A 57,264-nucleotide genomic window follows, 5' to 3' on the forward strand; every position below is an offset into this window, starting at 1 on the left:
GGACCGGTCACCGGCCTGCCGCGACGCACCATCGCCGTAGACCGGCCACACACCAGACCCACGCGACCCCACCGCCCTGCAGCTCGGCGCCGAGCACCGGTCACCGGCCTGCCGCGACGCACCATCGCCGTAGACCGGCCACACACCAACACCCATGCCAGGCGACCTGGCCGATGTGCGGCGACTCTCCGAGCGCCGTGCGCCAGCCTGCGGGGACACACCATCTCCGCGGACCGGCCACACACCTGCACCGATGCCTGGGGACCCAGCCGCCGCACGGCTCCGAGCCGAGCACCGGCCGCCTCCCTGCGAGGATGCGTTGTTGCCGCGGATCGGCCACGCGCCTGCACCTGTTGTTCTCATCCGAGTCGCACCTCGATCAGTCGCTCCAGTTCGGCGGCGCCGGGTGTGGACATGCCGTCGGAGCGCCATGCGGGGGTGATTCGAATGCCGGCGCTGTCGCGTTCGAGGACGCCGATCTCGTGGAGACCACGGGTGCCGTCGGCTCGGCGGTGGACGTGCAGCACCACCTGGACCGCGGCAGCGAGCTGGCTGTGCAGGGCCGCGCGATCCATACCGCCGAGGGCGGCCAGGGCTTCCAGGCGGGCGGGGACTTCCTGCGGTGAGTTGGCGTGGACGGTTCCCGCGCCGCCGTCGTGGCCGGTGTTGAGTGCGGTGAGCAGGTCGACGACCTCCGCACCGCGCACCTCGCCGACGACGATCCGATCGGGGCGCATCCGCAGCGCCTGGCGGACCAGGTCGCGCACCGTGACCGCGCCGACGCCCTCGACGTTGGCGGTGCGCGCCACCAGCCGCACCACATGCGGATGAACGGGCGCGAGTTCGGCCGCGTCCTCGACGCAGATGATCCGCTCGGCGGGGTCTACGGCGGCGAGGAGCGCGGAAAGCAGGGTGGTCTTGCCCGCGCCGGTACCGCCGACGACGAGGAAGGCCAGTCGGGCGCGGACGATGTCGGTCAGTAGCCGGAGTGCGGCAGGCGGGACCGAGCCGGCGGCGGCCAGGGCGCACAGGCCCTGGGTGGCCGGTCGGAGCACGCGCAGGGACAGGCAGGTCCCGTCGTGCGCGACAGGTGCGAGGACCGCGTGCAGGCGGACACCGAACGCATCACCGAGAGCGGCCTCGGTGCCGGCGAGCTTGCCGTCGACCCAGGGTTGCGCATCGTCGAGCCTGCGTCCGGCGGCGAGAGCGAGCCGCTGGGCGAGCCGACGGACCGCGGCTTCGTCGGCGAAGCGGATGTCGGTCTGTTCGAGCCCGTGACCACGGTCGATCCACACCGAGTCGGGGCCGGTGACGAGCACATCGGCGACCTGCGGATCGTGCAGCAGCGGCTCGAGCAGGCCGGCGCCGGTCATCTCGGTCTGCAGCAGACGCAGCGCCCGCAGCAGATCGGTGTCGGCGAGGACACCACCGGCTTCGGCCCGGATCGCGGCGGCCAGCTGCGCCGCATCGGGCACGCCCGCGTGCTCGGCGAGCCGTTCGCGGACCCGTTCGAGCAGGTCGACGGTGACGAACGTGGTCATCGCGCACCCACCATCGACAGCACCGCGTCGGCCGCGTCGCGCAGCGGCCCGCGCCTGCGCACGCTCAGCCCGCCGCGTTCGAGTCGCACCGCCAAACCTGCCTGCCCGCGCACTGCGGCCAGCAGCGGCAGCCCGAGCACCTCCGCCACTTCTGCACCACGCAACCCACCCGGCGCTGGACCACGAACAACCAAGCCGCGATTGGGATTTCGCTCCCCCAGATGGGCAGCCACCACCTCGGCGGCAGCGACAGCGCGCAGCCGCGCGGGGACGACCAGGACCACGAGATCAGCGGCGTCGACCATCGCATCGGCCGCCGGGCCGCGCTCCGCGGACACGTCGCAGACGACCAGATCGCCTGCGGCCCTTCCGGATTCGATGACGGCCCGGACCGCGGCCGGCATCAGCTCGGCAGGCGATCGCCCCGCGCCGTGCCGCCCGCAGGACAACACCGCGAGCCCGGCCGCCGCAGCGGGCAGCGCGTTGTGCAGTGCCGTCGCGGAGACCCGGCCGTCCTCGATGACCAGGTCCGGCCAGCGCAGCCCGGCGACATTCTCCATCCCGAGCACCAGGTCGATGCCACCGTCGAGCGGCGCGCCATCGATGAGCACGGTGTCTGGTCGCAACCGTCGCGCGGCCGCGCGTAAGGCGATGGCGGCGGCGAGTGTCGACGCACCCGCACCACCGCCCGCACCGGCGACCGCGACGACCACACCCTCCCCCGTCCGGGATTCGGCGTGCTCGGCGAATTGCTCGACCAGTTCGACCGCGCAGGCAGGCAGCGCGACGACCCGCTCCGCACCGACCGCGGTGGCCGCCTGCCAGTCGGGCACCGCGGGCTCCCCCTCGGTGACGAGCACGATCCCGGGACGCCTCGGACAGCCCTCGGCGGCAGCCGCCGTAGCGGCGGCAGTGTCGAGGATCACCATGCCCGCACCCGACCACGCATGCCTGCCGACCGGCATGGTCCGCTCGTCGGTGGCGCGTTCCGCGGCCGCCGCGACCCGGCGCACTTCGGCGCGCAGGCGGTGATCACGCACGAGCACCAGAGCGGGAGCGAGGCCGGCAGCGGGTGGTGCGGCGAGGAGGTTCATGCAGCTCAGCGTGGTCGAATCGCAAGCAGCCGGAAAGACGGCAAAACCCGATTGTGGATAACTCGGGGGTGTGGAGAACTTTCGCGATCTACCTGGAAATAGAGGACGGCCCCAGCCGGGGGGGAGGAGGCTGGGGCCGTCGGGTTCAGCCCCGGGGGGTCGGGCTGAACGCGCCTGGACTATGTCCAGGTGTCAGCAATACTACACCCATCCCCCGGCGCAGGCGCAAGTAGCGTTCGCCACCATATTTCGGCGATTCGCGGCCTCCGGCGTCCCTGGGGCAAACCTCACAGAGGGGCCGGGACGGCCACCTACTGCGCTCCGCGCGAGGCGTGCCTATCCTGTTGACGTGACGGCCGAACGTGACCAGACTCCGCTTCCGGACACAAGACTCGCCCATTCGGGCCGAGCGCCGGTGCCCGGCGGACGCGTCGCGGCGTTCTTCGATCTCGACAAAACGGTGATCGCGAAGTCGAGCGCGTTCGTGTTCAGCAAACCGTTCTACGCACAGGGTCTGCTCAACCGTCGCGCCGTGCTGGAGAGCAGCTACGCGCACTTTTTGTTCCTGCTCTCCGGGGCCGATCACGACCAGATGGAACGAATGCGGGCAAACCTCGCCAACATGTGCGCCGGCTGGGATGTGGAGCAGGTGAAATCCATTGTGGCCGAGACGCTTCACGATCTCGTGGACCCGCTGATCTACGCCGAGGCCGCCGATCTGATCGCCGATCACAAGATCCGCGGGCACGACGTGGTGATCGTCTCGGCGTCGGGCGAGGAGATCGTCACGCCGATAGCCGAGGTGCTCGGCGCCTCGCATACCGAGGCCACCCGGATGGTCGTCGAGGACGGCAAGTACACCGGTGACATCGAGTTCTACTGCTACGGCGAGGGCAAGGTCGCCGCGATCGAAAAGCTGGCCGCGGCAGAGGGTTACGACCTGTCCAAGTGCTACGCGTACTCCGATTCGGTGACCGACCTGCCGATGCTGAGCGCGGTCGGCCACCCGACGGTGGTGAACCCCGACCGGGCGCTGCGCAAGGAGGCCGTCACGCGCGGCTGGCCGGTGCTCACCTTCTCCAATCCGGTGTCGCTGTGGTCGCGGTTCCAGGCGCCGTCGAGCACCACCGTGGCGGCCACGGCGGCGGTCGGATTGAGCGCGATCATCGCGGGCGCGATCAGTTATCGACTGCTGCGGAAACGTCGCTGACCTGCGACGGACAAGCACGAATCGCCAGGCGACACGCCGAAAACGTCTGTATTCGGTGATGCCTTCGAAACCCTTGATGTGAGTGCCATCACAGTGTAAGAATGGAGTCACGGAAGGACGGAAGGCCAAGACGGAGCCGGAAGAGAAGGCTTCGCCTCCCATCCCACCCTTCCCAGCACGGACGCCAGGTACCCACGCGGAGCGCGCCGCGACAAGGGCAGCAGAGTTGTGGGCCTGCGAAATTCGGGCAGTCGTCGGCGAACGCCTCGCACAGGTTGCGGGGATGAACCGGCGGGGTTCGGATGATCGCCGAGGCCACCGAACACAACCCACCGAGCACGCTTGGTAACCAGGTGTTCCGTGCTAGCGGGCGGCGAGACCGAGTATTCGGGCACGCCGCCCGTTTCGATGTGTGGAGAGTCTCAGCCCGCAGCCGCGTCGGCGATCGAGTTCGCCTCGCGGGCACCGTCTTCCAGCGCGCCCGCGCAGAACAGCACCCAGCCGCCGACACCCTCCGCGGTGCCGAGCCCGAACCCGGCGGCCGCGTCGAGGTAGGCCTGCCGACGCCGCAGCCAGAACACCTCGGGCACGCCGAGGCACCGCGGGTCCAGCCCGCTCGAGACCGTGACCAGGCGTGATGCCGCCCGCGCGACGACACCGTCGGCGGTGCCGAACGGCCGCAGGGACAGCAACTCACCGTGCACGACCGCCGCGACGACGGGCGCGGGCGCCTTGCTCGTCTGGACGGTTTGCACCAGCAGGTCCAGCCGCTCCGCGACGCCCGGGGCCGACCGCGGCCGGCCGAGTTCCTGTTCGTCGGAGACCAGGTCGGCGGCGGCGAGCAGATGCAGCCGGGCCAGTGCCTGCAGCGGCGCGCGCTGCCAGGTACCGACCAGGTTCGTCAGGGCGTCACCGTCGAGCGCCTGACCCACCCGCAGCGCGCCGGCCAGCACCGGATCGCTGACCTTCCCATCGGCGGGCAGATCGGTGCTCGCGCCTTCGATGGCGGCCGAGGACCGCGCGGCGCGGACCGCCGCTTCGGCGGCGGTGGTCGCCCAGCCGCGCCGGTTCGACTTGTGCCGATGCACCGCGGCGAGCGCGTCGCGGGCCTTGTCGGCGGCTTCACGCACGCCGGGCAGGTCGACCAGGGGCTGTAGCGGATCAGTCACGGCATACGAGGCTACCGTTCGTACACTGTGTCCTCGACGGCCACGTGCAGCCCACGGATCCGCGGCCAGGTACGGTCCGGCCACGGCACCTCGGCGAGCCGCTTCGCCGCCGGGGTCAGCGCCCGGCGCCTGCGCGATTCCAGCTCGGCCTGTCGTTCGGCATCGATCCGATCCATCGGCGTCTCCTGCCCCTGCGATCTGCACCGCACCACCTCGGACGCGTCCACGGTACGCCGGTGAGCTGCGCCTTCGCGGTTGATTCGCCCCGGCACACGAGCGAGCACCGCTCGCGTTACACCCGCGCGATTACCCCGTGAGCAACTCCCGTCCCGGAATCGCCTCGAGCAGTGCCCGCGTGTAGTCCTGCTCCGGCGCGGCGAACACCTCGTCGGTGGTGGCGGCCTCCACCACCTTGCCCGCCCGCATGACCAGCACATTGTCCGCGATCTGCCGGACGACGGCCAGGTCGTGGGTGATGAACAGATACGTCAGCCCCAGCTCGGCTTGCAGGTCGTTGAGCAGGGTGAGGATCTGTGCCTGGACCAGCACGTCCAGCGCCGAGACCGCCTCGTCGCAGACCACCAGCTCGGGCGAGAGCGCCAGTGCCCGCGCGATCGCGACCCGCTGACGCTGCCCGCCGGACAGCTCGTTGGGATAGCGGCGCAGCACCGACGACGGCAGCGACACCTTGTCGAGCAGGTCGCGCACCACCGCCTCGCGCTCCTTCGAGGTGCCGATCTTGTGCACCCGCAGCGGCTCCTCGATCGTGCGGAAGATCGAGTACATCGGGTCGAGCGAGCCGTACGGGTTCTGGAAGATCGGCTGTACCCGGCGGCGGAAGGCGAACGCGCCCCTGCTGTCCAGCTTCGCGACATCCTTCCCGTCGAAGGCCACGGTGCCCGAGGTCGGTTCCAGCAGGCCGAGCACCATCTGGGCGATGGTCGACTTGCCCGAGCCGGACTCGCCGACGATCGCGGTGGTCGTGCCGCGTTCGACGGTGAAGCTCACCTCGTCGACGGCCACGAAATCCGTGGACTGCCATGGCCGCTTGCCGCGAATCTTGAACGCCTTGGTCAGATTCCGCACGTCGAGCACGGTGTCGCCGACCAGATCTCCGGCTTCGGCCACCTCGACGGCCTGCGCGCGCACGGCGGCCCGCTGCCGCGAGGACGACATCCGCTGCGCGGCCAGCGAGGGCGCGGAGTTCACCAGCTTCTTGGTGTAGGCGTGCTGCGGATCGCGCAGGATCTGCAGGGCCGGTCCGGATTCCACGACCCGGCCGCGATACATCACCACCAGATGCTCGGCCCGTTCCGCGGCCAGGCCGAGGTCGTGGGTGATCAGCAGCACCGCGGTGCCGAGCTCGCTGGTGAGCTGTTCGAGATGGCCCAGGATCTGCCGCTGCACGGTGACGTCCAGTGCCGAGGTCGGTTCGTCGGCGATCAGCAGTTTCGGCCTGCACGAGAGCCCGATCGCGATGAGCGCGCGCTGGCGCATGCCGCCGGAGAACTCGTGCGGATACTGGTTCACCCGCCGCTGCGCGTCCGCCATCCCCGCCTCGGCCAGCAGCTCCACCGAGCGCTTGCGGGCCGCGTCACCGGTGGCGATGCCGTTGGCGACCAGTGTCTCCCGGATCTGGAAGCCGATCTTCCACACCGGGTTCAGATTCGACATGGGGTCCTGCGGCACCAGCCCGATGCCGCTGCCACGGATCGCGACGATCTCCTTGGCCGAGGCCTTGGTGAGGTCCTTGCCGTCGAAGAGGATCTGCCCGCCGGTCACCTCACCGGTGCCGGGCAGCAGATCGATGATCGCGTGCGCGGTCGTCGACTTGCCCGAGCCGGACTCGCCGACGATGGCGACGGTCTGGCCCGGGAAGACAGTGAGGTTCACCCCACGCACCGCGGGCACCGGCTTGCCGTCAGTGGTGAAGCCGACATCCAGATCACGGATCTCCAGCAGCGGTTTGTCGTCGCTCATCGGGTGCGCTCCTTCGGATCGAGCGCATCGCGCACCGCATCGCCGAGCAGGATGAAGCTCAGCACGGTGACAGCCAGCGCGGCCGCCGGGTAGAACAGGATCGGGGAGGTACGGATCTCGTTCTTCGCGCGGGCGATATCGGCGCCCCAGGCCACGATGTCGGGCGGCAGGCCGACGCCGAGGAACGACAACGTCGCCTCGGTGACGATGAAGACGCCGAGCCACAGCGTGGCGACCACGATCAACGGACCCGCCGCGTTCGGCAGCACATGCCGCACCAAAGTCCCCAGCCGCGACAACCCCAAAGCCTTGGCAGCGGTGACGTATTCGCTGTTCTTGGCTTCGATCACCGCACCACGGGCGATGCGGGCCGCCTGCGGCCAGGTGAACGCGACGAGGATCAGGATCACCGTCAGCACCGTCGCCGGCCGCAGCAGCTGCAGCAGCAAGATCGCCGCCAGCACCATCGGGATGGCGTAGAAGATCTCGGCGATCCGCGAGACGATCGAGTCGAGCACGCCGCCGTAGAACCCGGACAGCGCGCCGAGTATCCCGCCGACCAGCAGGAACAGCATCGCCGCTCCGACGCCGACGCTGACCGAGGCCCGCGCACCATAGATCGTCCGCGCGTAGACGTCGCAGCCCTGCTTGTCGAACCCGAACGGGTGGCCGGGACGTGGGCCGTCCATGCCGAACTCGCCCAGGCACAGCTTCGGGTCCTGGCTGGTGAACAGCGCCGGCCACACCACGACCAGCAGCACCAGCACGATCAGCACCACCGCGACCAGGAACACCGGATTGCGGCGCAACCGCCGCCACGCGTCGCCCCAGATGCTGGTCGGCGTGCCCGCGTCGACCACCCGATCGGTGGCCAGCACCTCCACCTCGTCGGCGGGGGCCACGAAATGCTGTTGGCTCTCATGCATAACGGATCCTCGGGTCGAGCACGGCGTAGAGCAGGTCGATGAACAGGTTCACCAGCAGGAACACCACGACCAGCACCGTCACGAACGACACCACCGTCGGCGGCTCGCCGCGGATGATCGCCTGGTATATCGTGCCGCCGACGCCGGGAATGTTGAAGATGCCCTCGGTGACGATGGCGCCCGCCATCAGCGCGCCGAAATCGGCGCCGAGAAAGGTGACCACCGGGATCATCGAATTCCGCAGGATATGCACGGTCACCACGCGGCGGCGCCCGAGCCCCTTCGCCGTCGCCGTGCGGACATAGTCGGCGGATTTGTTCTCCGCCACGGAGTTACGGGTCAGCCGCAGCACATACGCGAACGACAGCGAGCCCAGCACGAAGGCGGGAACGAGCAACTCGCCGAGGCTCGCATTGCCCGTGACGGTGACCGGGGCGATCCCCCATTTCACGCCGAGGAAGTACTGCGCCAGATAACCGACGACGAACACCGGCAGCGCGATGATCACCAGGCTGGCGATCAGCATCGTCGAATCGAACAGCTTGCCCTTGCGCAGGCCGGCGATCAGGCCGAACAGGATGCCGAAGAAGCCCTCGACGAGCACCGCGAGAAAGGCCAGCCGGATGGTGATCGGGAAGGCGCGCTCGAGTTCCTCGCGCACCGGCCTGCCCGAGAACGAGGTGCCGAAATCGAGGGTGAGAATCCCCTTCAGATAGAGCAGATACTGCACGATGAACGGCTGATCGAGATGGTATTGGGCGCGCAATGCGGCCTCGGCCGCCGGCGTCAGTGGTTTCTCACCGGCCAGCGCGTTGATCGGGTCACCGGGGATCAGGAACACCATCGCGTAGATCAGCAGCGTCGCACCCAGGAAGACCGGGATCATCTGGAGCAGGCGCCGAAGTATGTACCAAGCCATCATTCCTCCGAAAACGGCTGGGGCCGAGCCACATCACGTGGCCCGGCCCAGCTCCGAGTGCCTATTTCTCGATGTTCTCGAAGTCGAACAGACCGTTCCAGGCCAGCTCGGCCTTGGTCACCTTGTCAGACCGGCCCGCGGCGGCGACATAGTCGAACACCGGGATGTCGGCCATGTCCCTGATCATGATCGTCTGTGCCTGCGCGATCAGCTTGTAGGACTCCTCCTGGGTCGGCGCGGCCATGGCGGCGTCGAAGAGACGGTCCACCTCGGGGTTGTTGTAGTCGACGTTGTTGGTCTCGGAGTAGCTGTAGTACTGCGAGGACAGGAACTGCATCATCGTCGGGTAGTCGCCCTGCCAGCCGTAGCGGAAGGCCGTGCCGATGGTCTTGGCGTTCACCGCGTCACGGACATTCTTGAACGTCGGCACCGGGTTGGCGACCGCGTCGATTCCGAGGGTGTTCTTGACGCTGTTGGCCACGGCCTCGATCCAGGCCTGGTGGCCGCCATCGGAGTTGTAGGTGATCGTGTACTTGCCCGACCACGGCGAGATCGCGTCGGCCTGCGCCCACAGCTTCTTGGCCTGGTCCGGGTTGTAGTCGAACACTTCCGCGCCCGGCAGGTTGCCGTTGAAACCGGGCAGCGTCGATGCGGTGAAATCGCGGGCGGGAATGCGCAATCCGTTGAAGATCTTCTCGATGATCTGCGGCCGGTTGATCGCCATCGAGATCGCCTTGCGGCGCAGGACGCCTTCCTCGCCGCCGAAATGCGGCACGGTGGTCTGGATGCCGATGTGCTGGTTCTGCGCGGTCGGCTTGGTGATCGCGCGGTCGCCGAGATCACTCTTGTAGGAGGTCAGCGCGCTGTCGGGGATGGTGTCGAGGGTGTCGAGATTGCCCGCCTGCAGATCGGCGTAGGCGGTGTCGAAGGACTGGTACATGACGAACCGCAGGCCCTTGTTCTTGGCCGGGCGGCCACCGGGGTAATCCGGGTTGGGCTTCAAGTCGATCTTGACGTTGTGTTCCCACGACTGGAAGGCGTAGGGGCCGTTGCCGACCGGGTTCTCGCCGAAGGCCTTCATGTCCTTGAAGGCGGAGTCGGGCAGCGGATAGAACGGGGCGTAGCCGAGCGCGCTCTCGAAATCGATCGACGGGGATTTCAGTTCGACGGTGAAGGTGCGGTCGTCGACCACCTTCAGGCCCGACATCGTCTGCGCCTTGGGCTGTTCGGCATTCACCTCGTCGAATCCGACAATGGGGGTGAACACGTAACTCTGCAACTGCGCGTTGGAGGCGAGCGCGCCGTAGTTCCACGCGTCGACGAAGGACTTGGCGGTCACCGTCGTGCCGTCGGTGAACTTCCAGTTCGGCTTGATGGTGATCCGATACGACTTGCGATCGGCGGTCTCGATCTTCTCCGCCATCTCGTCGTGCGCCTCACCGGTGGCGTCGTAGTACTTCAGCCCCGCGAACAAACGGTCGACGACGCGACCACCCATGTTCTCGTTGGTGTTGGTCGGCACCAACGGATTCTGCGGTTCTCCCGCGTTGGTGGTGACAATGCTCGCGTCGGCAGTGTCGTCGGACGAGCACGCGGTCAGGCTGAGGCTCGTGGCCGCCAGGCCCGCTGCGATCAGCGCAGTCGCTCTGATGAATCTCAACGCTCTCTCCCGGTTCGATTCCGTGGCATAACGCTCGGAGGTTAGCCACTTCGGCCCGGTTTTTCAGTGAACCGAGCCTATTTCGCTTCACATGTATCAGTACGGTTACCCGCCGGAAATGCAGGAAGAATTGCCGAGCCCCTCATGCTCGGCAGAAAAAAATGAACAATTCTCGGAACCATCAGCTGAACGGTTGAGTTAAAACGATAGCCCGCGACCGCCCGGTCTGTCCGCGAAGTCATCGGATGAACTTGCCTCGATCGACCGCCACGAAACCTCGCCGATACAACGCCCCCGACGGTGCACCCGGGTTGACTACTGTCGAGGGAGCAGGGGCGAGCCCCTCGCGACCGACCCGACCGCACCAGGCATGTGAGGCTGATTCGACATGACCGAAACCGCTGCAGGACATCAGGACTCGTATCCCCCGAGCGCGGAGTTCGCCGCCTCCGCCAACGCGGGCGCCGCCCTCTACGACCGCGGCGAGACCGACCGCGACGGCTTCTGGACCGCACAGGCGAACCGGCTGCACTGGCACAAGCCCTTCACTCAGGTGCTGGACTGGAGCGATGCCCCGGTGGCGCGCTGGTTCGCCGACGGCGAGCTCAATGTCGCCTACAACTGCGTCGACCGGCACGTCGTCGACGGGCACGGCGACCAGGTCGCCATCCACTGGGAGGGTGAGCCGGGCGACTCCCGCGACATCACCTACCGCGAACTGCTCGACGAGGTCTCACGTGCCGCGAACTACCTGACCGAACTCGGCCTCGAGGCGGGTGACCGCGTCGCGATCTACATGCCGATGGTGCCCGAAGCGATCGTGTCGATGCTGGCCTGCGCCCGCCTCGGCCTCACCCACTCGGTGGTGTTCGCCGGCTTCTCGCCCAGCGCGCTGCGGCAGCGGGTCGACGACGCCGAGGCCCGGCTGATCATCACCACCGACGGGCAGTGGCGGCGCGGCAAGCCCGCACCGCTCAAGGAGGCCGTCGACGAGGCGCTCGCCGCCAAGGGCGATGTGCCGTCCTCGGTCGAGCACGTGCTGGTGGTGCGCCGCGTCGGCACCGAGGTGCCGTGGACGGATGGTCGCGACCTGTGGTGGCACGAAACCGTCTCCGCCGCTTCGCCTTCGCACGAGGCGCGGCCCTTCCCCGCCGAGCACCCCCTGTTCATCCTCTACACCTCCGGCACCACCGGAAAACCCAAGGGGATCCTGCACACCACCGGCGGCTACCTCACCCAGGCCGCCTACACCCACCACAACGTCTTCGACCACAAAGCAGGCGACGACGTCTACTGGTGCACCGCCGACATCGGCTGGGTCACCGGCCACAGCTACATCGTCTACGGACCACTCGCCAACCGCGCCACCCAGGTCGTCTACGAGGGCACCCCCAACTCCCCCAACGAACACCGCCACTTCGAGATCATCGAAAAGTACGGCGTCACCATCTATTACACCGCACCGACTCTGATCCGCACTTTTATGAAATGGGGCCGCGAGATCCCCGACGCCCACAACCTGTCCACGCTGCGACTGCTCGGCTCCGTCGGCGAACCCATCAACCCCGAAGCCTGGCGCTGGTACCGAGAAGTCATCGGCGCCAACACGACCCCCATCGTCGACACCTGGTGGCAAACCGAAACCGGCGCCATCATGATCTCCCCGCTGCCCGGCGTCACCGCCGCGAAGCCGGGCGCGGCCATGCGAGCGCTGCCCGGCATCTCGGCGACGGTCGTCGACGAGGAGGGCAAGCCGGTGCAGCTCGGCGAGACCGAGGCCAACGGCTATCTGGTGCTGGACAAGCCATGGCCGTCGATGCTGCGCGGCATCTGGGGCGACATGGAGCGGTACCGGGCGACGTACTGGGAGCGCTACGCCGAGCAGGGCTGGTACTTCGCCGGTGACGGCGCCAAGCTCGACGCGGACGGCGACCTGTGGGTGCTCGGCCGGGTCGACGACGTCATGAACGTGTCGGGGCACCGCATCTCCACCGCCGAGGTCGAATCCGCGCTCGTCGGGCACCCGGCCGTGGCCGAGGCCGCCGTCGTCGGCGCCAGCGACGCGACGACCGGGCAGGGCATCGTCGCCTTCGTCATCCTCACCGGTGACTCGGCGGGCCGGACCGGTGACGGCCTGGTCGACGAGCTGAAAGCCGAGGTGTCCAAGGAGATCAGCCCGATCGCCAAGCCGCGCGAGATCCACATCGTGCCCGAGCTGCCCAAGACCCGCAGCGGCAAGATCATGCGCAGGCTGCTGCGCGACGTGGCCGAGGGCCGCGAACTCGGCGACACCTCGACGCTGGTCGACCCGGGCGTTTTCGAGGCGATCCGCGCCGGCGGAAACTGAGCCAGGGCGCGCCGCGAACGCGCAGGATACGGCCGGTGACGTCGGATGTCACCGGCCGTATCCGTTAGAATTGCGTTCAGGTGTGCCGGGAAGACTGGTCGGCATGCGGTCGTGAATCTCCAGGCACCGCACGGTGGGATGAGCGCCCGCAGCGCTGTCCACCCTGCCGAAAGGCCCGCCCGTGATCACCCGCGTTCGTAATGAGCTGACCCGCTATCTGCGCACCGAGACCGTCGGTGGCGCGTTGCTGCTCATCGCCGCGGCCGTCGCGCTGATCTGGGTGAATTCACCGTGGGGCGCGAGCTATCAGGCGATGGTCGACACCCGGCTGAGCATCCCGGCGCTGCACCTCGACCTCACCCTGGCCGACTGGACCAAGGACGGGCTGCTCGCGATCTTCTTCTTCGTCGCCGGGCTCGAACTCAAACGCGAATTCGTCGTCGGCGAGCTGGCCGACCCGAAACGGGCCGCGCTGCCGATCATCGCCGCCGTGGGCGGAGTCGTCACACCGGCGGTGATCGCGATCGTGGTCGGTCACGGCGTGCCCGGGATGGACAAAGGCTGGGCCATTCCGGTCGCCACCGACATCGCCTTCGCCCTGGCCGTGCTCGCCATGACCGGGTCGCGGATCCCCGCCAGCGCGCGGGTGTTCCTGCTGAGCCTGGCCGTGGTCGACGACCTGCTCGCGATCATCCTCATCGCGGTGCTGTTCACCGCGTCGCTGTCGATGCTGTGGCTCGGCGTCGCCATCGCCTGCTGCGCGGCCTGGGCGCTGGCGCAACGACAGCGACTGCGCACCCCGCTGTTCTACCTTCCGGTCGCGCTGGTCTGCTGGTACGCGCTGCACGAAGCGGGCATCCATCCGACGCTGGCCGGTGTCGCGCTCGGGCTGCTCACCCGGGTGCGCAAGGACCCAGGCGAGAAGATCGCGCCCGCCACCCGTCTCGAGCATGTCGTGCAGCCGATCTCGGCCGGCGTCTGCGTGCCGCTGTTCGCGTTGTTCGCCTCCGGCGTCCCGCTCGACAGTGCCGTGTTCGGCTCGCTGTTCACCGAGCGGCTGTCGCTGGCGATCATCCTCGGACTGCTGCTGGGCAAGACGATCGGCATCTTCGGAATCAGCTGGGTCGCGATCCGTCTGGGCTGGGCGAAACAACCGGCGGCGCTGGAGTATCGCGACATGTTCGCCCTGTCGGTACTCGGTGCGATCGGGTTCACCGTTAGCCTGCTGGTGGCGGAACTCGCGCTGGCCGATGTCGGTGACGACGCCATCGATCTGGCGAAGGCCGCCGTCCTGGTGACCTCCATGGCAGCATCGCTGCTCGGATCGGCGCTACTGTTGCGCAGAGGACGTGTGCACCAGGCGCGCCGCGACGCGGACGAGTTACAACCGGACAGTGAGGCCTAGTAGTGCCAGGACAGGGAGAAGGGTCGACGAAGTGAGTTACACCCAAGGCGGAAATGACGGTCGCACGGTCACTTCCATCCCGTTGACCGACGCCAACCCGCCCGGATCGGCGAGCATCGGCAGTCTCGTCCGTGATGCGACCGAGCAGATGTCGACCCTCGTGCGCGCCGAGGTGGCGCTGGCCAAGGCCGAGGTCACCGCCGAGGTCCGCAAGGGCCTCACCGGCAGCGTCTTCTTCATTCTCGCGTTGACGGTGCTGCTGTTCAGCTCGTTCTTCTTTTTCTTCTTCCTCGCCGAACTGCTGGATGTGTGGCTGTACCGCTGGGCCGCGTTCCTGATCGTGTTCGTGCTGATGGTGGCCACCACCGCACTGCTCGCCCTGCTCGGCTGGCTCAAGGTGCGCAAACTGCGGGCGCCGGAGAAGACGATCAACTCGCTCAAGCAGGCCGCCGAGGTACTGCCTGCCGCGCTCACCCACAGTGAGCACGCTCCCGCGTTGGAGAAGTCGGCCATCCGATGACGCGCCGGGCGGGCCCGATCGCGACGGCCGGACCCGCCTACTAGGCTCGATCGGCGTGTCGTCCAACTCATTCCCGGATCCGTCCAGCGTCCGTTACGACGGACCGTGGACCCACCGTGACGTGCACGCCAACGGGATCCGCTTCCACGTCGTCGAAGCCGACGGAGCGGACCGTGCCGATACCCCGCTGGTGCTGCTGCTACACGGCTTCGCCGACTTCTGGTGGTCGTGGCGGCATCAGCTGACCGGGCTCGCCGACCACGGGTATCGCACCGTCGCCGTCGACCTGCGCGGCTACGGTGACACCGACAAGCCGCCACGCGGCTACGACGGCTGGACCCTCGCCGGTGACATCGCCGGCCTCATCCGGGCGCTCGGCCACACCGAGGCCACGCTCGTCGGGCATGCCGAGGGCGGGCTGGTCTGCTGGGCCACCGCGGTGCTGCATCCCCGGCTGGTCCGCTCGATCGCCCTGGTGAGCTCACCGCATCCCGCGGCACTGAAGAGCGCGGTCCTGCGCGACCCCGCCCAGCGTGCCACCTGGCTGCCGGACTTCCTGCGCTACCAGCTGCCGCGCTACCCCGAGCACCTGCTCACCCGCCGCGACGGCGCCGAGGTGGAGCGGCTGCTGCGCGAGCGGGTGAGCGAATCCTGGTCGCGCACGGCCGAATTCGCCGAGACCGCGGCGCGGATGCGCACCGCCATCCGGATCCCCGGCGCCGCGCACAGCGCGCTGGAGTACCAGCGGTGGGCCTTCCGCAGCCAGTGGCGTCCCGACGGCAAGCGCTTCATGGCGACCATGCGCACCCCGATCGACATCCCCGTACTCGGCCTGCGCGGCGAACACGACCCCTACCTGCTGCCCGCCACGTTCCACCGTGGCGCGCGACTGTCGCCGGATCGGACGCTGGTGTCGATTCCGGGCGCGGGGCACTACGCGCACCAGGAGAACCCCCGCAAGGTCAACGAGGTGCTGACCACCCGCTGGCGTAAGCAGAACGGCGTCAACGGCTCACCGAAGGATGGACTCGTCTCGCCGTAGGGCCGCCACCGTCCTGGCAACGCGACCACCACGCCCCGACCTCGAGGAGGGGCAGGCCGACGAAGTCGGCCGTCGCGGCCGTCCCGCCGGTCAGGTGCCGTTGCCTAGGCGACGAAGGAGCAAGCAACGGTGCCTGACCGGCGGGACACAAGGGGCCGCGACCTCGAGCGCGCCAGCGCTCCAGCTAGCTGAGCACACACGCTCCGGTCGGGACCTCGGCGCTGCGGTTCTCGGCGGCGGCCAGTTCGGCGCCGACCTCGCGCAGCGTCAGCACGTAACCGGTGTCGTCGTCGGTGACCGCGGCGCCGAAGACCACGCCGAGCACCTGGCCCTCGGTGTCGACCAGCGGTCCGCCCGAGTTGCCCGCGCGGACCTGGCCGCGGACGGTGTACACCTCACGCTCGACGGTGCCGTCCCGGTGGATAGTCGGGCCGGTGAGGTCGAGGGTCTCGCGGACGCGCGCGGCGCTGGCCGTGTACGGCCCGCCGCCCGGATAACCGAGCACGATCGCGCTCTCGCCCGAGCTCGCCGCTTCGGGCGCCTGCGGCACGACCGGCGCGGTCAGCCCCGGCACCGCGAGAACCGCGACGTCCTTGGACGGGTCGAACAGCACCACGCTGGCTTCCAACGGGCCGCGCGCGGTGTCGACCGACACGGCGGTGGTGCCCGCGACGACGTGCGCGTTGGTCATCACGCGTTCGGGCGCGACGACGAAACCGGAGCCCTCGAGCGCACGCTGGCAGCTGGGCGCGACACCGCGGATACGCAGCACGCTCTGCTGCAGCGAAGCCGCGACCGGGCTGGCGAGCACGCTCGCGTCCGGCGGTTCCACAGCGGCGATCGGCGCCCGGCCGAACGGCCCGATGACGTCCGGCAGCCCGGAGGTGTTGAGCAGCTTGGAGAACTCGTTGGGCAGCTTGCGCAGCCAGCTCGGCGCCACCGCGTTGACGTCGGCGAGCACGCGCGAACCGTTGATGGCCGCCGCGACACCGGGTTGGGAGGCGGTGGCCAGCGGCAGCGCGAGCAGCCAGGCCGCGACCAGGACGGTCGCCGCCTGCAGCACCGCGCCGATGGCGCTGTCCACGCTGCGCGCGACCGGATGACGCATGCTGCTGCGCGCGGCCCGGCCGAGCACCATGCCCGCGACCTCGCCGACGATCACCAGCAGCACGATCAGCAGGATGCCGCCGAGTACCCGGCTGCGACCCTCAGTGAGGTGTTTGAGGATGTGTGGCGCGATCAGAATGCCGGCGACCGCGCCCAGCGCGACGCCGAAGAACGCCAGCGCCGACGCTACCGCGCCTTGCCGCCAGCCGGTGGACGCCGCGACCAGCGCGATCAGCACAACCGCGATATCGAGCCATACCGAGGGGCTCACAGGGTCATTCCGACCGCAGCCAACGAGCTCTCCAAGTCACGCACGTCGCCCCGATCCCAGTCTCGTTCCCACCCAGCCGTTTTGATGATGCCGGCGAGGATACCGCCGGTGAGCCCCCAGACCAGCATGCCGTCGACCTGGAACGCGGGACTCTGGTAGCCGAGACTGCCACGCACCATGAATCTGTGTGCCGGATCGAGCAATTCGGTCAGCGGAACACGGACGACACGCTCGGTTTCGGCCGGATCGACGACGCCGACCGCGCTGGGTGCCCGCCAGTAGCCGAGTACCGGGGTCACATCGAACTTCGACGGCGGCACGAACAGTTTCGGCAGTACCGCGAAGGGCTGCACGCCCGCAGGGTCGAGGCCGGTCTCCTCGGCGGCCTCGCGCAGCGCGGTGCCGACCGGGCCGTCGTCGCCGGGGTCCTCGGCGCCACCGGGGAACGCGACCTGGCCGCGGTGCTGACGCATGGTCGAGGCGCGCTGGGTGAGCAGCACGTCGGCGTCGGCGGGCAGGCCGCCCGGTGCGGTGGGGTCGGGTTCGGGTGCGCCGCCGAACAGCACGAGCACCGCGGCCTGCCGCGGCTTGCCGGTGATCGACATGGCCCGGCGCAGGGCGCGGGACGTGGCGAGGGTGTCGTCGGCATCGGGGCCGCCGTGCCGGATCGCGGCGCGCAGCCAGGACGGAAGGCCGGACTCGTCCAACCGCATCACACCGTTCATCACAACGTCCTTCGTCATACCGCGATCCGAACGCCGAGTTCCTCGGCCACCGTGTCGGCGATGTCGGCGACATCGGCGAACGTGCGAACCTCGACGCTGGCAATGGTGCCGTCCGCGCGCACGAGCACCGACACCGGGAGCACCGCGGGCGCCCCGACGGCCGCGCGCACGCTCGCCTGCGGGTCCGCCACACCGGGCAGGGTGATGCCGAGGCCGCTCAGCCGGGCCAGCGCCTTCACCTCGTCGGGATCGGTGTGCACGGTCAGCACGGTGAGCTCCGTGCCCGCGCGCTGCGCGAATTCCTGCAGGTGGGGCAGCTCGACAGCGCACGGGCCGCACCAGTACGCCCAGAGATTGAGCAGCGCGGGCTTGCCTGCCAGCGCGGCGGACAGGTCGACGGGCGCGCCGTCGGCCAGACAGGTCAGGGTGATTCCGGCCAGCGGCCCCGTACCGGTCGCGCCCGCGGCCGGTACCGGGCACGCGGTGAGACCCGCGGCCGCGCGCTGCTCGGCCGAGGCCACCGCCGGTTGCTTCGCCGTCCGCGCCGGGCCCGTGGTCTCGGAGCCGCCGCGCGGCCACAGCGCGACCGCCGCCGCGACGACGACGATCAGCGCGGCCAGCGCCCAGCGCAACGCGGGCCGCCGCGACAGCGACGGTTCGGCGGAATCACTCACAGGCCGACCATATCGAGCAGGTGCTCGCGCTCCGGCCCCTTGATCAGCTCGGCCGCGACGGCCGGATCGGTCGGCCCGATCCCGAACGACGGGCAATCGTTGGCGAGCACACAGGCGCCGCACGCCGGTTTGCGCGCATGACACACCCGGCGACCGTGAAAGATCACCCGATGCGAGAGCATCGTCCACTCCTTGCGCTCGACCAGCTCGCCGACCGCGTGTTCGACCTTGACCGGATCTTCGTCCTCGGTCCACTTCCAGCGGCGGACCAGCCGGCCGAAATGGGTGTCGACGGTGATGCCGGGCACACCGAACGCGTTACCGAGGATGACGTTGGCAGTTTTGCGCCCGATGCCGGGCAGCTTCACCAGTTCGCCCATCGTGTGAGGCAACTCACCGTCGAATCCGGTGACGAGCGCCTGCCCGAGCCCCATGAGCGAACTGGTCTTGTTCCGGTAGAACCCCGTCGGCCGGATGTATTCCTCCAGCTCGGCACGGTTGGCCTCGGCGTAGTCGCGCGCGCTGCGATACTTCGCGAACAGCGCGGGAGTGGTGAGGTTCACGCGGACGTCGGTGCACTGGGCGGACAGGATCGTCGCCACCGCCAATTCCAGCGGCGTGGTGAAGTCCAGCTCGCAGTGCGCGTCGGGGAAGGCCGCGCCGAGCGTCCGGTTCATCCGGCGGGCCCTGCGGACCAGTCCGATGCGCGTTTCCGCAGCTATCGCACGGTTCTTGCGCTTGCGCGCCGCGGAGATGCCGGTGGGAACCGCGGCCGTTTCCGCGGCCGGGGCGGCGTCGTCTGCGGCGGCGGTGGCGGGGGAAACGGGCACCTGTCCACCATACGGAACCACTACGACAACATTGGGCGGTCAGTTTGCCCGCTGTGTTCCATCTGAGACCTGGACCGTGTTTACTGCCTGTCATGCAAGGACTCGCTGTGGTGCTCTTCCCAGTGCTGTTGATGCTGTTCGCGCTGGGAATGGAGCGGGTCGAGAATCGGCTCCGAAAGCTTCTCGAACCCGACGAAGAGGTTCAGCAGTACCTGGACAACGCCAGCAACGCCGAAGTGAAAGAGCTGACGAAGCTCGGCCTGCCCGCCGCGGTCGCGCGGATGCGCAAGCGCCGGTCACGTGACTCCGAAATGGATGTCGCCCGCGCCAGCTGATCGATCGATTCCCGCGGGCGGACCGCCCGTTCACGGTGTGCGCACATCGCGCAATTCACTCTTTACGTGGTGTCTGTCACTGTGCTGCCGTGATGCCGCGTAGACTGCGCTGTTGGTCGATTCGCTCGACCAGGTTCGCAAGCCATATCCCATAAGGAGCACATTCGTGGACGAGGCCCTCGCCAGAGCAGGCATCTTCCAAGGCGTCGAGCCCACCGCGGTGGCCGCGCTCGCCAAGCAGCTGCAGCCCGTAGATTTTCCGCGCGGCCACGTCATCTTCAACGAGGGCGAACCCGGCGATCGGCTGTACATCATCACGACGGGCAAGGTGAAGATCGGTCGTCGCTCACCCGACGGCCGGGAAAACCTGCTGACCATCATGGGTCCGTCCGACATGTTCGGTGAACTGTCGATCTTCGACCCCGGCCCGCGTACCTCGACCGCCACCACGGTCACCGAGGTCCGCGCCGTCACGATGGACCGCGACGCACTCAAGTCGTGGATCGATCAGCGCCCCGAGATCGCTGAGCAGCTGCTGCGCGTGCTGGCACGACGCCTTCGCCGCACCAACAACAACCTCGCCGACCTCATCTTCACCGACGTGCCCGGCCGCGTCGCCAAGGCGCTGCTGCAGCTCGCACAGCGCTTCGGCACCCAGGAAGCGGGCGCGCTGCGCGTGACCCACGACCTGACCCAGGAAGAGATCGCCCAGCTGGTCGGCGCTTCCCGGGAAACCGTCAACAAGGCGCTGGCCGACTTCGCGCATCGCGGGTGGCTGCGCCTCGAGGGCAAGAGCGTCCTGATCTCGGATTCCGAGCGCCTCGCACGTCGCGCTCGCTGATCGAGTAGTTCGTCGACGTCTCGGCACGCCGGGACCACCGGTGCGGGTCCGGAGGAAGAGGGCCTCGTCCGCACCACTGTGGTTCCGGCGTGCCGTCGTTGTTTGCGCGGGTCCACCGCGCACGCCTGAAGCCGACGTGCTGATCGATGCACGTCGGCTCCAGGACCGGGCTCAGGACTCGCGTTCGGCCCGCAGATATTCCAGTTGTGCCTTCACCGAGCTGCGCGCGGCGGGCCACAGACGTTTGTCCACATCGGCGTACACCTTGCGGACAACCTCGAAAGCGCCTGCGTCCTGGCCCAACTCGACCAGTGCCGCCCGGATCTGATCGAGCCGTTCGCGGCGGTGGTTCAGGTAGTACTGCACCACCGGCGCCGCGTCGGGATGGTCGGGACCGTGCGCGGGCAGCAGTGCCTTGCCCGCGCCGCGCTCGAGCAGCAGCTCCAGCGACGACAGGAAGTCGGCCAGCGCGCCCGCGGTCGATGCGAGCACCGTGGTGCCCTCGCCGAGCACCGTGTCACCGGTGACGATCGCGTCGTCGAGCAGGAAACTCACCGAGTCGCCGGTGTGGCCGGGGGTGGCCAGCACGGTGATCCGCAGGCCCGCCGCCTCGATGACCTCACCGGCGACCAGCGCGGTCACCTCGCCGCGCAGGTACTTCGGATCCACCGACCGCACCGGCGTCCCGGTGGCTTTCACCAGGTGATCGATGCCGCCGGTGTGGTCGGGGTGGTGATGGGTGATCAGGGTCAGCGCGATCCGGCCGCCGGTCGCCTCGACGATGGCGGCGGTGTGCTTCTTGTCCTTCGGTCCCGGGTCGACGACCACATACGCGTCGCTACCGGGTCCGCGCAACAGCCAGGTGTTGGTGCCGTCGAGCGTCATCTGTGACGGGTTGTCGGCGAGCAGCACCGACGCCGTCGGCGTGACCGCTCTGACCTGGCCGTACGCGGGATGTTCCAGTGCCATGACGGCTGCCTATCCGACCTCGACGATCAATTCCACCTCGACGGGCGTGTTCTTCGGCAGTTCCGAGACACCCACCGCGGACCGCGCGTGCACGCCGGCCTCGCCGAACACCTCGCCGAGGAACTCCGACGCGCCGTTGATCACGATCGGCTGATCGGTGAATCCCGGTGCGGAGTTGACGAATCCGACGACTTTCACGATCCGCACCACCTGGTCGAGCCCGACCAGATCGTGCACGGCGGCCAGCGCGTTCAGCGCACACAGCCGCGCGGCCTCCTTGGCCTGCTCCACGTCGACCTCTGCGCCGACCTTGCCGACCGCCGACAGCTCACCGTCGACGAAGGGCAGCTGGCCGGAGGTGTACACCAGCGAACCGGTGCGCACGGCCGGGATGTAGGCCGCGACGGGGGCGGCGACCGGCGGCAGGGTGACCCCGAGCCGGTCGAGCGCGTCCTTCCACGCGATGGCCACGGCTACTTCTGCCGCTTCAGGTAGGCGACGTGCTGTTCGCCGGTCGGGCCGGGCAGCACCGTGACCAGCTCCCAGCCGTCGGCGCCCCACTGATCGAGGATCTGCTTGGTCGCGTGCGTCAACAGCGGCACGGTCGCGTACTCCCACAGGGTGACTTCACTCATGGTGTGAGTTTAGGGCTCACCCCGAACACTGCCGAGAAACGGGTTATAGGCTCGGCGACGTGGGAGCACCAACAGCAGAGCCGGTTTCGTCGGTTCCCGGACCGTTGACCGGATGGCCACAGCGCGCGACCAAAGCCCGCTTGCACTACGTGACCGGCAAGGGAGGCACCGGCAAGTCGACCGTCTCGGCCGCACTGGCCCTTGCCCTCGCCGCAGGTGGGCGCAGGGTGCTGCTGGTCGAGGTGGAGAGTCGGCAGTCCATCGCGCAGCTGTTCGACCGGCCGCCGCTGCCACCCACCGAGACCCAGATCGCCAGCGCCGACGGCGGCGGTGAGGTGTTCGCGCTCGCCCTCGACATCGAGCACGCGTTCCTCGAATACCTCGACATGTTCTACAACCTCGGCTTCGCGGGCCGGGCGATGCGCCGGATGGGCGCCATCGAGTTCGTCACCACCATCGCGCCGGGCCTGCGCGATGTGATTCTCACCGGCAAGATCAAGGAATGCGCGGTGCGCGTCGGCAAGGACGGCAGGCACGCCTACGACGACATCGTCGTCGACGCGCCGCCGACCGGCCGGATCGCCAGTTTCCTCGACGTCACCCAGGCCATGGCCGAGATCGCCAAGGGCGGCCCGATCGCCTCGCAGGCCGAGGGCGTGTCCAAGCTGCTGCATTCCGATCAGACGATGATCCACCTGGTGACGCTGCTCGAGGCGCTGCCGGTGCAGGAGACCGCCGACGCGGTCGCCGAGCTCGCCGCCAACGATCTGCGGATCGGCACGGTGATCGTCAACCGGGCGGCCAAGGCGCAGCTCGACTCCGCCGAACGCGACCTGGCCGTGCGCGGCGAGCTCGACACCACCGACATCGCGGCGAGCCTGGCGAAGGCCGGGATCACCCTGCCCGACGAGGATTTCGCCGGTTTGCTCACCGAGACCGTCGATCACGCCATCATGCTGACCGCGCAGGACGAGAGCGCGGCGGAACTGGCGCAGGTCGACGTTCCCCAGCTGCACCTGCCCGCCCTCGGCGAAGGCATGGACCTGGGCGGACTCTACGAATTGGCCGAACAGCTATCCGCGCAGGGAGTGCGATGAGCGAGCAAGTGACCACCCCGCTGGATGTCTCCCAGATCATCGCCGATCCGACGGCGAGGGTGATCGTCTGCTGCGGTTCCGGCGGTGTCGGCAAGACCACCACCGCGGCCGCGATCGCGCTGCGGGCCGCCGAAGCCGGCCGCAAGGTCGTGGTGCTGACCATCGATCCGGCACGCAGGCTGGCCCAGTCGCTGGGCGTGGAAGACCTGGACAACACGCCGCAGCGGGTCGCGCTCGGGCCCGAGGTTCCCGGTCAGTTGCACGCGATGATGCTGAACATGCGCCGCACCTTCGACGACATGGTGCTCGAGCACACCAGCGTGGAGAAGGCGGAGCAGATCTTCGCCAACCCGATCTATCAGACGGTCGCCTCGTCCTTCGGCGGCACGCAGGAGTACATGGCGATGGAGAAGCTCGGTCAGCTGGCCGGGCACAAGGAGTGGGACCTGATCGTGGTCGACACTCCGCCCTCGCGCAACGCGCTGGACTTCCTGGACGCGCCCAAGCGGCTCGGCACCTTCCTCAACGGCAAGATGATCCGGCTGATCATGGCGCCCGGCCGCGGTGTCGGCCGGTTCGTCACCGGCGCGATGAGCTTGGCGATGCGCGGCGTGTCGACCATCGTCGGCGGTCAGATGCTCAAGGACGCCTCGACGTTCCTGCAGTCGCTGGAGTCGCTGTTCGGCGGTTTCCAGGAACGGGCCGACCGGACCTTCGCGATGCTGTCCAAGCCGGGCACCCACTTCCTGGTGGTCGCCGCGCCCGAGCCCGACGCACTGCGTGAGGCGTCGTTCTTCGTCGACCGGCTCTCCACCGAGCAGATGCCGCTGGCCGGTCTCGTGCTGAACCGGACGCATCCCGCGTTGTCGGGGCTGTCCGGTGATCACGCGCTGACCGCTGCCGACCAGCTGGCCGAATCGGACCCGCTCACCGCGTCGGTGCTGCGCATCCACGCCGAGCGGGTGGCGACGGCGAAGCGGGAACAGCGGTTGCTGCATCGCTTCACCGGCGCCCATCCGCGGGTTCCGATCGTTTCGGTCACCGCGTTGCCGTTCGAGGTCTCCGACCTGGACGCTTTGCGCGTGGTCGGCGACCAGCTGGCGGGCGAACCCGCCGCGGTCTGAGCTGGACGTCCGAATCCAGAGCTCGATTCAGACATTTCGGCTATTGCTTACACTCTCGTAACACTCACCAACGGCGCCGATTCCGCAAACCCAGCGGTCTCGGCGCCGTTGTGATAACGGTCCGGTCTCGCCTGCTAGATCGCCACCTGATGCTGTCGCTGCGCCTGGAAGAAGTCGGCCCACGACGTCACATCGGGATGCTGCTTGAGCAGCGCGCGCCGCTGCCGCTCGGTCATCCCGCCCCACACTCCGAACTCGACCCGGTTGTCCAGCGCATCGGCGCCACACTGCATCAACACCGGGCAATGACGGCAGATCGTTGCCGCCTTGCGCTGCGCCGCACCACGAACGAACAGCTGATCAGGGTCTACTTCCTTGCATCGCGCCTGGGCAACCCAAGCGATCCTTGCCTCGGCCTGCTCTACATCCAGTCGAGCGATGGGGGTTGTGATGTGCATTTGATGTGCCCCTTTGCAGTCCGAACACCGTTGTGCGGCGCTCCAGAATCGCGAGCGCGGATCACAGCAACCCAACTACCGCTGCGGTCCGCACCACATTCCACTTTGAGTGTTAGCTCTATCACACTGGGTTCTCAATCTAGGTAAAGGTATGGCGCTTGCGCAAGACCAGCCCCCGATTTTTTGGTACGGCCGTCCATTCAAATGCGGCTCGGACCGGGCAGTCCTGCTGATCACCGGCGTGCCCGGGCGCGACACGCCGATGTGATCATTTTGTTGACACGCCCGAGCAACCCCCCTGGCACCGACCGGACATTCCCCGTCGAGCAGCACAACCGTGAACACCGCCACCCCACCCCTTACTCTGGGCAGGTGCCGATCACTCAAACGCTCGCGAGGCTGGCCGGCAGCTGCGCGCTGGCCTCCGTGCTAGTCGCCGGGCTGTTGTTCCCCTTGGCCGGTGGATTCGGGTTCATCTCCAACCGAGCCGCCGATGCCGTCGACAACGTGTCAGCCGAACTGGTGGAGGGCACGGTCCCGGCCGTCTCGACCATGGTCGACGCGAGCGGGGCGCCCATCGCGTGGCTATACGAGCAACGCCGCTTCGAGGTGACCAGCGATCGCATCTCCAACAACATGAAGCTGGCGATCGTGTCCATCGAGGACAAGCGCTTCGCCGACCATGAGGGCGTCGACTGGCAGGGCACGCTGCGCGCGTTCCTGACCAACACCTCCTCCGGCGAGGTGCAGCAGGGCGCCTCGACACTCGACCAGCAGTACGTGAAGAACTTCAACCTGCTCGTCGTCGCGAAGACCGACGCCGAACGCCGCGCCGCGATCGAGACCACCCCGGCGCGCAAGCTGCGTGAGATCCGGATGGCGCTCACGCTGGACCGCGAGCTGAGCAAGGACGAGATCCTCACCCGCTACCTGAATCTGGTGCCCTTCGGCAACGGCTCGTACGGCATCCAGGACGCGGCGCAGACCTACTTCGGCGTCGACGCCGCCGAGCTGACCATGCCCCAGTCGGCGATGCTGGCCGGCATGGTGCAGTCCAGCTCCAAGCTGAACCCGTACACCAACGTCCAAGGTGTCACCGATCGCCGCAACACCGTGCTCGACACCCTGATCCAGAACATCCCGCACCGCGCCGAGGAATTCCGCAAGGCCAAGTCCGAGCCGCTCGGCGTGCTGCCCGAGCCGAAGGGGCTGCCGCGCGGCTGTATCGCCGCCCGCGACAAGGGCTTCTACTGCGACTACGCGCTGCAGTACCTGGCGGAGTCGGGCATCAGCCGCGAGCAGATCGACAAGGGTGGCTACCTGATCAAGACCACGCTCGATCCGGTGCTGCAGGAGTCGGTGAAGCGCTCGGTGACCGAGCAGGCCGACCCCAACCTGGACAACATCGCCGAGGTCATGTCGGTGATCGCACCCGGTCAGGATTCGCACCACGTCCTCGCGATGGCGTCGAGCCGCACCTACGGCCTCAACCGCGACGCCAACGAGACGCTGCTCGGCCAGCCCTACTCGATGGCCGGTGACGGTGCGGGCTCGATCTTCAAGCTGTTCACCACCGCCGCCGCGATGGAGAAGGGCCTCGGTATCGCCGCCCAGGTGGACGTACCGGGCACCTACGCCGCCAGGGGCATGGGCTACTCGAACTCGCCGGGCTGCCCGGCCGACTCGTGGTGCGTCAAGAACGCGGGCGCCTACCCGGGCTCGATGACGGTGACCGACGCTCTCGCGACCTCGCCCAACACCACTTTCGTGAAGATGATCCAGGACGTCGGCGTCGCGGCCGCGGTGGACATGGCTGTCCGCCTCGGCATGCGCTCCTACACCGACCCCGGCACCTCAGGGCACGGCAACACGAGCCTGGCCGACCACATCAAGAACAACAACATGGGTTCGTTCACCCTCGGCCCGTTCGCGATCAACCCGCTCGAGCTGTCGAACGTCGCCGCGACACTCGCCTCCGGCGGCAAGTGGTGCCCGCCGTCGCCGATCCAGGAGGTCGTCGACCGGCAGGGCAAGACCGTCCCGCTGACCCAGCAGGCGTGTGAGCAGGTGGTCGATCCCGGTCTCGCCAACACCCTGGCGAACGCGATGAGCAAGGACGACACCAGCGGTACCGCAGCCAGCGCCGCGCGGGCCGCGAGCTGGTCGGCGCCGATGTCCGGCAAGACGGGGACCACCGAAAGCCACCGCTCCTCGGCGTTCGTCGGCTTCACCAACTCGCTGGCATCGTCGGTCTACGTCTACGGCGACAGCCCGACGCCCGGCGAGATCTGCTCATTCCCGCTGCGCAACTGTGGAGCCAGCAACGCCGCCGGCCTGTTCGGCGGTAACGAACCGGCCCGCACCTGGTTCAATGCCATCAAGCCGATACTCGACCGGTACCCGCCGCCGGGCCTGCCGCCGGTGGACGACAAGTACGTCCGCGGCGCGAACAACTCCCAGGTCCCCGACGTGGCGGGCAAGTCGCAGGGCGAGGCGACGTCGATCCTGTCCGGCGCCGGATTCCAGGTGTCCGCGGTGAACAGCCCCGGCTCGCAGGCCAAGGGCACCGTGATGGGCAGTTCGCCGAACGGCTCGGCCATCCCCGGCTCGGTCGTCACGATCTACATCAGCGACGGCTCGGTCCGGGTGCCGGCTACGACAACGCCGCCGCCCGCCGCGCCCGCGCCGGCGATCCCCGGCCTACCCCAGATTCCGCGCCTGCCACCGATCCCGATCCCGGTGCCGCGGTAGTACGCGACGAGAAAGGGCCGCCGTCCAGCCGGACGGCGGCCCTTCGTCGTTCAGCCGGTCAGAGGCGCGCTTTGACCGCCGCCGACAGCCGCGAACCGTCGGCCTTGCCCTCGGCGAGCGCGGTGGCCGCCTTCATGACCTGACCCATCTGCTTCATCCCCGGCCGCTCGCCGATCTCCTCGGCGATCTGCGCGATCGCGGTGTCGGCGACCTGCGCCACCTCGGCCTCGGTCAGCTGCGTCGGCAGGTACTGCTCGATGACCTCTTCCTCGGCGCGCTCGTTCGCGGCCAGCTCGCCACGCCCGTTCTGCTCGTAGATGACGGCCGACTCGTTGCGCTTCTTGGCTTCCTTCTGCAATACGGAGACGACCTCGGCATCGGAGAGTTCCTTCGCCTGCGCTCCGGCGACCTCGGCGTTCTGGATCGCGGCGAGCAGCATCCGCAGGGTCGACAGGCGCAGAGTGTCCTTGGCTTTCAGTGCGGCGGTCATATCCGCGCGCAGTTGCGATTTCAGTTCCGACATGCGCCTCACGCTAGCTGTTCGGCCTCCGGAGTCCCATCACATTTTCATCGCAACAGAAATTCGGACCGTTTGTGCGGAAACACACGCGCCGTTCCGGGAGGGGGTCGCCTATGCTGGGCAAATGCCCGTTATCTCGACGTCCGCTGTCCGCCGAACCGCGTTGGGAGCCGCCGGGGCCGCCGTCGCCGGCATCGGATACGCCACGCTGATCGAACGGAACGCGTTCGTCCTGCGCGAAGCGACCATGCCGGTGCTCGCGCCCGGCTCGCCGACCTTGCGCATTTTGCACGTCAGCGACCTGCATATGATGCCGGGCCAGCAGCTCAAACAGCAGTGGCTGCGCGAACTCGACCGGCTCGAACCCGACCTGGTCGTGAATACCGGCGACAATCTTTCCCACCCCAAGGCCGTGCCCGCCGTTGTGCAATCCCTCGGTGCACTGCTGGCCCGTCCCGGCCTGTTCGTGTTCGGTTCGAACGACTATTTCGCGCCGGTGCCGAAGAATCCGCTGAAGTATTTCAAGAAGGATCATCGCCGCGTTTACGGCGACCCGCTGCCCTGGCAGGATCTGCGCGCGGCGTTCACCGAACGCGGCTGGCTCGACCTGACCCACACCCGCCGCGACCTCGAGGTGGCGGGCATCCGCATCGCCAGCGCCGGCGTCGACGACCCGCATCTGCAGCGCGACCGCTACGACACCGTGGCCGGTGCGCCGAACCAGCTCGCGCAGCTGAGCATCGGTGTCACCCATTCGCCGGAGCCGCGGGTGCTGGATCGGTTCGCCGAGGACGGCTACGACCTGGTGCTGGCCGGTCACACGCACGGTGGACAGCTCGTCGTCCCCGGTTACGGCGCGCTGGTGACCAACTGCGGCATCGACAAGTCCCGGGTGAAGGGCGCCTCCCAGTGGGGCGAGCACACCCAGCTGCACGTCTCGGCGGGCATCGGCACCTCACCGTGGGCGCCCTACCGATTCTGCTGCCGCCCGGAAGCCACGCTGCTGACGCTGGTCGGCGCCCCGCCGAAGCGGCCGTCGGCCGATACCGGCCACGGCGTGTCGGCATCGGAGGCCGTCGCCCGCTAGGGTCTGCCCCGAACGACTCTTTGTCAGTAGGGGAATGACCGTGAGCAGTGGATCCGACGACAGGCGCAACGACCCGACCGTATTCGGTGGGTCCGGTGCGCCACACCAGCCCGACGCGCAATGGCAGCGTCCCGACGCGGTGAACCCGCCGCCGGGCGCGCCCGCGCAGGGGGATCCCGCTGTGGGACAGCAGCATCCGGGTGCGCCCGACCCGACCGCGGTGTGGACACCCGGCGGCACCGGGCTCCCGCCGACCCTGCGCTGGGACGGTTCCGGGCCGCTGCCGGGTCTGCCCGAGCCGACACCGTGGACTCCGGCTGGTCCGCAGCAGTGGGACGCGGGTAGTCCACCTGCCGGGCAGCCGGGTGCCCAACAGCCGTGGCAGCCTGGTCAAGCCGACGCCACCCAGCTGCGCAACCCCACCGAGCCCCCGCCCTGGCCCGGCGCGAATCCTCCTGCCGGACAACCCGGTTCGCCGCAGCCGTGGCAGCCCGGCCAGGCTGACGCGACCCAGCTGCGCAACCCGGCCGCGCCCTGGCCCGACCCGAATGCCCCCACCGTGCAGCCCGGGCAAGCCGATGCGACGCAGCTCCGCAATCCCGCCGCACCGTTGCCTGGCGCGAATACCCCAGCTGCGCAGCCCAGTTCGCCGCTACCGTGGCAGCCCGGCCAGGCCGACGCCACCCAGTTGCGCACTCCGAACGCATCGTGGCCAGGCTCGAACCCTTCTGCCGGGCAGCAGATTCCGGGTGCACAGTGGGGCACGCCGCCCGCGGACCAGCCTCAGTGGGGCACTCCGCAGACGGGCCCGCCTCAGTGGGGCGCACAGCCGCCCGTCGGCCAGGTGCCCAACCAGCAGCCATGGAATCCCGCTGCGGGACAGCCGAATCCAGCTCAGCAGTGGGGGCAGTCCGATCCAACGCTGCTCGGCGGGGCGACCTGGCAGCAGCCGCAGCAGCAGTACGGCGAGATCCCGCCACTCGAACAGTTCGGCAACCAGGCCTACGGTCAGCAGCCCTATGGTCAGCCGATCCCGCCGGGTCCGAAATCCGGCGGCAAGGCCGCGATCTGGGTGGCCGCGGGTCTCGCCGCGGTCCTGCTGGCCGGCGGCGCCGTCACCGCGTTCGCGCTCACTCGTGGCGACGACTCCCCGACCACCACGGCAGGCGGGGGCACCACCCCGTCGATGGTCAGCGCCCTCACCACCACCGGCGCACCGCCCTCGTCGAGCAAGCCGAAGCCCAGCTCCACCACGCCGTCACCGTCGGGCGCCGCGTCCGACCGACGGCCGCTCATCGAGGGCTACCAGGTGGTCGCCTCCCCCGACCGCGGCGCCGCCTACGACGTGCCGCCGAGCTGGAAGGTCGCCACCGAGGGCACCATCGGCGGCGTCGGCGAACCGCCCGGCGACACCGTCATCGGCAAGGGATTCGCCAGCGACGGCCGCGACTACTGCCCCGGCTCCACCCGCACCATGTCACTGCTCACCGGATCCAAGCAGGCCGACCACGCCGCGGCGGGCGCCGAGCTCGGCACCAAGGCTGCTCCCCTGGCTTACAAGGGCTCCACCGGCACCCCCGGCCCCGCCCAGCCGCTGAAGTCGATCGACGGCAAGACCGAGGGCATGTTCACCGAGACCACCGGCACCGTCCCCAACCCCAAGCCCGGCTGCGCCCCCACCTTCTCCATCTACACCTACGCGTTCAAGGGCGCCAAGGACGGCAGCTTCGTCATGGTGATGATCGCCGACACCGGTGTCGCCGACGCCATCGACCCCGCCACCGCCAAGCGCATCTTCAGCTCGATCCGCGCCCTGAACTAACCCGCTGACCAGCCGGTTTAACAATCCGCATCACCTCGTTGTAAGCTACTTCAGGTTCGCCTCACGGGGTGTGGCGCAGCTTGGTAGCGCGCTTCGTTCGGGACGAAGAGGTCGCAGGTTCAAATCCTGTCACCCCGACGTGTTGGTTGAGACACAGAAGAGCCCCTGACCAGTTCACTGGTCAGGGGCTCCTCGTATGTCTGGGGTGCTTCGCGGTCGAGGTGCCCTCGGTGAGCTCCGGAGGCAGCATCAGCCGAACTCAGTCGGCGACATCCACTGTGAATCCGGGCCGGGGGTAGTCGGCGGGAAAGAAGGGGAACAGTGGTGCGCGGGCGAGGAACGCGATGAGGAAGTCCGCCATCGTGCCCGGCCATTCGTGGTTTCCAAACCGGTTGATCACGACGAGGCGGCCACCCGCCGGATACCAGTGCAGGCGGTCGCTGTTGGCGGTCCAGCCCCAGGGGTAGAGTCCGCCGGGCTCGGGTTGGATGGGGTAGGGCATGTCGCCGGGATCGGAGTCTCGAAGTTGACGCTCGAAAGAGAGCAGTTCTGTGTCGGCCGTGAACAGGTTGAGCGAGGGCGGCCCCGCTGGGTGCAATACGGTCAAGAATCCGTCGATGGTGATCTGGGGGTAGACGTTCGCCCAGGCCCGGTAGTCCGGGGGCGGGGTGAAGCCGAGGCGATGTTCGACAGCGCTCCAGTCGATTGTCGGCGGAGTACTCGGTGGCGGCCCCAACAGGTGCCGGAGGGCGATACTTCTTCTGCGGGCGAGACTTGGATCGTTCATGGCGGCCTACCGAGGAATGTTACAGCTGCCGCGGAACGATCACCCACATGTCGGGTCGGATCAGTGGCGATCGCGGCGAGTCGGGCGGGGCACGGAGACACCGCGCAGGAGGGGTTCTTCGTAGGTCGGGGGTGTTTCGCGGTCGAGGGGGTTCGGCCACCAGACGGTGAGGGCGATGACCGAGAGCAAGCCGAGGATAAGGGCCAGGATGGCGGCGGATTCGTTCATGGGTTCGCCCTTCCGGGTGAGCGGAGTGGGAGCGCGGCGGCGGGCTCGAACAGAAGACTGCGCGCTGTCTGTGTCGTGCGGCGTTCCCTGCGTGTTCGGAAGTCGTTGAGAAGTACTCTCCGCGGTGACACGGCGTTCGTGAGCAGGTCCGTTGTGAGGACCCGATAACCTGACGCTTACTTTCTGTCACTTGATAGAAATTCCCGGTCGATAGCGTATACACCCATGTCGACAAGGGTGGATGCACCGGATGACGGCGCGAGCAGGCCGCTGCGGGACGTCGTGTACTCGACGCTGCGCGGTGAGTTGATGAACGGTGACATCCGTTTCGGCGAGCGGCTCACCGAACCGAAGCTGTCGACCCGATTCGGCATCTCCCGCACGCCGGTGCGGGAAGCGCTGACCATGCTCTGCTCGGACGGCCTGCTGGAACGCGAGGAGTTCGGGTTCAGCCCGGTCCGGCCCAACGTGGCCCGCATCCGCGACCTGTACGAACTGCGGTTGACGCTGGAGCTGGGCGGCATGACCCGGGTGCGCGCCGACCCGCGGATCACCCATGACGAACAGCTGTTGCGCGCCGAGCGGCAGCGGTGGCTGGCCCTGCAGGCCGATCCACCCGCCCAGGAGCCGGGGTTCGTCGTGGTCGACGAGGAGTTCCACGTCGCGCTGCTGACGGCGGCGGGCAATGCCGAGATGGTGCGCGCGCTGATCGCGGTGAACTCCCGGATCCGGCATGTCCGCATGTACGACTTCATGATCAACAACCGCATCGAGACCACGATCAGCGAGCACCTCGGCATCCTGGACGCCGTCCTCGCGGGCGATCTCGTCCTGGCGCAGCAACTCCTGCACACCCACATCGGCGATTCGCTGGATGTGGTGCTGGAGCGCATCTCGCGAGCCGTCGCCGCCATGTCCATGAACGATTGAGGAGACGGCCATGTCAGCAGGACTACCCGGCACGCCGACAGCCCGGGCCGCGGCGGCCTACGCGCGGATCGCCGAGGTCGACCGTCCCGAGGTCTGGATCACGCTGCGCCCACAGCAGGAACTCGCTTCCGAGGCAACAGAACTGGAGCGGCGCATCGGCGAGGGCGAGGACCTGCCACTGGCGGGCCTGCTCCTCGCCGTGAAGGACAACGTCGACGTAGCCGGCCTGCCGACCACCGCCGCCTGCCCCGAATTCGCCTATCCGGCAACCGAAACGGCCACTGCGGTGGCACGGCTGGTCGCGGCAGGCGCGCTGGTGCTCGGCAAGACCAACCTCGACCAGTTCGCCACCGGCCTGGTCGGCACCCGCAGCCCCTACGGCGCGGTGCGCAATGCGCTCTACCCCGAATTGATCTCCGGCGGTTCGAGTTCCGGTTCGGCTGCCGCCGTCGCTCTCGGCATCGCCGACCTCGCGATCGGCACCGACACCGCGGGCTCGGGCCGGGTGCCCGCAGCCCTGCACGGCATCGTCGGCATCAAGGCGAGCCTCGGCGTGATCCCCGCGCACGGTGTCGTCCCCGCGTGCGCCGACTACGACGCGGTCACCGTGTTCGCCGCCGACCTGGACCTGGCCGTCACCGCCGCGAAGACCATGGCGGGCTCCGACTCCCGCGATCCGCGCAGCCGCGCCTGGCCCGCCGACGTGCGCCTGGCCACATCGTCGGAGCCGAAGGTGGCGATCCCGCGCCCGGCGGACCTCGCCCCGCTGAGCGCCGCCTACCGAGCAGCCTTCGCCGAAACTGTTGCGACCCTGCGTGATCAGGGCGTAGCGGTGCACGAGATCGATATCTCGCCACTGCTCGACGCCGCTCGCCTGCTCTACGACGGCGCGATCGTCGCCGAGCGGTACGCGGCCGTCGGCGAGTTCGTCGACAAGGGCGCCGCGGGACTGGACCCGACCGTCGCCGGGATCATCAGCGCGGCAAAAGAACTCGACGCCCACGCCTTCGTCGCCGACCTGGACACGCTGGCGAAGACCCGCGCCACCGCACTGCCGGCGGGCTACGACGGACTCCTGTTGCCGACCACCACCGAGCATCCGTCGATCGCCGAGGTCACCGCCGATCCGCTGGCGATCAACCGCCGTCTCGGCACTTACACCAACTTCTGCAACCTGCTCGACCTCGCCGCCGTCGCCGTCCCCGGCGCACCCACCGCCGACGGCCTGCCGTTCGGCGTGATGGTGGTCGTCCCCGCCTTCGCCGACCAGCTCGCCGTCGACCTGGCCGCCCGCCTCACGGGCACGCCATCCCCGCTACTGGTGGAAACCGGTGTGCCACTGGCGGTTTTCGGTGCGCACCTGCGCGGCCAGCCGCTGCACTGGCAGCTCGAACAGCTCGGCGCCCGGTTCGCGGGCGAGATCACCACCAGCGACGCCTACCGCCTCACCGCGCTCGACACCACACCACCGAAGCCGGGCCTGGTGCGCCATGGCGAGGGCCGCGGCGCACCGATCCGCGGCGAGCTGTTCCTGGTCTCCCCCGGCGGACTCGGCCGCTTCCTCGCCGAACTGCCGCCACCGATGGCGCTGACCAGCATCGAGCTGTCCGACGGACGCTCGGTGGTCGGTTTCGCCTGCAGCTACGACGCCGCCGTCGCCGCCACCGACATCACCGGCTACGGGGGCTGGACGGCGTATCTGCGGGATCGCTGACGGGAATGCCCAGCTCGGTGAGCAGGCCCGCCACGCGGCGGCCGATGTCGTCGCGGATGGGCCGCACCTGCGCGAGTTCCAGACCGGCCGGGTCCTCGATGATCCATTCCTCGTAGCGCACACCGGGTACCAGCGGACAGGTGTCGCCGCAGCCCATCGTGACGATCACGTCGGCGGCGCGGATGATCTCGTCGGTCCACGGCTTCGGATACTCGCGCGAGATATCGACGCCCGCCTCCGCCATCGCCGCCACCGCGGCCGGATTGAGCTGCGCGCCGGGCACCGAACCGCCCGACCAGGCGACCGCGCGGCCCAGCGCCAGGTCCTCGAAGAAACCGTGCGCCATCTGTGACCTGCCCGCGTTGTGGGTGCACAGGAACAGCACCGTCGGGCGCGGCTTGGCGACCTTGCCTTCGACCTTGGCCAGCGCCTGGAGCCGCTGCCTGCCGAAACGTTCCGCCAGCAACGGGAGATACAAGGTCACCGTCGCCCTGGCTGCGAAGTCGTCGTAGGAGGTGTGCAGGAAACGATGGATCGTCTCCGGCTCGAACATCGTCGCGAACTCTTCGCGCAGCCGTACCTCGGCACGATCCAGCGCGTCTTGGTGCTCGGCTATTTCGACCACCCCCCAACCCTGACGGCCGATACCGTCGAACGCAAACGACCGGGCCGGTCACCCCTCGTCGGACCGGCCCGGTCGGTGTACCCCGCGACACGAATCGGAACAGCTCCGGCCCAGTCCTTCGGTGTGGTTACCGTCGGCAGTGCGTCTTCAGCGTCTGGAAGAGCCACCTTCTGGTCTGCACCGCCGGGTCCGACTGATCACCCCTCGAGACCGGTCGGACCCGGTTGTTCCGGTGTCTGCAGTAAGGATGCGATGTCCGTCTCGAGAGGTTCTTAAGAACAACTTGTCAGCACCGGCCGTTTCTTCGGCGATGATGGAAGTACCGACAAGATGGAGAACGACGATGGAGACCTTGATCGTCTGGTTGCTGGCAAGCCTGTTGTACTGGTTCAGCAACTTCTGACCGATACGACATCGACGGCGCGGACGCCGAACGGCCTCCGCGCCAATCTATTTCCTGTAGACACGACACGAGGCAGGTATGCCTTGCGGCGTACCTGCCTCGGTGTCTACTACTCGCGGATCAGCCTTCCCGGCCGGCCCGAACCCCTTCCTCGACCCGCTTGCCGAGCTCGTTGTCGACATTGCGCCAGTACTCGAATACCCGGCTCAGCACCGGCTCGCTGACGCCGGCGAGCACGTGGCCGACGATATTGTCGACCAGGCGCGCGCGGGCGGCGTCGTCGAGTACCTCACGCACCAGCGTGCCCGCCTGGGTGAAGTCGCCGTCCTCGGCGTGCTGGATGTAGCCGGCCCGCACCATCGACGGATCGAACTCCCACAGGCCGCCGTCGCCCGCCTTCGCTGGATCGGCGTGCGGACCACCGAAGGAATTCGGCGCGTAGACCGGCACGTCCGCGGGGTTGTACTGGTACCGCATGGCGCCCTCCTTCGAGTAGGAGTTCACCTCGGCGGCCCTGGCCTGGTTCGGCGGCAGCTGCGCGTAGTTGGTGCCGATCCGGTAGCGGTGCGCGTCGGCGTAGGCGAAGACCCGGCCGAGCAGCATCTTGTCCGGCGAGAAGCCGATGCCGGGGACGATATTGGACGGCTCGAACGCGGCCTGCTCGATGTCGACGAAGAAGTTGCCCGGATTGCGGTTCAGCGTCCACGTGCCGACCTCGATCAGCGGATAGTCCCGCTGCGACCACACTTTGGTCAGATCGAACGGGTTGAAGCGGTAGGCCTCGGCCTCGGCGACCGGCATGATCTGGACATTCAGCGTCCAGCTCGGGAAGTCGCCGCGCTCGATCGCGTCCCACAGGTCCTTGCGGTGGTAGTCGGGGTCCGAACCCGCGAGGGTGTCGGCCTCGGCCTGGGTCAGGAACTCGATGCCCTGGTCGGTCTTGAAGTGGTACTTCACCCAGAACCGCTCGCCCTCGGCGTTGATCCACTGGTAGGTGTGCGAGCCGAAACCGTCCATGTGCCGGTAGGTCTTGGGCAGACCGCGGTCGCCCATCAGCCAGGTCACCTGGTGCGCCGACTCCGGGCGCAGCGTCCAGAAATCCCACTGCATGTTGTGGTCGCGCAGGCCGCTGCCGGGCAGTCGCTTCTGCGAGCGGATGAAGTCGGGGAACTTCATCGCGTCCTTGATGAAGAAGACCGGGGTGTTGTTGCCGACGAGGTCGTAGTTGCCGTCCTCGGTGTAGAACTTCACCGCGAAACCGCGCGGGTCACGCCAGGTGTCGGGACTGCCCTGCTCACCGGCCACGGTCGAGAACCGGACCAGCGATTCGGTGCGCGCGCCCGGCTGGAACAGCGTGGCCTTGGTGTAGCGGCTGACATCGCCGGTCACCACCAGTTCGCCGTAGGCGCCCGAGCCCTTCGCGTGCACGATCCGCTCCGGCACCCGCTCCCGGTTGAACTGGGCCAGCTTCTCGATCAGGTAGTGGTCGTGTAGCAGCACCGGTCCCTGGGTTCCGGCGGACAGCGATTCGTCGTCGCTCTCGACGGCACTACCGGTGTTCGTGGTGGTCGGCTTGGTCATTTCGCCTCCTGGTTACGACAGTCGGGGCACAACCCCCAGAAGACGACCTCGGCCTCGTCGATCGCGAAGCCATGATCGTCCGCGGGCTGCAGACAGGGCGCGGCGCCGACGACACATTCGGTGTCGACCACCGCCCCACAACTTCGGCACACCAGGTGATGGTGATTATCCCCGGTCCGCGTCTCGAACCGGGCAGGTGAGCCGGCCGGTTCGATCCGGCGCAGGATTCCCACCCGCACGCAGGCGTTGAGTACGTCGTACACCGCCTGCGTAGACACCGTGCCGAGCGTTGCCCTGGCCACGGCGGCGATCGCCTCCGCATCCGAATGCGGCTGCGCGGCAACAGCATTCAATACCGCGATCCGGGGCGCGGTGACCCGCATACCCGCATCGCGCAACAGTCGGCAAGCGTCGATCTCCTCGGTGTGCACGACACCCACTCTCCTCCTTTTCTGGAATTAGTCAAGAAATGGAGGCAATCAAGTCAACGTTGCGCGGATCACATCGGGCAGGCGGAATAGCTCGCCGGGCGACTCGGTTGAACACCACTGTCGGCGTCCGAACAGCCCCGGGCCTCACCCCTTTGTCGCTACGAGCGACCACTCGCCGAGAGGCGCTTGTGGGGCGTCGACACCCTGACGGGCCGTCCCCGAGACGGCCCTTCGACTCGAACGCCGCCAGGTCTCCCTCATCGACCTGGCGGCGTTTGTCATGTCCGGAGCGTGGGAGAGCGTTCGGGCAGGCTTTCTACGACACCGATCATTTCTCGGTACTTGTCGGCGGCAGGCGATCCGGGGAACCGAACGTTGTGACGGTAGTACCGGTGGAAGGCGATAATCAGGGCCGACAGCTCGACCATGTCGCGGAGAACGCCTGTACGTTCTGTCGGCGTCAACTGGAGGATCTTCGAGTAGCCGTCGACAATCGCGTTCATCCGGTCCGGGCGCAGCCGGCCGTCGACCACTCCGAGGCCGAGGACTGCCATGCCGAGGTCGAGCAGCGGGTCCTCGAATTGGCGGCGCCACCGGGTACCGGCTCGAGTGGCATCGGGTCGCTGATGCCGTAGCGAGCGCAGATCGCGTCCAGGTCGAGGTCGTTCGCCGTCGTGTAGTCAGCCACGTCAGTTCCTCCCAGTAGCGGCGAGCTCAGCCCGCCGATCCGTGACCAACCCACTCCACCGCTGCTTCGCCGTCTCCGCCCCCTCGATCCAGTCAGCTTGCAGGGGCGACGGTGAAGACCTGCCAGTGAACATATAGGCGATCTCGACGAGGTAGGCGAACTCGGCCCCGCGGACGCAGTCACGCAGCCGCAGCCGCATCTGGTCGCTCAGCTGTGCCGAGTCGAGAACGGCCGCATGGAAACACGCCGCCAGTCGCGCGTAGCCGGCCAGCGAAGTCAGGCCGGTCGCCGCGGCGGAGGCCGCGACATGATCGGCGCGGTGCGGCAGCTCGGTGTCGTGGCCTGCATCGACGACCAGCTGGGCGACCTGCAACAACATCTCGGCCCAGCCGACCCTGGCGCCTTCGATCAGCTCGTGGGCCAGCGCCACCTGCACTGTCGCGCGGGCGCGATCCTGGAACGCGGCGGCGAAGGCCAGATACGACTGACACAGCGCGGCCTCACCGGACAATCCTGCCGCCGACGATTGGTCCCTGGCGACGGCCAGCGAGGTGCAAGCCAGTGCGATATTTCCTTGGGACCACCAGAGTTCCCCGAGCGTTCGCTGTTGCTTGCCGGATGCACCGAGCTGCTCGGCGATCTCGAGCGCGTTGCGGAACCTTCCCAGCCTGCGCAGGAGGTGATGGAGACCCCGCTTGGCATCGGGCGCGAGGCGGCCGCCTCGTTGTGCTATCAGGCGCATGCCCTCCATGGACGCATCGAAGTTTCCCAGGTCCCGCTCGCACATGGCTATGTAGTACTCGGGAATCTCGCGCATTCGTTCGGGGAGGTCGCCGGCCACCAGCACAGCCCGCAGCTCCTCGACGATCCGCTGCCGATGGTCGTTGTTGCGGCGCGCGATCACCGAGAGCGTCATGCCGAGCGCGTGTGCTGCCGCGGCGTCGGACGACATCGAATCCTCGGGGTCGTCGATGTCGATGGATTCCACGGCCGAATCCCTGGCAAAGGCGACGGCGGCATCCTCGAGCCAGCCGAGCTGCAGCGCAAAGTCGCGCGCTAGGCGCAAGCCCGCGCGCAGACAAGCCACGAGCACCCGGCGATCGCCGTCGGCGCGATACCACTGGGCGCCGAAAGCGTCGAACGCACGCTGGGCTGCGCGGCGCCAATCGGCGTCACTCCACGGATCACGGGAGTCGACGTCGAAATCGGCATTGCGGATCGCCGAACGCACCAGTTTGTGCAACCGATAGGGCCACAGGGCTGCGTCGTCGAACTCCACGAACGGACGCTCGACCAGGCACACCGCCGCACCGTCACGGGGCAGACCGGCTGCCGCTGTCGCCAGTTCGATGGAGAAGGACTCGAGTAGGCTGACCGCCCGGACAACGGATTGCTCGTCCGGGGTGAGATCACGGAAGGTCGCCGTCACCAGAGCGGCGAAGTCCCGGTCGAATGCCTGGACCGGCGGTATCCCACCCTCGCTCTGCCGCAATTCCATGAACAGCGAGGCGGCCATGTCCAGGTAGAGCGGCAGGCCTTCCGATCGCGCCGCGATCAGGCGCCGGTGCTCGCGCGGGATCATCGGCCTGCCGTCGCTGATCAACCGCTGCGCGAGGAACGATTCGCGGTCGTGCGGAGACAAGTAGCCGACCAGGTGCTGGCGAGGCTCACCGACGTCGGAGCGCAGCAACGGCCAGCGAACGGCTCCCGTCCGCCAGAGCTTCTCGCGCAACCGGCCGTCGTCCCACTGCAGCCGATTCCGGCCGGTCACGACGAACAGCACGTTCGGCATGAGCCAGATCAGCCGGTTGATCAACCGCTCGTTCTTCCGATTTCCCCGCTCGGCGATGTCTTCGAAGGTGTCGAGCAGTACGACGGGCAGCAGTGCCTGCTTGGGTGGCAGCTGTGCGATGTCCCAGGCCAGCAGGTGCGGGTAGTAGCTCAGCGCATCGAGATCGGGCTCGGCTTCCAGCAGCGTCGGCAGCCGCCGACAGCGCAGGGCGCGCGCGTGGTCGTTGCGGTCGCGCAGCGCCTTGACCAGCGCGACCACGCTCTGGCCGACCAGACCCCCGACCAGGCCGGGCAGCCCGAAGTTGTCCGCAACCTCGCCGAGGATCTCGTCAACCTGCTCCGGCAGCCGCGACGAGACCCGGCCCAGACCGGCCCGCGCGCGGAGATAGTCGTCGAGCGACTCGCCGGGATGGTTCGCCTCCCAGTACCGGCTCAACGCGAGGTCGAACGCGGGCGCGCGGTGGCCGCGTGACGAGATCGCCTGCCGAATGGCGAGAACGACGGATTCCAATTCGAAGGCCGTGCTCTTGGCGAGATCCAGGTAGACCGGCACCGTCTCCGGTAGAGCGGGCTCCGGCATCGCCCAGTGCGACATCGCCACGTCGTCGCCACCGAGACGGCGCGCGATCTGCTGCGAGAGCGTGGTCTTCCCGATGCCACCGACCCCGTAGAACACCAGGACATTGCGCCGCGGGCTCTCCAGATCCTGGACGTCGAACGCCGGCCCCGACACGGCTTCCCAGACGTTGCGAACGCTCTCCACCACCGCAGCCCACTCGGTGTCGCGGTCGGAGAACACCTCGTGAGCCTGAAAATCCGACGCGTTTCCCTGAAAAGCGTCGTCGAGATTCGACGGTGGCATACTGATCCCCCTGACCAGACGGTCGACGTGAAATGCCTTCTGCCAGTATCGCATCCCGGCAATGCCCGCGTGCCCCCTGTTCCGGTTAACCGTGTCCTACGCACGGCAAGACTCGCGCGCCACCTCCCGACACCCGAGGATGGGGGTATGGCAGCGGAAGCGCGGTTGCGGCGTGGGCTCGGGTTGCGGGACTCGGTGGTGATCGGGCTCGGGGCGATGGTGGGGGCCGGGGTGTTCGCGGCGCTGGGGCCTGCGGCGGGGGTGGCGGGGTCGTGGCTGCTGGTGGCGCTGGGGGTGGCGGCGGTGCTCGCCTACTGCAATGCGATGTCCTCGGCGCGGTTGGCCGCGCTGTATCCGGTCTCGGGTGGGACGTATGTGTACGGGCGGGAGCGGCTGGGGGCGTTCTGGGGCTATCTGGCGGGGTGGGGGTTCGTCGTCGGGAAGACGGCGTCGTGTGCGGCGATGGCATTGACGGTGGGAAGTTACGCGTGGCCGGAGCAGGCGCATGCGGTGGCGGTGGGGGCGGTGGTCGTGGTGACCGGGATCAACTATGTGGGGGTACAGAAGTCGGCACTGGCGACGCGGGTGATCGTGGGGCTGGTGCTCGCGGTGCTGGCCGCCGTCGTCGTCGCGGGAATCGGCGGGAATCATTCGGCGGCAACGGTTCTCGGTGCGGAGATCGGACCGTACGGGGTGTTGCAGGCGGCAGGTCTGCTGTTCTTCGCGTTCGCCGGGTACGCGCGGATCGCCACGCTCGGTGAGGAGGTGCGCGATCCCGAGCGCACGATTCCGCGGGCGATCATGCTCGCACTGGCGGGGGCGCTGGCGGTGTACACGCTGGTCGCGGTGGCCGCGCTGCTCACGCTGGGATCCGGCGGACTCGCGGCGGCACATGATCCGCTGGCGCGCGTTGTCGAGGCCGCGGGCGCGGGATGGCTCGCGCCGGTGGTGCGGGCGGGCGCGGTGCTCGCCGCCGCCGGCTCGCTGATGGCGCTGATCCTCGGTGTGTCGCGGACGACGCTGGCCATGGCGCGCGACGGGCATCTGCCGCGCGCGCTCGCCGCGGTGCATCCCCGGTTCGCGGTGCCGCATCGCGCCGAGCTCGCGGTGGGCATCGTCGTCGCGGTGCTGGCGGCGACGGTGGACCTGCGCGCGGCCATCGGGTTCTCCTCGTTCGCGGTACTCGGCTACTATCTGATCGCCAACCTGTCGGCGGCCACCCTCACCGCAGCCGAACGCAGGCCGCCGCGCTGGGTTCCCGTGCTCGGGGCGCTCGGATGCGTTGTCGTCGGGTTCTCGCTGCCCATCGGCTCGGTACTGGCCGGACTCGGTGTGCTGACTTTCGGCGCGGCAGTGTATGCGGTTCGGGGCTTTACGGGTAGATGAACATACCCGTGAATAGGGGATCGGGCGGCCCCGCTTTACGGGTTACGGAACTCGGCTCGGGCTAGTCTCGGCCACATGGGGCTGATCAGGGGATTTTTCGCGGGAACGATGGTAGCCACCTTGGGTTCGGCGAGCCTGTTCGCCGGGCCTGCGACCGCGGCCCCTGGCACGTCGACGACCTGTGCGGTGACCTCGGAACGTGAGCTCGAACGCGCCCGCCCCGAACAGGTCGGCCTCGACCCGGCGAAAGTCGAAGCGGCACTGCAGTTCGCGGCAAGCCGCAACCGGTTGAATGTGCAGGTGTTCCGGCACAACTGCCTCGTCGGGGAAGGGCTACGCAACGACGAGACCGGCAATGTCGCGTGGAACATCTGGAGCGTCACCAAGTCGGTGGTGTCGATCCTCGCCGGAATCGCCTCCGACCAGGGCAAACTCGCGATCGATGCGCCGATCGACCACTACCTGCCCGCGGGCCTCGGCGACGCGGCGCACCGCTCGATCACGGTGGAGAACCTGCTCACCGAGACCTCCGGGATGAAGACCGGGGTACTCACCGAGGGCGTCACCGCGGTGATCCCGATCGACCCGAACAGTGCCGTGCAGGCGCTGGCCGTCGAGCTGACCAACCCGCCCGGCACCACATTCAGCTACAGCCAGCGCAATGTCGACCTGCTGTCGTATGTGATCGAACTGGCTGTCGGCGAACCGCTGCAGCAGTTCGCGCAGCGCGAGCTGTTCGACCCGCTCGGCATCGAACGCACCGACTACTACTGGGCGCGTGACCGTTCCGGCCACACCTACGGCTACGCGCATCTGCTGCTGCCGCCCGACAATCTCGCCAAGATCGGCCTGCTCGTCGCCAACGAGGGCCGCTGGGGCGATTCCCGGCTGCTCTCGGCCGGGTACCTGCGCAAAGCGCGCACACCGTCACCGCAGAACAGCTGCTACGGCTACCTGTTCTGGGTGGGCGCCGGCTGCGTGGAGTCACCCGACTTCATGCCCGACGACACCTACTTCATGTCGGGTCTCGGCCTGCAGAACGTCTTCTTCATGCCGAGCCTGGACTTGATGGTGATGTGGACCGGCCCCTTCGGCAACGAGACCAGATACGGGCCCGCCGGGGTGATCGCGCATACCGAGGAACTGCCGCACGAGTTCTTCCGCCGGTTGTTCGCCGCGTTCACCGATACACAGGCGCCCGTCGCGCAGCCGTATGTGGAGCCACCGGTCAGGTTCGATCCGAGCACCCTCGTCGACCGCGACATCCTGCTGGCGGTGTTCGGGATCGGCCCGGGCGCCTACCCCGGCTGCACCGTCTTCAGCTGCCTGAACCTGCCGCTGGCGCCCCCGTTCGCCAGCATTCCGCCAGGATGCGCGATCCTGGTCTGCCTCGGCGACGATCCGCGCACCCCGGGGATCCGTCGTTAGCCGCCGGTGACGGACGCCTCGTCGGCGCGGCCGGTGCCGGGGTGCCGGAATCGGGCCGAGTCCAGGTAGTCCCGGTACAGCACCACCTCCCCCGCGCGCACCCGGATCACGTTGATCGCGGAGCGGACCCGGACACGTTCCTCGCCCGGGCGGGTCACCTCCACCTCGGTTTCCACCACGACGACCTCGGGGTCGTCGGTGCCGTAGATCTGCGGATGTACGGCGTGCACCTGGACCGCCGGGGTGGCCGCCCAGCCCTGCCGGAGAGCGTCGCGGATCGCCGTGCGGCCGACGATGCGGCCGGGGACGCCGGGCGGCGCGAACGGCATCTCGAAGACGGCGTCGTCGGCGAAGTCGGCGGTGAAGGCCGCCGCGTCACGGGCGGGGAGAACGGCCATCAACCGCTCGACGAGGTGTACCGGGCTTTCGGTCATCGGAGCATCCTTCATAACCGGAACGATGGACCCGCTTATCATCCGGAACCAGCGCCCCGGTTGTCAACGGTCCTCGCTAGACTCGCCACCGTGCCCGACGAACCACGCCCGCTGCGCGCCGACGCCCGCCGTAATCGCGAGCTGGTACTGACCGCGGCGCAGGAAGCCTTTGCTGCCGAAGGACTTTCGGTGCCGATCGACGAGATCGCGCGCCGCGCCGGAGTCGGCGCGGGCACTGTGTATCGGCACTTCCCCACCAAGGAAGCGCTCTTCACGGCCGCGATCATCGACCGGGTCGAACGCGCCGCGGCCTATGCGCGCGAACTGGCCGAGGCCGCTGACGCCGGGGCGGCGTTCTTCGAATTCCTGGCCTTCCTCGGCCGGGAGAACGGCGTGAAGCGCGATCTCGCCGACGCGGTCGGCTCGGATCAGCTGGCCGCCCTCGGCGCGTCGGCCGACCTGACCGGCGCCATCGGCACGCTGCTGCGGCGCGCCCAGCGGGACGGCGCGATCAGATCCGATATCGACGTCGACGATCTGATGCTCATCCTGAAGGCCGGTTTCGGCGCCACCCGCGAGGCCGACGAACGGCAGCGCAACCTCACCTTCGCGGTCATCCTGGACGGACTGCGCCGGGTCGGGTCCTGAGACGAAAAACGGGCCGGCCCACCGGTTGTGGTGGACCAGCCCGTTCTACAGGACTGCTCAGCGGTTGTTCAGGAGAACTTCCGCGATCTGAATGGTGTTGAGCGCGGCGCCCTTACGCAGGTTGTCGCCGGAGATGAACAGCGCGAGGCCGCGGCCGCTCGGGACGCCCGGATCCTGGCGGATGCGGCCGACCAGGGATTCGTCCTGGCCCGCGGCGGCCAGCGGGGTCGGCACGTCGACCAGGCGCACGCCCGGCGCCTTGGCCAGCAGTTCCTTGGCCTGCAGCACCGAAAGCGGTTCGGCGAACTCGGCATTGATCGACAGCGAGTGGCCGGTGAAGACCGGGACACGCACGCAGGTGCCGCTGACCAGCAGGTCGGGCAGGCCGAGGATCTTGCGGCTCTCGTTGCGCAGCTTCTGGTCTTCGTCGGTCTCGCCGGAGCCGTCGTCGACGAGCGAACCCGCGAGCGGGATCACGTCGAACGCGATCGGCGCGACGTACTTGTTCGGCGCGGGGAACTCGACGGCGCTGCCGTCGTGCACCAGCTTCTCCGCGTCGGCGGCCACCGCGCGGATCTGCGAGGCGAGCTCCTCCACACCGGCCAGGCCGGAGCCCGACACCGCCTGGTAGCTCGACACGATCAGGCGCTGCAGGCCCGCCACGTCGTGCAGCGGCTTGAGCACCGGCATCGCGGCCATGGTGGTGCAGTTCGGGTTCGCGATGATGCCCTTGGGCAGGTTGCGGGTGGCCTCGGGGTTGACCTCCGAGACGACCAGCGGCACATCGGGATCCTTGCGCCACGCCGAGGAATTGTCGATCACGGTGACACCGGCGGCCGCGAAACGCGGGGCCTGCACGCGCGACATGGTGGCGCCCGCCGAGAACAGCGCGATGTCGAGGCCCGACGGATCGGCGGTCTCGGTGTCCTCGACGACGATCTCGCCGCCGCGCCACGGCAGCGTCTTACCGGCCGAGCGCGCGGACGCGAAGAACCGCACCTCGTCGGCCGGGAAGTTGCGCTCTTCGAGCAGCTTGCGCATGACGGCGCCGACCTGACCGGTCGCGCCGACGACTCCTACCCGTACACCCATCGCTTAACGCCCCGTTCCGCCGTGGACGACGGCGGCCTCTTCGCCGCCGAGATCGAAGGCCTTGTGCAGGACCTGCACTGCCTCGTCGAGTTCGGTGTCGCGCACCAGTACCGAGATCCGGATCTCCGAGGTGGAGATCAGATCGATGTTCACGCCCGCGTGGGCCAGCGCCTCACAGAAGGTGGCGGTGACGCCCGGGTGCGACTTCATGCCCGCACCGACCAGGGACACCTTGCCGATGTGGTCGTCGTACAGGACCTGCGCGAAGCCGATCTCGTCCTGCCGCTTGGTCAGCATCTCGACCGCGCGCGCGCCGTCGGTCTTGGGCAGGGTGAAGGTGATGTCGGTCTTGCCCGTGTCGACCTTGGAGATGTTCTGCAGCACCATGTCGATGTTGATCTCGGCGTCGGCGACCGCACGGAACACCTTGGCCGCGTAGCCCGGCTCGTCCGGCAGGGCGACGACGGTCACCTTGGCCTCGCTGCGGTCGTGCGCGACGCCGGTCAGGATTGCCTGCTCCACGGGAATGTCCTCCATCGATCCGAAAACAGTGGTGCCGATCTTGTCGGTGTAGGACGACCGAACATGAACGGGAACGTTGTAGCGGCGCGCGTACTCCACGCAGCGCAGCATCAGCACCTTCGAGCCGCAGGCCGCCATCTCCAGCATCTCCTCATAGGAGATGTTGTCGAGCTTCTGCGCGTCACCGACGATGCGCGGGTCGGCGCTGAAGATGCCGTCGACGTCGGTGTAGATCTCGCAGACATCGGCTTTCAGCGCGGCCGCCAGCGCGACGGCGGTGGTGTCGGAACCACCGCGGCCCAGCGTGGTGACGTCCTTGCTGTCCTGGCTGACGCCCTGGAAGCCGGCGACGAGCACGATCTGCCCCTCGGCCAGCGCCTCCTGCAGGCGGCCCGGGGTGACATCGATGATCTTGGCGTTGCCGTGCGCGCCGGTGGTGATCACGCCGGCCTGCGAACCGGTGAACGAACGCGCCTCGGCGCCGAGCGAATGAATCGCCATGGCCACCAGCGCGTTCGAGATGCGCTCACCCGAGGTGAGCAGCATGTCCATCTCGCGAGCAGGCGGCGCCGGGGCCACCTGCTCCGCGAGATCGAGCAACTCGTCGGTCGTGTCGCCCATGGCCGAGCAGACCACGACGACGTCGTGGCCCTGCTTCTTGGTCTCCACGATCCGTTCAGCGACGCGCCGGATCCGCTCGGCGGTGGCCACCGAGGATCCTCCGTACTTCTGAACAACGAGAGCCACGGCTAGGTCCTTCACGATCGACAATCAGGCTTGGTATCAGCGCCCTAGACTACCGGCCCAGGTCCACCGGTTTTGCCGCTACCTCCCCAGCCTGTGGAAAACGACACAGGCTTGTCACCTGTGGATAGCCGCGGAAATCAGGACCGGACGAACCAGGTGACCTGCGTGCCGTTGTCGAATTCCTTGCGCTGCACCGGCGTGAAGGATGTCGGTTTGAAGACGCCGGTGAACGCCTGTACCCCGTCGCCCGCGATGACCGGGTAACTCTTGATGACGATCTCGTCGATCTCGTCGATGAGCTGACCGGCCAGCTTCCCGCCGCCACACAGCCAGATGTCGCCGCCTTCCTGTTTCTTGAGTTCGCGGACCAGCTCCGCGGGATCACCGGAGACGATCTCGACGCCGGGGTGATCGGCCTGCGCGAGCGAGGACGAGACGACGTACTGCTTCAGGTGTGAGAACGGGCTCTCGACGTGCTCGCCCGGCAGGATGTAGGTGCCGCGCCCCATCAGCACCGTGTCCCAGTTCTTGGCGGGCAGCTCGGGGTCCATGCCGAAGTGCGCCCGGAGATGGGTCGGAATGGCATCGGGGAACTCGGCCATCATCCATTCCACGTAGTTCTGCGGCGTCGGATAGAAGTCGACCTCCCCGCCGGGACCTGCGATGTAGCCGTCGAGCGAGACACCGATGTAGTAGACAAGCTTTCGCATGGGTACCGCCTAAGTTGTTGTACTCTGAATGAAGTGGTTTGAACGTAGTACTACAGACGGAGTGGTGTCAAGTGCGAACTAATCCCGAACGACGGCAGGCGCTGCTCGACGCGGCGATCGAGGTGCTGGCAGGCGAGGGCGCCCGCGGCCTCACCTTCCGCGCGGTGGACAAACAGGCAGCGGTGCCCGTCGGCACCGCGTCCAACTACTTCACCAGTCGCGACGAGCTGCTCACCCAGGCAGGCACGCGCTTCTACGAGGTGGTTCAGCCGACCGAGGAGACGATGGCGCTGGTCAGCGAGGGCCCGAAGACGGTCGAGAACATCAAGGGGCTGATGAAGGAGGTCGTCAGCCGGCTCGAATCGCACCGCACCGCCTACCTCGCGCTGCTCGAACTACGGCTGGAAGCCACCCGGCGTCCCGAGCTACGCGAGGTACTCACCGAGCGGGTCCGCGCCGATATCGACTTCAACGTCCGCAACCACCTGGCGTCCGGCCAGCCGGGCGACGAGGCGTCGGTACTCCTGCTGTATCTGGCACTGAACTGGCTCATCGTGGAACATCTCACTCTGCCCGGAATCTTCACCGAGCAACAGAGCATGGAACTGATCGAAACCGCCGTCGAGCGGGCAATACGCGGCTGACCCGGTCATTTGTCCAGACCATAGACGTGTTGACGATCACTGGTACAACTGTGCACAATCGGGCGCGAAGACTGCGGGGGTTCGGAGGATAGATAAAGATGCGCTCGAAGACCCACATCCGGTTCACCGTCGATGCTCCCTTCGGTCAGGTCATGGACGCCCTGCTCGCTGTCGATCGGCTAGCGGAGTGGTCGCCGTCCTACAGCGACGTCCGCATCGGCCCGCTCGACGCCGACGGCAGGCCGCACCGGGTGTTCGTCACAGCCCATTTCATGGGCGACTCCGATTCGCAGGTCCTCGAATACTCCTGGGACTACAACCGGGTGTCCTGGGATGTCGTCGACAGCAGCCGCGGTTCCAAGGGCGGTGGCTCGTTCGAGCTGTCCGAGGGCCCCGAGGGGACCGAGGTCGACCTCTATGTCGAAGTGCGGTACCCGCTGCCGGTCCCCGGCGTGCTGTTCAACCGCACGCTGCGCAAAGAGAACAACGAGGTCGTCGCGAACTTCATCGACTTCGCCGAGCGGTATCCCGAGGTCGAGGGCTACCGCGTGAGCTGAGTTGCGCCGACGGCGAACGCACCGTCGGTCCCGCGCGGACAACGGGTCCGGGTGCGACGATGAGCGCATGATCGGTACTCGACGGGCTCGGTTCCAGCAGGTGTCCGAAGGCGCCTCGGTGACCCAGCTCGAATTGTTCTTCGACCTCGTGATCGTCTTCGCGTTCACGATGGTCACCGCGTTGGCCGCCGACAATCCCACTCCGGCCAACGTGGTCCGCGCGGCACTGGTCCTCGCGCTGATGTGGTGGCTGTGGATCGCCTACTCCTGGCTGGGCAATGTCGTGCGCGCCGACGAGGGCATCGCCCGGGTGGCGATGTTCGTCGCGATGGGCGGCGCGTTCATCGCGGCACTGACCATTCCCGAGGCGTTCGAGGACCTGAGCGGCGGGTGGTTCGGCCCGCTGGTCTTCGCCATCGCCTACCTCGTGGTCCGGTTGGTGCACGTCTCGATCTTCTGGGTGATCAGCGCCGAGGACTCCCAGCTGCGCGGGCAGGTGCTGCGCTGGGCGATCGGCTCGATCACTCTCGGCACCACGCTGCTCGTCGTCGCCGCCATGACCGACGGCCTCACGCAGATCGTGCTGTGGCTCGCCGCGATCGCCGGCGACATGGTCTGGACCTGGTTCGCCGGCACCGACTGGCGGATCAACTCGGCCTCGCATTTCGCCGAGCGCTACGGCCTGATCGTCATCATCGCGCTCGGTGAGTCCATCGTCTCGATCGGCATCGGGGTGGCCGGGCTGCCGATCTCGTGGCCGATCGCGCTGGGCTCGATGCTCGGGCTCGCGGTGTCGGGCCTGCTGTGGTGGCTGTACTTCGACGTGGCGGCGATCTCGATCGAGCACGCCTTCGCCCATGCCAGGGGCGCGCACCAGATCAAGATCGCGCAGCGCAGCTACACCTACGGGCATTTCCCGATGATCGCCGGCGTCATCGCGCTCTCGCTCGGGTTGAAGAAGGTGCTGTACTACGTGGGCGACGCCTCGACCCACACGCTGACCGACGCGCTGCACGGTATCCCGCTCGCCGCGCTCTTCGTCGGGCCCGCGCTGTTCCTGCTCGGCGTGGTCGCGGCGAAATACTATGCGACCAAATCGGTGTCGATCGCCCGGGTGGTCACCGCGGTGGTACTCGTCGCGCTGATCCCGGTGGCGACGAATCTGCCCGCACTGGCCTCACTCACCGTGCTCTGCGCGGTACTCGCCCTGCTGGTGATCTTCGAGACCGTGCGCTACGCCCAGCCGCGCGACGAGATCAGGCACGCTTGATCTGATCGAGGTGGTGGCGCACGCCGTTCTCGGCGGGCGTCGCCCCCCGCTCGGACGGTGGCACCCGAACGCCGGCGCGGACCGCGTCGTTGATCTGGTCCAGGTTCTCCCGCAGCATGTCGGCGACGAGCTCGTCGGTGCGCGGGTCGTCGAGCAGCTGGCGCAGCATCCGGTACACGGTGTCGGCGACCAGCCGGATGATGTCGTCGTGGAACGGGAGGTAGCGCAGCTTGCCGGTCTGCGGATCGTTCTTGATCAGGTCGACGATCATCTGGTCGACCTCGGCGTGGTTCTCTTCCAGCGCCGCGGCGATGTTCTTGGTGTAGTGGCCCGCGCGCAGGACCTTGGAGACCTCGTCGAGGATCGCGATGGTCATCGGGCGCTTGATGACGTCGACGATGGTGCCGACGAACCGGTTCACGATCGTCGCGGTGACCCGCTCACCCAGCGCCCGGTCGGCGACCCGGCCGAGCCGGATCAGGATCACCACGATCCGCAGCAACCGGAAGCTGCGGAAGATCGGGCTGGTCACCGGGATCATGCCGAGCACTTCGTACCAGTAGACGAACGGGAACGACCACGGCCAGCCCGCACGCCGCCAGCGCCACAGGAACTCGATCAGGAAGATCCCGCAGATCGTCCAGTCGGTGATCACGATCGCGCGATAGGTCGTGTCCGAGACCGGGAAGAAGGTGATCCAGACGACCAGCGCCACCGAGATGATCGCCAGGACCAGCATCAGCAGATCGGTGCGCAGCGACGGAGTCTTGGAGCGCACGTCCGGCAGTGCCTCGACCCGCTCGATGCCCGATGAGGCCACCTGTGTGCTCCCTTCGAACGCCATCGTCCCTGCCGAGGGTAACGGCCGGACCGGCGCGCGCCGGTCAGATCGCGCGCCGCGCTACCGGCGAGTGTTCAGCGACCGGCGGCGACGATGGCGGCGATATTGCGTTCGGCCAGTGCGGTGATGGTCAGCGACGGGTTGACCGTCGCGGTGCTGCCCGGGATCGCCGCGCCGTCCATCACGTAGAGGCCGGGGTGCCCGTGCACGCGGCCGAAGGCATCGGTGGCCTTGCCGAGCACGGCGCCGCCGAGCGGGTGCGCGGTGAAGTGGGCATTCGCGTCGTAGCCGAGCGCGCCGTATTCGGCGATGGCCCCCGCACGTTCGGCGATCCGGCGGTCGACCGCGCGGGCCGCGCCGACGACGGCGTCCTGGGCGCCCGCCGACCAGCTCAGCCCGACCCCGCCCGACGCGGCGTGGTAGCCGAAGCGGGTCCTGGTCGAATCGAGCACCATGCCCAGCGAGGCCAGCGCGCCGGTCTCGAACGGGATACCGGGGATGTACCAGTTCTCCAGGGTCAGCGGGGCGCCGGACGTGTCGTAGATCCGGCTGGCGCTCGGCACGCCCTGGCCATGACCTGCCAAGCCGCTCGCGCCGCGGGCCAGCACCACGTCACCGTTGGTGCCCCAGCCGTCACCGATGTGCTCGTTGAGGTTGGGCAGCGCGCCGGTCGCCTGGGCACGGACCAGCAGCTCGGAGGTGCCGATGGAACCGGCGCCGAGGAACAGCTGGTCGCAGGTCAGCGTGCGGGTACCGAGGACCTGACCGGACGGGGCCAGTTTTGTCACGGTGACCACGAACCTGCCGCCGGCCTCCTGGGCGATGCTGTCGACCCGGTGGCCCGGATACACCTGGGACTTGCCGGTCTCCCTGGCGTAGCGCAGGTAATTCTGGTTCAGGTCGAACTTGGCGCCGTTGGAGTTGCCCAGGTTGGAGCGGGCGGCGGTGGCCGAGACGCGGGAGGTGCCCGCCAGCTCGCTGCGCAGCACATCCCAGGTGAAGATCGACTCGTTGGGCACCGGCTGGTAGCCGGCCGCGCGCACCTGGTCGTCCCAGGCGCGCGAGTGCGCGAACGGCGCGGAGTTGTAGATGTCGGCGGGCATCCGGTCGAGGCGCAGCATCTCGCGCACCCGCGGGTAGTAGACGTGCTCGAGCTCGCCGTAGTCGACGACGCCGCCGAAGACATGGTCGAACAGCCTGCGGTCGGGCGCCACCATCGCGCCCGAGAAGATCACCGAGCCGCCGCCGACCGCGGCCGCGCGCCACACATCGATCCCCGGGTACTCGGTGACGTCGAGAACGCCGCCGAACGCGCCGAAACTCATCGGCACCTTGGTGACGCCGGTGAAGCTCGTGCGGTGCCAGAAGCCGCGGCCGTCCGGCAGGTCGTCGCCGGTGAAGATCTCGCGCCACGGGTCGTTGGGCCAGCGTGAACCGCGCTCGAGCACGGTGTTGACGATTCCGGCCTCGGCCAGCCGCAGCGCGGTGACGGCCGCGCCGAAACCGGAGCCGATGACGATGGCCTGCGTATGCGCCGGTGCGTCCGGGATCGGTGCGAAGATCTCCGGCACCCAGGCCCGGAACATCGCTTCCCTCGGATCGGCCGTGGCCACCGGGCTCGTCAGCGTTGTCCCCACGGCACCGGCAATCGACGCCAGTCCCGCCGCCTTGAAAAAGGCACGTCTGTGCACCAGGCCACCTCCCTCATCACGCATGGCCGAGCGCAGGATACCGCGAGTGAAACACCAATGGTGTTTGAGCGAGCGGCCTTTGGTGGTCGTCACAACGGCCGCGGCCGCCGCATGAGTTTTCTTTGCTCAGCCCGACGTCACCAGGCGGACCACGGCGATGGTGCCGACGATGACGATCACCGCGCGCAGCACGTTCGGCGACAGCTTGCGGCCGACCTTCGCGCCCAGCTGGCCGCCGATGATCGAGCCGACCGCGATCAGCGCGGCGGCCTGCCAGTTCACCTCGGCGATGACGATGAAGATGGCCGCCGACACCGCGTTGACGATCAGCGCCAGCACGTTCTTCACCGCGTTGAGCCGCTGGATGTCCTCGTGCACGAACACACCGAGCAGCCCGAGCAGCAGCACGCCCTGCGCCGCGCCGAAGTACCCGCCGTAGATCCCGGTGCCGAACACCGCGACCAGCAGGATCGGCCCGCCGTGCGCGGGCGCCGCGGTCTCCCCGTCTTCTCTGCGCGCCTTCACCCAGGCCGCCAGACGCGGCTGGACCACCACCAGGATCAGCGCGGCGATGATCAGGACCGGGACGATCGCCGTGAAGGCCTCGGCGGGCATGGTGAGCAGCAGGATCGCGCCGGTGATGCCGCCGAGCAGCGAGGCGGTGCCCAGCTGGAGCAGTCGCGACCGCTGTCCTTCCAGTTCACGCCGGTAGCCGATGACGCCGCTGATCGAGCCGGGGACGAGACCGATCGTGTTGGAGACGTTCGCCGTGACCGGCGGCACGCCGAACGCCAGCAGCGCGGGGAAGGTGATCAGGGTGCCGGAGCCGACGATCGTATTGATGCCACCCGCGGCGATACCCGCCGCGAAAATGGCCACTTGCTGCAACCAGGTCATCCGAGTTCCTTAGTGCCGTCTCGTCGGACGCGATGGTCCGTACAAGCGTGCGAATCGCTGCAAACGGTACCGGCTGCAAGCTACCGCCCGGTTTCTTCCCCAGGCCGCGTACCAGCGAAGTAAGGCACACGGTAAGCTAGCTGGATCATGCAGCGGGCACTTCTTCTCGGCCGCCGCGACGGGTTCTGATACAGACCGGCTCCCGTCGCGGGGTTCCAACGCGCCGGTCAACCCGCTCCCACCAGGGAATCAACCACACCCCACGGAGAAACTTGCATGTCCACGGCTGACGCATTCGTATCCGCTTCGCGCACCATTACGGCCCCCGGTAAACCCGCTCCGGCCGACCAGCCCGCCTGGAACCATCAGAAGAACTCGTCGATGCCGTCGTTCCGGTACCGGCCCTTCGCCGAAGAGGTCGAGCCCATCTCGGTGCCCGACCGTACCTGGCCCGACAAGATCATCGACCGCGCGCCCGCGTGGTGTGCCGTCGACCTGCGCGACGGCAACCAGGCCCTCATCGACCCGATGAGCCCGGCCCGCAAGCGCCGCATGTTCGATCTGCTGGTGCGGATGGGTTACAAGGAGATCGAGGTCGGGTTCCCGGCCGCGAGCCAGACCGATTTCGACTTCGTCCGCGAGATCATCGAAGACGGCGCCATCCCCGCCGACGTCACCATCCAGGTACTGACCCAGTGCCGGCCCGAGCTGATCGAGCGCACCTTCGAGGCGTGCAATGGCGCCCCGAACGCGATCGTGCACTTCTACAACTCCACCTCGATCCTGCAGCGTCGCGTGGTGTTCCGCGCCGAGCGCGACGCGGTGAAGAAGATCGCCACCGACGCCGCGACGCTGTGCCTGGAGATCGAGAAGCGCTACCCCGACACCGAGTGGCGCTACGAGTACAGCCCGGAGTCCTACACCGGCACCGAGCTGGACTACGCCCGTGAGGTCTGCGACGCGGTCTCCGAGATCATCGCGCCGACCCCCGCCAAGCCGCTGATCATCAACCTGCCCGCGACCGTCGAGATGGCCACGCCGAACGTGTACGCCGACTCGATCGAGTGGATGCACCGCAACCTGGCCCGCCGCGACTCCATCGTGCTGTCGCTGCACCCGCACAACGACCGCGGCACCGCCGTGGCCGCCGCGGAGCTGGGCTACCAGGCCGGCGCCGACCGCATCGAGGGCTGCCTGTTCGGCAACGGCGAGCGCACCGGCAACGTCTGCCTGGTGACCCTGGGCATGAACATGTTCTCCCGCGGCATCGACCCGCAGATCAACTTCTCCGACATCGACGAGATCCGTCGCACGGTCGAGTACTGCAACCAGCTGGCCGTGGCCGAGCGTCACCCCTACGGCGGTGACCTGGTCTACACCGCGTTCTCCGGCAGCCACCAGGACGCCATCAACAAGGGCCTGGACGCGATGAAGGCCGCCGCCGACGCGCAGGACGCCGACGTCGCCGACATCGTCTGGGAGGTCCCGTACCTGCCGATCGACCCGAAGGACGTCGGCCGTACCTACGAGGCCGTCATCCGGGTGAACTCACAGTCCGGCAAGGGCGGCGTCGCCTACATCATGAAGACCGATCACGGCCTGGTGCTGCCGCGCCGGCTGCAGATCGAGTTCTCGCAGGCGATCCAGGCGATCACCGACGGTGAGGGCGGCGAGGTGACGCCCAAGGAGATGTGGGACGTCTTCGCCACCGAGTACCTGAACCCGATCCTGCCGCTCGAGCGGATCAAGCAGACGGTGACCGCGGCCGAGACCGACGGCGGCGTCGACTCGATCGTGGCGACCGTGAAGGTCGACGGCGTCGAGCAGGAGATCAGCGGTTCCGGCAACGGCCCGCTGGCCGCCTTCATCGACGCGATCGCGACCGTCGGCTTCGACGTGCGGGTGCTCGACTACAGCGAGCACGCCATGTCCGCCGGTGACGATGCCCAGGCCGCGGCCTACGTCGAGGTCGCGATCGGCGGCAAGATCGTGTGGGGCGTCGGTATCGCCACCTCGATCACCACCGCCTCGCTGCGCGCGGTCGTCTCGGCCGTCAACCGCGCCGCGGCGCGCTAGTTACCCGCAACGAAGGCCGGGTCTCCACGGGATGGGGGCCCGGCCTTTGTCGGCTGTGGACAACTCAAGCCCTGTGGACAACTCCGGTCCGAACGGATCGGCTTCGCTGCGAATCCCCCGGTTGAGCTGGGCTCATGGCCGTTCGAAACCGTTGCCGGGCTCAGCTGCCCCCGGCGCGCGAAGATTAGCCCCGTGCTAGCGTTTTGGTGCACATTCAGCGCCGAGCTTCCTGCTCGTTCAGCGAGCAAGTGGGGGAACTGTGACCAACAACGACCATAATCCGACCTCTCCGCCCTGGCTGCAGAGTCCGTCGGCAGAGACGGCCGACGCTGCGTCCGGTCCCGCCGGCGTGCAAACGGTGGCCGACGACGACATCGAACCCGCCGAGAATGCCGCCGAGCAGGCGGGCGAGGCCGCCGAGCCGCAGTCCGCCGAGGCAGGCGCCGAGCCCCACGTCGGGCTTGCCGAGCAGACGGTGTTCCATCCCGGTGGATTCGTGCCGGGCCCCTTCGCCCAGAGCGGGTATCCGGGCGCGCCCGATCCGTACCAGAGCGGTGGCGCGCATCCCCTGGTGCACGCGCCGGAGCAGCCCTGGCCGGGTCAGCCCGGCCCTGGCGTTCCCGAGCAGCAGCCCTGGCCGGGTCAGCCCGGCCCCGGCGCTCCCGAGCAGCCCTACCCCGGACCGCACGCGACCGGCGAGCAGCCGTATCCGGGTGTACCCGGCCTCTACCCCGGCGCACCCGAGCAGCCGCAGTTCCCCGGGCAGGAACCGCAGGCGCAGTACCCCGGTGCCGAGCAGCCACAGTTCCCCGGTCAGGAGCAAGTCGCACCGCAGGGACCGCAGTCCGAGCCCATCTACAGCTGGGCGCCTCCGCCGCCACCGGCGTACCAGCCGCCGATGCAGGGCGGGATGGCCCCCGGTCAGATGTCCGGTCAGCCGGGTCAATTCCCCGGGCAGCCGGGTCCGCTGGCGCAGCCGCCCGGTCAGCAGTGGCAGGGCGGACCGCCCCAGCAGCATCAGCCGTTCCAGCCGCAGCATGTGCCCGCGCCGGGTCAGCCCGGCCATTCGGTCAACGACCTGAACCTGCTCAAGCGCGCCCGCAAGGCGCCGCGCAGCGGGTGGCGGCGAGCCGTGCACAAGGCTTCCGGCGGTGTGATCAACCCCGGTGAGTCGGCGGCCGACATCGTTCACCGTGATCTGGGCGAGCGGGTCAACCAGCCC

The 57,264-nt window shown here is 68.3% G+C and carries 54 protein-coding genes and 1 tRNA gene (1 of these 55 running past the window's edge); 23 read left to right on the plus strand and 32 right to left on the minus strand.

All coding sequences use genetic code 11. The features are described 5' to 3' along the window. Positions 1-359: 359 nt before the first annotated feature. Positions 360-1,541 carry a TadA family conjugal transfer-associated ATPase gene (locus tag ACFVAV_RS23390; RefSeq protein WP_379037262.1) on the minus strand — a complete coding sequence of 394 codons (1,182 nt, stop codon included), beginning with the start codon at positions 1,539-1,541 and terminating at the stop codon, positions 360-362. Then, a complete protein-coding gene (gene ssd / locus ACFVAV_RS23395; protein ID WP_379037264.1) occupies positions 1,538-2,635 on the minus strand; it encodes a septum site-determining protein Ssd in 1,098 nt (365 codons plus the stop codon). The genes ACFVAV_RS23390 and ssd overlap by 4 nt, the downstream gene beginning before the upstream one ends. 415 nt (positions 2,636-3,050) lie before the next feature. Between ssd and ACFVAV_RS23400 the strand changes: the two genes are divergently transcribed. Further along, entirely contained in the window at positions 3,051-3,845 is a 795-nt protein-coding gene (locus ACFVAV_RS23400; protein WP_379037380.1) for an HAD-IB family hydrolase, read from the plus strand. A gap of 422 nt (positions 3,846-4,267) precedes the next feature. On the opposite strand, the gene ACFVAV_RS23405 is transcribed toward ACFVAV_RS23400, so the two are convergent. The 6 genes from ACFVAV_RS23405 to ACFVAV_RS23430 form a co-directional block, all read right to left on the minus strand. Continuing rightward, positions 4,268-5,014 (minus strand): oxidoreductase, encoded by a 747-nt coding sequence (locus ACFVAV_RS23405; protein ID WP_379037265.1) that lies wholly within the window; start codon positions 5,012-5,014, stop codon positions 4,268-4,270. Positions 5,015-5,025: 11 nt separating this feature from the next. Continuing rightward, on the minus strand, positions 5,026-5,190 hold the full coding sequence (locus ACFVAV_RS23410; protein ID WP_379037266.1) for a hypothetical protein: 165 nt from the start codon (positions 5,188-5,190) through the stop codon (positions 5,026-5,028). A gap of 130 nt (positions 5,191-5,320) precedes the next feature. Next, positions 5,321-6,994, minus strand: coding sequence for a dipeptide ABC transporter ATP-binding protein (locus tag ACFVAV_RS23415; RefSeq protein ID WP_379037268.1), 1,674 nt, complete (start codon positions 6,992-6,994; stop codon positions 5,321-5,323). Continuing rightward, the gene (locus ACFVAV_RS23420; RefSeq protein ID WP_379037269.1) at positions 6,991-7,920 is read right to left on the minus strand and encodes an ABC transporter permease; all 930 of its coding nucleotides are present in this window, start codon (positions 7,918-7,920) and stop codon (positions 6,991-6,993) included. Before ACFVAV_RS23420 ends, ACFVAV_RS23415 begins: the two co-directional genes overlap by 4 nt. After that, positions 7,913-8,839, minus strand: coding sequence for an ABC transporter permease (locus tag ACFVAV_RS23425; RefSeq protein WP_379037271.1), 927 nt, complete (start codon positions 8,837-8,839; stop codon positions 7,913-7,915). The genes ACFVAV_RS23420 and ACFVAV_RS23425 overlap by 8 nt, the downstream gene beginning before the upstream one ends. Before the next feature lie 61 nt (positions 8,840-8,900). Further along, positions 8,901-10,499 carry an ABC transporter substrate-binding protein gene (locus ACFVAV_RS23430; RefSeq protein WP_379037272.1) on the minus strand — a complete coding sequence of 533 codons (1,599 nt, stop codon included), beginning with the start codon at positions 10,497-10,499 and terminating at the stop codon, positions 8,901-8,903. Positions 10,500-10,887: 388 nt separating this feature from the next. On the opposite strand from ACFVAV_RS23430, the gene acs reads away from it, so the two are divergent. The 4 genes from acs (at position 10,888) to ACFVAV_RS23450 (ending at position 15,813) form a co-directional block, all read left to right on the plus strand. Next, a complete protein-coding gene (acs, locus tag ACFVAV_RS23435; protein WP_379037273.1) occupies positions 10,888-12,846 on the plus strand; it encodes an acetate--CoA ligase in 1,959 nt (652 codons plus the stop codon). Positions 12,847-13,027: 181 nt separating this feature from the next. Beyond that, positions 13,028-14,251, plus strand: coding sequence for a Na+/H+ antiporter NhaA (gene nhaA / locus ACFVAV_RS23440; RefSeq protein ID WP_379037274.1), 1,224 nt, complete (start codon positions 13,028-13,030; stop codon positions 14,249-14,251). 31 nt (positions 14,252-14,282) lie between these two features. Next, positions 14,283-14,771: a phage holin family protein gene (locus ACFVAV_RS23445; protein ID WP_379037275.1), complete on the plus strand. Its 489-nt coding sequence runs from the start codon at positions 14,283-14,285 to the stop codon at positions 14,769-14,771. A 55-nt stretch (positions 14,772-14,826) separates the two neighbouring features. After that, positions 14,827-15,813 (plus strand): alpha/beta fold hydrolase, encoded by a 987-nt coding sequence (locus ACFVAV_RS23450; RefSeq protein WP_379037276.1) that lies wholly within the window; start codon positions 14,827-14,829, stop codon positions 15,811-15,813. A 184-nt stretch (positions 15,814-15,997) separates the two neighbouring features. Here the strand turns inward: ACFVAV_RS23450 and ACFVAV_RS23455 are convergent, their stop codons facing one another. From ACFVAV_RS23455 to nth, 4 genes are read right to left on the minus strand one after another with little or no spacing between them, the layout of a single operon-like run. Beyond that, positions 15,998-17,191: a MarP family serine protease gene (locus ACFVAV_RS23455; RefSeq protein ID WP_379037277.1), complete on the minus strand. Its 1,194-nt coding sequence runs from the start codon at positions 17,189-17,191 to the stop codon at positions 15,998-16,000. After that, positions 17,188-17,934, minus strand: coding sequence for an NUDIX hydrolase (locus ACFVAV_RS23460; RefSeq protein ID WP_379037279.1), 747 nt, complete (start codon positions 17,932-17,934; stop codon positions 17,188-17,190). The genes ACFVAV_RS23455 and ACFVAV_RS23460 overlap by 4 nt, the downstream gene beginning before the upstream one ends. Next, on the minus strand, positions 17,931-18,590 hold the full coding sequence (locus ACFVAV_RS23465) for a TlpA family protein disulfide reductase (protein WP_379037280.1): 660 nt from the start codon (positions 18,588-18,590) through the stop codon (positions 17,931-17,933). The genes ACFVAV_RS23460 and ACFVAV_RS23465 overlap by 4 nt, the downstream gene beginning before the upstream one ends. Beyond that, a complete protein-coding gene (gene nth / locus ACFVAV_RS23470; RefSeq protein WP_379037382.1) occupies positions 18,587-19,345 on the minus strand; it encodes an endonuclease III in 759 nt (252 codons plus the stop codon). Before nth ends, ACFVAV_RS23465 begins: the two co-directional genes overlap by 4 nt. A 167-nt stretch (positions 19,346-19,512) precedes the next feature. Between nth and ACFVAV_RS23475 the strand changes: the two genes are divergently transcribed. Both ACFVAV_RS23475 and ACFVAV_RS23480 read left to right on the plus strand, forming a co-directional pair. Further along, entirely contained in the window at positions 19,513-19,755 is a 243-nt protein-coding gene (locus ACFVAV_RS23475; protein WP_229740069.1) for a hypothetical protein, read from the plus strand. A gap of 166 nt (positions 19,756-19,921) precedes the next feature. Further along, on the plus strand, positions 19,922-20,596 hold the full coding sequence (locus ACFVAV_RS23480) for a Crp/Fnr family transcriptional regulator (RefSeq protein WP_040703546.1): 675 nt from the start codon (positions 19,922-19,924) through the stop codon (positions 20,594-20,596). 171 nt (positions 20,597-20,767) lie between these two features. Here the strand turns inward: ACFVAV_RS23480 and ACFVAV_RS23485 are convergent, their stop codons facing one another. Genes ACFVAV_RS23485 through ACFVAV_RS23495 form a run of 3 tightly spaced genes read right to left on the minus strand, consistent with a single transcriptional unit; the run spans position 20,768 to position 22,200 of the window. Further along, a complete protein-coding gene (locus ACFVAV_RS23485) occupies positions 20,768-21,565 on the minus strand; it encodes an MBL fold metallo-hydrolase (protein WP_379037282.1) in 798 nt (265 codons plus the stop codon). A 9-nt stretch (positions 21,566-21,574) separates the two neighbouring features. After that, complete coding sequence (locus tag ACFVAV_RS23490) at positions 21,575-22,036, minus strand: RidA family protein (RefSeq protein ID WP_379037283.1); 462 nt, start codon at positions 22,034-22,036, stop codon at positions 21,575-21,577. A gap of 2 nt (positions 22,037-22,038) precedes the next feature. Next, complete coding sequence (locus ACFVAV_RS23495; RefSeq protein ID WP_019044568.1) at positions 22,039-22,200, minus strand: DUF4177 domain-containing protein; 162 nt, start codon at positions 22,198-22,200, stop codon at positions 22,039-22,041. 59 nt (positions 22,201-22,259) lie between these two features. Between ACFVAV_RS23495 and ACFVAV_RS23500 the strand changes: the two genes are divergently transcribed. Both ACFVAV_RS23500 and ACFVAV_RS23505 read left to right on the plus strand, forming a co-directional pair. Next, a complete protein-coding gene (locus ACFVAV_RS23500; protein ID WP_379037284.1) occupies positions 22,260-23,297 on the plus strand; it encodes an ArsA family ATPase in 1,038 nt (345 codons plus the stop codon). Next, positions 23,294-24,421: an ArsA family ATPase gene (locus ACFVAV_RS23505; RefSeq protein WP_379037286.1), complete on the plus strand. Its 1,128-nt coding sequence runs from the start codon at positions 23,294-23,296 to the stop codon at positions 24,419-24,421. Before ACFVAV_RS23500 ends, ACFVAV_RS23505 begins: the two co-directional genes overlap by 4 nt. A gap of 134 nt (positions 24,422-24,555) precedes the next feature. Here ACFVAV_RS23505 and ACFVAV_RS23510 read toward each other — a convergent pair whose 3' ends face one another. After that, positions 24,556-24,879, minus strand: a complete 324-nt coding sequence (locus ACFVAV_RS23510) for a WhiB family transcriptional regulator (RefSeq protein ID WP_019044565.1) — start codon at positions 24,877-24,879, stop codon at positions 24,556-24,558. 372 nt (positions 24,880-25,251) lie between these two features. On the opposite strand from ACFVAV_RS23510, the gene ACFVAV_RS23515 reads away from it, so the two are divergent. After that, positions 25,252-27,630 carry a penicillin-binding protein gene (locus ACFVAV_RS23515; RefSeq protein WP_379037288.1) on the plus strand — a complete coding sequence of 793 codons (2,379 nt, stop codon included), beginning with the start codon at positions 25,252-25,254 and terminating at the stop codon, positions 27,628-27,630. Between the two features lie 58 nt (positions 27,631-27,688). On the opposite strand, the gene ACFVAV_RS23520 is transcribed toward ACFVAV_RS23515, so the two are convergent. Then, positions 27,689-28,153 (minus strand): GatB/YqeY domain-containing protein, encoded by a 465-nt coding sequence (locus ACFVAV_RS23520; RefSeq protein WP_379037289.1) that lies wholly within the window; start codon positions 28,151-28,153, stop codon positions 27,689-27,691. 121 nt (positions 28,154-28,274) lie between these two features. On the opposite strand from ACFVAV_RS23520, the gene ACFVAV_RS23525 reads away from it, so the two are divergent. The 3 genes from ACFVAV_RS23525 to ACFVAV_RS23535 all read left to right on the plus strand — a co-directional run bounded on the left by ACFVAV_RS23525 (position 28,275) and on the right by ACFVAV_RS23535 (position 31,197). Then, positions 28,275-29,237, plus strand: coding sequence for a metallophosphoesterase (locus tag ACFVAV_RS23525; RefSeq protein WP_189032423.1), 963 nt, complete (start codon positions 28,275-28,277; stop codon positions 29,235-29,237). Between the two features lie 40 nt (positions 29,238-29,277). Further along, positions 29,278-31,059 (plus strand): hypothetical protein, encoded by a 1,782-nt coding sequence (locus tag ACFVAV_RS23530; protein WP_379037290.1) that lies wholly within the window; start codon positions 29,278-29,280, stop codon positions 31,057-31,059. 64 nt (positions 31,060-31,123) lie between these two features. Then, positions 31,124-31,197, plus strand: a tRNA-Pro gene (locus ACFVAV_RS23535). Between the two features lie 121 nt (positions 31,198-31,318). On the opposite strand, the gene ACFVAV_RS23540 is transcribed toward ACFVAV_RS23535, so the two are convergent. Together ACFVAV_RS23540 and ACFVAV_RS23545 are read right to left on the minus strand one after the other, a co-directional pair. Further along, complete coding sequence (locus ACFVAV_RS23540; RefSeq protein WP_379037291.1) at positions 31,319-31,846, minus strand: hypothetical protein; 528 nt, start codon at positions 31,844-31,846, stop codon at positions 31,319-31,321. Positions 31,847-31,906: 60 nt separating this feature from the next. Continuing rightward, entirely contained in the window at positions 31,907-32,074 is a 168-nt protein-coding gene (locus ACFVAV_RS23545) for a hypothetical protein (RefSeq protein WP_379037292.1), read from the minus strand. Between the two features lie 225 nt (positions 32,075-32,299). Here ACFVAV_RS23545 and ACFVAV_RS23550 point away from each other — a divergent pair, with 225 nt between their 5' ends. Then, positions 32,300-33,004 (plus strand): GntR family transcriptional regulator, encoded by a 705-nt coding sequence (locus tag ACFVAV_RS23550; protein ID WP_379037293.1) that lies wholly within the window; start codon positions 32,300-32,302, stop codon positions 33,002-33,004. A 10-nt stretch (positions 33,005-33,014) separates the two neighbouring features. Further along, positions 33,015-34,718: an allophanate hydrolase gene (gene atzF / locus ACFVAV_RS23555; protein WP_379037294.1), complete on the plus strand. Its 1,704-nt coding sequence runs from the start codon at positions 33,015-33,017 to the stop codon at positions 34,716-34,718. Here atzF and ACFVAV_RS23560 read toward each other — a convergent pair. The 6 genes from ACFVAV_RS23560 to ACFVAV_RS23585 form a co-directional block, all read right to left on the minus strand. Then, positions 34,675-35,343, minus strand: coding sequence for a three-helix bundle dimerization domain-containing protein (locus ACFVAV_RS23560; protein ID WP_379037295.1), 669 nt, complete (start codon positions 35,341-35,343; stop codon positions 34,675-34,677). The genes atzF and ACFVAV_RS23560 overlap by 44 nt on opposite strands. A gap of 523 nt (positions 35,344-35,866) precedes the next feature. Further along, a complete protein-coding gene (locus tag ACFVAV_RS23565; RefSeq protein WP_379037296.1) occupies positions 35,867-37,327 on the minus strand; it encodes a catalase in 1,461 nt (486 codons plus the stop codon). After that, positions 37,324-37,710 (minus strand): Fur family transcriptional regulator, encoded by a 387-nt coding sequence (locus ACFVAV_RS23570; protein WP_379037298.1) that lies wholly within the window; start codon positions 37,708-37,710, stop codon positions 37,324-37,326. Before ACFVAV_RS23570 ends, ACFVAV_RS23565 begins: the two co-directional genes overlap by 4 nt. A 326-nt stretch (positions 37,711-38,036) precedes the next feature. Further along, entirely contained in the window at positions 38,037-38,312 is a 276-nt protein-coding gene (locus ACFVAV_RS23575) for a hypothetical protein (protein ID WP_379037299.1), read from the minus strand. After that, a complete protein-coding gene (locus tag ACFVAV_RS23580; RefSeq protein ID WP_379037300.1) occupies positions 38,258-38,446 on the minus strand; it encodes a hypothetical protein in 189 nt (62 codons plus the stop codon). The genes ACFVAV_RS23575 and ACFVAV_RS23580 overlap by 55 nt, the downstream gene beginning before the upstream one ends. Position 38,447: 1 nt before the next feature. Beyond that, complete coding sequence (locus tag ACFVAV_RS23585; protein ID WP_379037301.1) at positions 38,448-41,036, minus strand: hypothetical protein; 2,589 nt, start codon at positions 41,034-41,036, stop codon at positions 38,448-38,450. 210 nt (positions 41,037-41,246) lie between these two features. Between ACFVAV_RS23585 and ACFVAV_RS23590 the strand changes: the two genes are divergently transcribed. Together ACFVAV_RS23590 and ACFVAV_RS23595 are read left to right on the plus strand one after the other, a co-directional pair. Continuing rightward, the gene (locus ACFVAV_RS23590; protein ID WP_379037302.1) at positions 41,247-42,485 is read left to right on the plus strand and encodes an APC family permease; all 1,239 of its coding nucleotides are present in this window, start codon (positions 41,247-41,249) and stop codon (positions 42,483-42,485) included. A 108-nt stretch (positions 42,486-42,593) separates the two neighbouring features. Next, a complete protein-coding gene (locus ACFVAV_RS23595; RefSeq protein ID WP_379037303.1) occupies positions 42,594-43,913 on the plus strand; it encodes a serine hydrolase domain-containing protein in 1,320 nt (439 codons plus the stop codon). Here the strand turns inward: ACFVAV_RS23595 and ACFVAV_RS23600 are convergent. Next, positions 43,910-44,347 (minus strand): nuclear transport factor 2 family protein, encoded by a 438-nt coding sequence (locus ACFVAV_RS23600; protein ID WP_379037304.1) that lies wholly within the window; start codon positions 44,345-44,347, stop codon positions 43,910-43,912. The genes ACFVAV_RS23595 and ACFVAV_RS23600 overlap by 4 nt on opposite strands. A gap of 90 nt (positions 44,348-44,437) precedes the next feature. On the opposite strand from ACFVAV_RS23600, the gene ACFVAV_RS23605 reads away from it, so the two are divergent. After that, the gene (locus ACFVAV_RS23605; protein WP_379037305.1) at positions 44,438-44,995 is read left to right on the plus strand and encodes a TetR/AcrR family transcriptional regulator; all 558 of its coding nucleotides are present in this window, start codon (positions 44,438-44,440) and stop codon (positions 44,993-44,995) included. A gap of 57 nt (positions 44,996-45,052) precedes the next feature. On the opposite strand, the gene ACFVAV_RS23610 is transcribed toward ACFVAV_RS23605, so the two are convergent. The 3 genes from ACFVAV_RS23610 to ACFVAV_RS23620 form a co-directional block, all read right to left on the minus strand. Further along, positions 45,053-46,087: an aspartate-semialdehyde dehydrogenase gene (locus tag ACFVAV_RS23610; RefSeq protein ID WP_379037306.1), complete on the minus strand. Its 1,035-nt coding sequence runs from the start codon at positions 46,085-46,087 to the stop codon at positions 45,053-45,055. Positions 46,088-46,090: 3 nt separating this feature from the next. Next, the gene (locus tag ACFVAV_RS23615) at positions 46,091-47,356 is read right to left on the minus strand and encodes an aspartate kinase (protein WP_379037308.1); all 1,266 of its coding nucleotides are present in this window, start codon (positions 47,354-47,356) and stop codon (positions 46,091-46,093) included. Positions 47,357-47,493: 137 nt separating this feature from the next. After that, complete coding sequence (locus ACFVAV_RS23620) at positions 47,494-48,066, minus strand: dihydrofolate reductase family protein (RefSeq protein ID WP_379037310.1); 573 nt, start codon at positions 48,064-48,066, stop codon at positions 47,494-47,496. Between the two features lie 71 nt (positions 48,067-48,137). Between ACFVAV_RS23620 and ACFVAV_RS23625 the strand changes: the two genes are divergently transcribed. The 3 genes from ACFVAV_RS23625 (at position 48,138) to ACFVAV_RS23635 (ending at position 50,537) form a co-directional block, all read left to right on the plus strand. Continuing rightward, complete coding sequence (locus ACFVAV_RS23625) at positions 48,138-48,710, plus strand: TetR/AcrR family transcriptional regulator (RefSeq protein ID WP_379037312.1); 573 nt, start codon at positions 48,138-48,140, stop codon at positions 48,708-48,710. Positions 48,711-48,808: 98 nt separating this feature from the next. After that, positions 48,809-49,267: an SRPBCC family protein gene (locus ACFVAV_RS23630; protein WP_379037313.1), complete on the plus strand. Its 459-nt coding sequence runs from the start codon at positions 48,809-48,811 to the stop codon at positions 49,265-49,267. A 67-nt stretch (positions 49,268-49,334) separates the two neighbouring features. Beyond that, positions 49,335-50,537 carry a low temperature requirement protein A gene (locus ACFVAV_RS23635; RefSeq protein ID WP_379037314.1) on the plus strand — a complete coding sequence of 401 codons (1,203 nt, stop codon included), beginning with the start codon at positions 49,335-49,337 and terminating at the stop codon, positions 50,535-50,537. Here ACFVAV_RS23635 and ACFVAV_RS23640 read toward each other — a convergent pair. The 3 genes from ACFVAV_RS23640 to ACFVAV_RS23650 all read right to left on the minus strand — a co-directional run bounded on the left by ACFVAV_RS23640 (position 50,524) and on the right by ACFVAV_RS23650 (position 53,966). Continuing rightward, positions 50,524-51,357, minus strand: a complete 834-nt coding sequence (locus tag ACFVAV_RS23640; RefSeq protein WP_379037315.1) for an ion transporter — start codon at positions 51,355-51,357, stop codon at positions 50,524-50,526. The genes ACFVAV_RS23635 and ACFVAV_RS23640 overlap by 14 nt on opposite strands. Positions 51,358-51,452: 95 nt before the next feature. After that, positions 51,453-53,069, minus strand: a complete 1,617-nt coding sequence (locus ACFVAV_RS23645) for a GMC oxidoreductase (protein WP_379037316.1) — start codon at positions 53,067-53,069, stop codon at positions 51,453-51,455. Between the two features lie 126 nt (positions 53,070-53,195). Beyond that, entirely contained in the window at positions 53,196-53,966 is a 771-nt protein-coding gene (locus ACFVAV_RS23650) for a sulfite exporter TauE/SafE family protein (RefSeq protein ID WP_379037317.1), read from the minus strand. Between the two features lie 276 nt (positions 53,967-54,242). Here ACFVAV_RS23650 and leuA point away from each other — a divergent pair, with 276 nt between their 5' ends. Both leuA and ACFVAV_RS23660 read left to right on the plus strand, forming a co-directional pair. After that, positions 54,243-56,042, plus strand: coding sequence for a 2-isopropylmalate synthase (gene leuA / locus ACFVAV_RS23655; protein ID WP_379037319.1), 1,800 nt, complete (start codon positions 54,243-54,245; stop codon positions 56,040-56,042). A 358-nt stretch (positions 56,043-56,400) separates the two neighbouring features. Then, positions 56,401-57,264: the 5' portion of an AAA family ATPase gene (locus ACFVAV_RS23660; RefSeq protein ID WP_379037320.1), read on the plus strand. 828 nt of this gene lie beyond the right edge of the window; 864 of the gene's 1,692 nt are visible here — the first part of the coding sequence; its start codon is at positions 56,401-56,403; its stop codon lies off the right edge, out of view.

Origin of the sequence: Nocardia sp. NPDC057663 (assembly GCF_042799895.1) — a bacterium.
GTDB lineage: Bacteria > Actinomycetota > Actinomycetes > Mycobacteriales > Mycobacteriaceae > Nocardia.

Excerpts from the sequence above, each read along its gene's own strand:
- ACFVAV_RS23390 (WP_379037262.1), bottom strand. The coding sequence starts at position 1,541 with ATGACCACGTTCGTCACCGTCGACCTGCTCGAACGGGTCCGCGAACGG.
- ssd (WP_379037264.1), bottom strand. The coding sequence starts at position 2,635 with ATGAACCTCCTCGCCGCACCACCCGCTGCCGGCCTCGCTCCCGCTCTG.
- ACFVAV_RS23410 (WP_379037266.1), bottom strand. The coding sequence starts at position 5,190 with ATGGATCGGATCGATGCCGAACGACAGGCCGAGCTGGAATCGCGCAGG.
- ACFVAV_RS23415 (WP_379037268.1), bottom strand. The coding sequence starts at position 6,994 with ATGAGCGACGACAAACCGCTGCTGGAGATCCGTGATCTGGATGTCGGC.
- ACFVAV_RS23420 (WP_379037269.1), bottom strand. The coding sequence starts at position 7,920 with ATGCATGAGAGCCAACAGCATTTCGTGGCCCCCGCCGACGAGGTGGAG.
- ACFVAV_RS23425 (WP_379037271.1), bottom strand. The coding sequence starts at position 8,839 with ATGGCTTGGTACATACTTCGGCGCCTGCTCCAGATGATCCCGGTCTTC.
- acs (WP_379037273.1), top strand. The coding sequence starts at position 10,888 with ATGACCGAAACCGCTGCAGGACATCAGGACTCGTATCCCCCGAGCGCG.
- ACFVAV_RS23460 (WP_379037279.1), bottom strand. The coding sequence starts at position 17,934 with ATGACGAAGGACGTTGTGATGAACGGTGTGATGCGGTTGGACGAGTCC.
- ACFVAV_RS23475 (WP_229740069.1), top strand. The coding sequence starts at position 19,513 with ATGCAAGGACTCGCTGTGGTGCTCTTCCCAGTGCTGTTGATGCTGTTC.
- ACFVAV_RS23485 (WP_379037282.1), bottom strand. The coding sequence starts at position 21,565 with ATGGCACTGGAACATCCCGCGTACGGCCAGGTCAGAGCGGTCACGCCG.
- ACFVAV_RS23495 (WP_019044568.1), bottom strand. The coding sequence starts at position 22,200 with ATGAGTGAAGTCACCCTGTGGGAGTACGCGACCGTGCCGCTGTTGACG.
- ACFVAV_RS23505 (WP_379037286.1), top strand. The coding sequence starts at position 23,294 with ATGAGCGAGCAAGTGACCACCCCGCTGGATGTCTCCCAGATCATCGCC.
- ACFVAV_RS23510 (WP_019044565.1), bottom strand. The coding sequence starts at position 24,879 with ATGCACATCACAACCCCCATCGCTCGACTGGATGTAGAGCAGGCCGAG.
- ACFVAV_RS23520 (WP_379037289.1), bottom strand. The coding sequence starts at position 28,153 with ATGTCGGAACTGAAATCGCAACTGCGCGCGGATATGACCGCCGCACTG.
- ACFVAV_RS23525 (WP_189032423.1), top strand. The coding sequence starts at position 28,275 with ATGCCCGTTATCTCGACGTCCGCTGTCCGCCGAACCGCGTTGGGAGCC.
- ACFVAV_RS23540 (WP_379037291.1), bottom strand. The coding sequence starts at position 31,846 with ATGAACGATCCAAGTCTCGCCCGCAGAAGAAGTATCGCCCTCCGGCAC.
- ACFVAV_RS23545 (WP_379037292.1), bottom strand. The coding sequence starts at position 32,074 with ATGAACGAATCCGCCGCCATCCTGGCCCTTATCCTCGGCTTGCTCTCG.
- ACFVAV_RS23550 (WP_379037293.1), top strand. The coding sequence starts at position 32,300 with ATGTCGACAAGGGTGGATGCACCGGATGACGGCGCGAGCAGGCCGCTG.
- atzF (WP_379037294.1), top strand. The coding sequence starts at position 33,015 with ATGTCAGCAGGACTACCCGGCACGCCGACAGCCCGGGCCGCGGCGGCC.
- ACFVAV_RS23565 (WP_379037296.1), bottom strand. The coding sequence starts at position 37,327 with ATGACCAAGCCGACCACCACGAACACCGGTAGTGCCGTCGAGAGCGAC.
- ACFVAV_RS23570 (WP_379037298.1), bottom strand. The coding sequence starts at position 37,710 with ATGCGGGTCACCGCGCCCCGGATCGCGGTATTGAATGCTGTTGCCGCG.
- ACFVAV_RS23575 (WP_379037299.1), bottom strand. The coding sequence starts at position 38,312 with ATGGCAGTCCTCGGCCTCGGAGTGGTCGACGGCCGGCTGCGCCCGGAC.
- ACFVAV_RS23590 (WP_379037302.1), top strand. The coding sequence starts at position 41,247 with ATGGCAGCGGAAGCGCGGTTGCGGCGTGGGCTCGGGTTGCGGGACTCG.
- ACFVAV_RS23595 (WP_379037303.1), top strand. The coding sequence starts at position 42,594 with ATGGTAGCCACCTTGGGTTCGGCGAGCCTGTTCGCCGGGCCTGCGACC.
- ACFVAV_RS23600 (WP_379037304.1), bottom strand. The coding sequence starts at position 44,347 with ATGACCGAAAGCCCGGTACACCTCGTCGAGCGGTTGATGGCCGTTCTC.
- ACFVAV_RS23610 (WP_379037306.1), bottom strand. The coding sequence starts at position 46,087 with ATGGGTGTACGGGTAGGAGTCGTCGGCGCGACCGGTCAGGTCGGCGCC.
- ACFVAV_RS23620 (WP_379037310.1), bottom strand. The coding sequence starts at position 48,066 with ATGCGAAAGCTTGTCTACTACATCGGTGTCTCGCTCGACGGCTACATC.
- ACFVAV_RS23630 (WP_379037313.1), top strand. The coding sequence starts at position 48,809 with ATGCGCTCGAAGACCCACATCCGGTTCACCGTCGATGCTCCCTTCGGT.
- ACFVAV_RS23635 (WP_379037314.1), top strand. The coding sequence starts at position 49,335 with ATGATCGGTACTCGACGGGCTCGGTTCCAGCAGGTGTCCGAAGGCGCC.
- ACFVAV_RS23650 (WP_379037317.1), bottom strand. The coding sequence starts at position 53,966 with ATGACCTGGTTGCAGCAAGTGGCCATTTTCGCGGCGGGTATCGCCGCG.
- leuA (WP_379037319.1), top strand. The coding sequence starts at position 54,243 with ATGTCCACGGCTGACGCATTCGTATCCGCTTCGCGCACCATTACGGCC.